At 37.0% G+C, this 57,671-nt stretch carries 54 protein-coding genes and 1 other annotated feature (1 of these 55 running past the window's edge); of the genes, 47 read left to right on the top strand and 7 right to left on the bottom strand.

The annotated features are described in order from the left end of the window. Nucleotides 1-949 carry the 3' portion of a hypothetical protein gene (locus ACQV18_RS06790; RefSeq protein WP_428892785.1) on the top strand. It extends 164 nt beyond the left edge of the window, so the window shows 949 of its 1,113 coding nt (coding positions 165-1,113); its start codon lies off the left edge, out of view; it ends in the stop codon at nt 947-949. A 195-nt stretch (nt 950-1,144) separates the two neighbouring features. Here the strand turns inward: ACQV18_RS06790 and ACQV18_RS06785 are convergent, their stop codons facing one another. Continuing rightward, nucleotides 1,145-1,702: an HAD family hydrolase gene (locus tag ACQV18_RS06785; RefSeq protein WP_428892784.1), complete on the bottom strand. Its 558-nt coding sequence runs from the start codon at nt 1,700-1,702 to the stop codon at nt 1,145-1,147. A gap of 108 nt (nt 1,703-1,810) precedes the next feature. Between ACQV18_RS06785 and nagA the strand changes: the two genes are divergently transcribed. Then, the gene (gene nagA, locus ACQV18_RS06780) at nt 1,811-2,965 is read left to right on the top strand and encodes an N-acetylglucosamine-6-phosphate deacetylase (protein WP_428873847.1); all 1,155 of its coding nucleotides are present in this window, start codon (nt 1,811-1,813) and stop codon (nt 2,963-2,965) included. A gap of 41 nt (nt 2,966-3,006) precedes the next feature. Here the strand turns inward: nagA and ACQV18_RS06775 are convergent, their stop codons facing one another. From ACQV18_RS06775 to ACQV18_RS06760, 4 genes are all read right to left on the bottom strand, one after another. Beyond that, on the bottom strand, nt 3,007-3,792 hold the full coding sequence (locus ACQV18_RS06775) for an ABC transporter permease (RefSeq protein WP_428873848.1): 786 nt from the start codon (nt 3,790-3,792) through the stop codon (nt 3,007-3,009). Beyond that, nucleotides 3,792-4,454, bottom strand: coding sequence for an ABC transporter ATP-binding protein (locus tag ACQV18_RS06770; RefSeq protein WP_428873849.1), 663 nt, complete (start codon nt 4,452-4,454; stop codon nt 3,792-3,794). Before ACQV18_RS06770 ends, ACQV18_RS06775 begins: the two co-directional genes overlap by 1 nt. A 100-nt stretch (nt 4,455-4,554) precedes the next feature. After that, the gene (locus ACQV18_RS06765) at nt 4,555-5,223 is read right to left on the bottom strand and encodes a type 1 glutamine amidotransferase (RefSeq protein ID WP_428892783.1); all 669 of its coding nucleotides are present in this window, start codon (nt 5,221-5,223) and stop codon (nt 4,555-4,557) included. Nucleotides 5,224-5,236: 13 nt separating this feature from the next. Further along, nucleotides 5,237-6,577 (bottom strand): MurT ligase domain-containing protein, encoded by a 1,341-nt coding sequence (locus ACQV18_RS06760; RefSeq protein WP_428892782.1) that lies wholly within the window; start codon nt 6,575-6,577, stop codon nt 5,237-5,239. A gap of 195 nt (nt 6,578-6,772) precedes the next feature. Between ACQV18_RS06760 and ACQV18_RS06755 the strand changes: the two genes are divergently transcribed. The 28 genes from ACQV18_RS06755 to ileS all read left to right on the top strand — a co-directional run bounded on the left by ACQV18_RS06755 (nt 6,773) and on the right by ileS (nt 36,314). Then, on the top strand, nt 6,773-7,351 hold the full coding sequence (locus tag ACQV18_RS06755; RefSeq protein ID WP_428873852.1) for a thymidine kinase: 579 nt from the start codon (nt 6,773-6,775) through the stop codon (nt 7,349-7,351). A gap of 35 nt (nt 7,352-7,386) precedes the next feature. Then, entirely contained in the window at nt 7,387-8,466 is a 1,080-nt protein-coding gene (prfA, locus tag ACQV18_RS06750; protein ID WP_428873853.1) for a peptide chain release factor 1, read from the top strand. Beyond that, nucleotides 8,450-9,337: a peptide chain release factor N(5)-glutamine methyltransferase gene (gene prmC / locus ACQV18_RS06745; protein ID WP_428891844.1), complete on the top strand. Its 888-nt coding sequence runs from the start codon at nt 8,450-8,452 to the stop codon at nt 9,335-9,337. The genes prfA and prmC overlap by 17 nt, the downstream gene beginning before the upstream one ends. Further along, nucleotides 9,318-10,343, top strand: coding sequence for an L-threonylcarbamoyladenylate synthase (locus ACQV18_RS06740; RefSeq protein WP_428892781.1), 1,026 nt, complete (start codon nt 9,318-9,320; stop codon nt 10,341-10,343). The genes prmC and ACQV18_RS06740 overlap by 20 nt, the downstream gene beginning before the upstream one ends. A 47-nt stretch (nt 10,344-10,390) precedes the next feature. Beyond that, nucleotides 10,391-11,617: a serine hydroxymethyltransferase gene (gene glyA / locus ACQV18_RS06735; RefSeq protein WP_428873856.1), complete on the top strand. Its 1,227-nt coding sequence runs from the start codon at nt 10,391-10,393 to the stop codon at nt 11,615-11,617. A gap of 26 nt (nt 11,618-11,643) precedes the next feature. Beyond that, a complete protein-coding gene (gene upp / locus ACQV18_RS06730) occupies nt 11,644-12,282 on the top strand; it encodes a uracil phosphoribosyltransferase (protein ID WP_428873857.1) in 639 nt (212 codons plus the stop codon). A gap of 60 nt (nt 12,283-12,342) precedes the next feature. Next, nucleotides 12,343-13,584 carry a hydroxymethylglutaryl-CoA reductase, degradative gene (locus ACQV18_RS06725; protein WP_428873858.1) on the top strand — a complete coding sequence of 414 codons (1,242 nt, stop codon included), beginning with the start codon at nt 12,343-12,345 and terminating at the stop codon, nt 13,582-13,584. A 41-nt stretch (nt 13,585-13,625) separates the two neighbouring features. After that, entirely contained in the window at nt 13,626-14,861 is a 1,236-nt protein-coding gene (locus tag ACQV18_RS06720; RefSeq protein WP_428873859.1) for a hydroxymethylglutaryl-CoA synthase, read from the top strand. 154 nt (nt 14,862-15,015) lie between these two features. Then, entirely contained in the window at nt 15,016-15,249 is a 234-nt protein-coding gene (locus ACQV18_RS06715; protein ID WP_428892780.1) for a DUF1146 family protein, read from the top strand. Between the two features lie 62 nt (nt 15,250-15,311). After that, entirely contained in the window at nt 15,312-16,625 is a 1,314-nt protein-coding gene (gene murA, locus ACQV18_RS06710) for a UDP-N-acetylglucosamine 1-carboxyvinyltransferase (protein ID WP_428873860.1), read from the top strand. Nucleotides 16,626-16,650: 25 nt separating this feature from the next. Next, entirely contained in the window at nt 16,651-17,715 is a 1,065-nt protein-coding gene (locus ACQV18_RS06705; protein WP_428892779.1) for a rod shape-determining protein, read from the top strand. Nucleotides 17,716-17,730: 15 nt separating this feature from the next. Further along, nucleotides 17,731-17,934, top strand: a complete 204-nt coding sequence (locus ACQV18_RS06700) for a DNA-directed RNA polymerase subunit beta (protein ID WP_428874971.1) — start codon at nt 17,731-17,733, stop codon at nt 17,932-17,934. A gap of 40 nt (nt 17,935-17,974) precedes the next feature. Then, a complete protein-coding gene (locus tag ACQV18_RS06695; protein ID WP_428874972.1) occupies nt 17,975-18,355 on the top strand; it encodes a hypothetical protein in 381 nt (126 codons plus the stop codon). Between the two features lie 173 nt (nt 18,356-18,528). Next, on the top strand, nt 18,529-18,954 hold the full coding sequence (gene mraZ, locus ACQV18_RS06690; protein WP_428873897.1) for a division/cell wall cluster transcriptional repressor MraZ: 426 nt from the start codon (nt 18,529-18,531) through the stop codon (nt 18,952-18,954). A 17-nt stretch (nt 18,955-18,971) separates the two neighbouring features. Next, nucleotides 18,972-19,916: a 16S rRNA (cytosine(1402)-N(4))-methyltransferase RsmH gene (gene rsmH / locus ACQV18_RS06685; RefSeq protein ID WP_428873864.1), complete on the top strand. Its 945-nt coding sequence runs from the start codon at nt 18,972-18,974 to the stop codon at nt 19,914-19,916. 20 nt (nt 19,917-19,936) lie between these two features. After that, nucleotides 19,937-20,380, top strand: a complete 444-nt coding sequence (locus ACQV18_RS06680) for a hypothetical protein (protein WP_428873865.1) — start codon at nt 19,937-19,939, stop codon at nt 20,378-20,380. Continuing rightward, nucleotides 20,373-22,070 carry a peptidoglycan D,D-transpeptidase FtsI family protein gene (locus tag ACQV18_RS06675; protein WP_428873866.1) on the top strand — a complete coding sequence of 566 codons (1,698 nt, stop codon included), beginning with the start codon at nt 20,373-20,375 and terminating at the stop codon, nt 22,068-22,070. The genes ACQV18_RS06680 and ACQV18_RS06675 overlap by 8 nt, the downstream gene beginning before the upstream one ends. A 15-nt stretch (nt 22,071-22,085) precedes the next feature. Then, complete coding sequence (locus tag ACQV18_RS06670) at nt 22,086-23,594, top strand: UDP-N-acetylmuramoyl-L-alanyl-D-glutamate--2,6-diaminopimelate ligase (RefSeq protein WP_428873867.1); 1,509 nt, start codon at nt 22,086-22,088, stop codon at nt 23,592-23,594. Further along, on the top strand, nt 23,582-24,541 hold the full coding sequence (gene mraY / locus ACQV18_RS06665) for a phospho-N-acetylmuramoyl-pentapeptide-transferase (RefSeq protein ID WP_428873868.1): 960 nt from the start codon (nt 23,582-23,584) through the stop codon (nt 24,539-24,541). The genes ACQV18_RS06670 and mraY overlap by 13 nt, the downstream gene beginning before the upstream one ends. Nucleotides 24,542-24,573: 32 nt before the next feature. Further along, the gene (gene murD, locus ACQV18_RS06660; RefSeq protein WP_428873869.1) at nt 24,574-25,932 is read left to right on the top strand and encodes a UDP-N-acetylmuramoyl-L-alanine--D-glutamate ligase; all 1,359 of its coding nucleotides are present in this window, start codon (nt 24,574-24,576) and stop codon (nt 25,930-25,932) included. An 11-nt stretch (nt 25,933-25,943) separates the two neighbouring features. Beyond that, nucleotides 25,944-27,056: an undecaprenyldiphospho-muramoylpentapeptide beta-N-acetylglucosaminyltransferase gene (gene murG, locus ACQV18_RS06655; RefSeq protein ID WP_428873870.1), complete on the top strand. Its 1,113-nt coding sequence runs from the start codon at nt 25,944-25,946 to the stop codon at nt 27,054-27,056. 27 nt (nt 27,057-27,083) lie between these two features. Beyond that, on the top strand, nt 27,084-28,238 hold the full coding sequence (locus ACQV18_RS06650) for a cell division protein FtsQ/DivIB (RefSeq protein WP_428873871.1): 1,155 nt from the start codon (nt 27,084-27,086) through the stop codon (nt 28,236-28,238). 132 nt (nt 28,239-28,370) lie between these two features. Further along, entirely contained in the window at nt 28,371-29,948 is a 1,578-nt protein-coding gene (gene ftsA, locus ACQV18_RS06645; RefSeq protein WP_428873872.1) for a cell division protein FtsA, read from the top strand. Nucleotides 29,949-29,978: 30 nt separating this feature from the next. Further along, entirely contained in the window at nt 29,979-31,301 is a 1,323-nt protein-coding gene (ftsZ, locus tag ACQV18_RS06640; protein ID WP_428873873.1) for a cell division protein FtsZ, read from the top strand. A 66-nt stretch (nt 31,302-31,367) separates the two neighbouring features. Further along, complete coding sequence (locus ACQV18_RS06635) at nt 31,368-31,640, top strand: YggT family protein (protein ID WP_428873874.1); 273 nt, start codon at nt 31,368-31,370, stop codon at nt 31,638-31,640. A 3-nt stretch (nt 31,641-31,643) separates the two neighbouring features. Next, the gene (locus tag ACQV18_RS06630; protein ID WP_428873875.1) at nt 31,644-32,429 is read left to right on the top strand and encodes an RNA-binding protein; all 786 of its coding nucleotides are present in this window, start codon (nt 31,644-31,646) and stop codon (nt 32,427-32,429) included. Nucleotides 32,430-32,454: 25 nt separating this feature from the next. Beyond that, nucleotides 32,455-33,255: a DivIVA domain-containing protein gene (locus ACQV18_RS06625; RefSeq protein WP_428885108.1), complete on the top strand. Its 801-nt coding sequence runs from the start codon at nt 32,455-32,457 to the stop codon at nt 33,253-33,255. Nucleotides 33,256-33,524: 269 nt separating this feature from the next. Continuing rightward, the gene (gene ileS / locus ACQV18_RS06620) at nt 33,525-36,314 is read left to right on the top strand and encodes an isoleucine--tRNA ligase (RefSeq protein WP_428876020.1); all 2,790 of its coding nucleotides are present in this window, start codon (nt 33,525-33,527) and stop codon (nt 36,312-36,314) included. Nucleotides 36,315-36,525: 211 nt separating this feature from the next. Here the strand turns inward: ileS and ACQV18_RS06615 are convergent, their stop codons facing one another. Beyond that, nucleotides 36,526-37,803: a toxic anion resistance protein gene (locus ACQV18_RS06615; protein WP_428873878.1), complete on the bottom strand. Its 1,278-nt coding sequence runs from the start codon at nt 37,801-37,803 to the stop codon at nt 36,526-36,528. A 4-nt stretch (nt 37,804-37,807) separates the two neighbouring features. Further along, the gene (locus ACQV18_RS06610; protein ID WP_428892778.1) at nt 37,808-38,935 is read right to left on the bottom strand and encodes a 5-bromo-4-chloroindolyl phosphate hydrolysis family protein; all 1,128 of its coding nucleotides are present in this window, start codon (nt 38,933-38,935) and stop codon (nt 37,808-37,810) included. Nucleotides 38,936-39,107: 172 nt separating this feature from the next. On the opposite strand from ACQV18_RS06610, the gene ACQV18_RS06605 reads away from it, so the two are divergent. The 17 genes from ACQV18_RS06605 (at nt 39,108) to ACQV18_RS06525 (ending at nt 57,523) form a co-directional block, all read left to right on the top strand. After that, nucleotides 39,108-39,689, top strand: coding sequence for an NUDIX hydrolase (locus ACQV18_RS06605; protein WP_428876025.1), 582 nt, complete (start codon nt 39,108-39,110; stop codon nt 39,687-39,689). A 2-nt stretch (nt 39,690-39,691) separates the two neighbouring features. Beyond that, a complete protein-coding gene (locus tag ACQV18_RS06600) occupies nt 39,692-40,192 on the top strand; it encodes a hypothetical protein (RefSeq protein WP_428885111.1) in 501 nt (166 codons plus the stop codon). Nucleotides 40,193-40,205: 13 nt separating this feature from the next. Beyond that, nucleotides 40,206-40,901 (top strand): 5'-methylthioadenosine/adenosylhomocysteine nucleosidase, encoded by a 696-nt coding sequence (locus ACQV18_RS06595; RefSeq protein ID WP_428885112.1) that lies wholly within the window; start codon nt 40,206-40,208, stop codon nt 40,899-40,901. A 200-nt stretch (nt 40,902-41,101) separates the two neighbouring features. Next, complete coding sequence (gene rpsD / locus ACQV18_RS06590) at nt 41,102-41,710, top strand: 30S ribosomal protein S4 (RefSeq protein WP_428892777.1); 609 nt, start codon at nt 41,102-41,104, stop codon at nt 41,708-41,710. A 189-nt stretch (nt 41,711-41,899) separates the two neighbouring features. Further along, nucleotides 41,900-43,624: a septation ring formation regulator EzrA gene (locus tag ACQV18_RS06585; RefSeq protein ID WP_428873884.1), complete on the top strand. Its 1,725-nt coding sequence runs from the start codon at nt 41,900-41,902 to the stop codon at nt 43,622-43,624. A gap of 95 nt (nt 43,625-43,719) precedes the next feature. Next, a complete protein-coding gene (locus tag ACQV18_RS06580) occupies nt 43,720-44,877 on the top strand; it encodes a cysteine desulfurase family protein (RefSeq protein ID WP_428892776.1) in 1,158 nt (385 codons plus the stop codon). Nucleotides 44,878-44,890: 13 nt separating this feature from the next. Continuing rightward, the gene (gene thiI, locus ACQV18_RS06575) at nt 44,891-46,090 is read left to right on the top strand and encodes a tRNA uracil 4-sulfurtransferase ThiI (protein WP_428873898.1); all 1,200 of its coding nucleotides are present in this window, start codon (nt 44,891-44,893) and stop codon (nt 46,088-46,090) included. A 39-nt stretch (nt 46,091-46,129) separates the two neighbouring features. Continuing rightward, entirely contained in the window at nt 46,130-46,510 is a 381-nt protein-coding gene (locus tag ACQV18_RS06570; RefSeq protein WP_428873886.1) for a RidA family protein, read from the top strand. A gap of 88 nt (nt 46,511-46,598) precedes the next feature. Then, a complete protein-coding gene (locus ACQV18_RS06565; RefSeq protein WP_428892774.1) occupies nt 46,599-47,354 on the top strand; it encodes an NAD-dependent protein deacylase in 756 nt (251 codons plus the stop codon). Between the two features lie 59 nt (nt 47,355-47,413). Then, nucleotides 47,414-47,627 (top strand) — a binding site (T-box leader). Between the two features lie 47 nt (nt 47,628-47,674). Next, nucleotides 47,675-50,320, top strand: coding sequence for a valine--tRNA ligase (locus ACQV18_RS06560; protein ID WP_428892773.1), 2,646 nt, complete (start codon nt 47,675-47,677; stop codon nt 50,318-50,320). A 24-nt stretch (nt 50,321-50,344) separates the two neighbouring features. After that, entirely contained in the window at nt 50,345-51,691 is a 1,347-nt protein-coding gene (locus ACQV18_RS06555) for a bifunctional folylpolyglutamate synthase/dihydrofolate synthase (RefSeq protein ID WP_428892772.1), read from the top strand. Nucleotides 51,692-51,796: 105 nt separating this feature from the next. Further along, the gene (gene radC / locus ACQV18_RS06550) at nt 51,797-52,462 is read left to right on the top strand and encodes a RadC family protein (RefSeq protein WP_428892788.1); all 666 of its coding nucleotides are present in this window, start codon (nt 51,797-51,799) and stop codon (nt 52,460-52,462) included. A 175-nt stretch (nt 52,463-52,637) separates the two neighbouring features. Then, nucleotides 52,638-52,841 (top strand): cold-shock protein, encoded by a 204-nt coding sequence (locus tag ACQV18_RS06545; protein WP_428873890.1) that lies wholly within the window; start codon nt 52,638-52,640, stop codon nt 52,839-52,841. A gap of 228 nt (nt 52,842-53,069) precedes the next feature. Further along, nucleotides 53,070-54,092: a rod shape-determining protein gene (locus ACQV18_RS06540; protein ID WP_428873891.1), complete on the top strand. Its 1,023-nt coding sequence runs from the start codon at nt 53,070-53,072 to the stop codon at nt 54,090-54,092. Between the two features lie 28 nt (nt 54,093-54,120). Further along, the gene (gene mreC, locus ACQV18_RS06535) at nt 54,121-54,969 is read left to right on the top strand and encodes a rod shape-determining protein MreC (protein WP_428874989.1); all 849 of its coding nucleotides are present in this window, start codon (nt 54,121-54,123) and stop codon (nt 54,967-54,969) included. Beyond that, complete coding sequence (mreD, locus tag ACQV18_RS06530; RefSeq protein WP_428882122.1) at nt 54,962-55,525, top strand: rod shape-determining protein MreD; 564 nt, start codon at nt 54,962-54,964, stop codon at nt 55,523-55,525. Before mreC ends, mreD begins: the two co-directional genes overlap by 8 nt. Before the next feature lie 93 nt (nt 55,526-55,618). Beyond that, on the top strand, nt 55,619-57,523 hold the full coding sequence (locus tag ACQV18_RS06525; protein WP_428892771.1) for a M13 family metallopeptidase: 1,905 nt from the start codon (nt 55,619-55,621) through the stop codon (nt 57,521-57,523). Nucleotides 57,524-57,671 lie beyond the last annotated feature (148 nt).

The following is a 57,671-nucleotide window of genomic DNA, read 5'->3' as shown; positions in this document are numbered from 1 at the left end:
AGAAGTAAGTCCAATGCAGAAAGCTTTGGAAGAAATCGTTAAAAAGTATCAAGAAGATTATCCAGAAGTTGGAATTAATCGTATTATCATCCAACCTTTAGAAGAAGATGAAGAAGATGATCTATCTGTCAAAGTCGAGTCAGAAATGGGAATGGCTGATGACGAATCTGAAGAAGAAATGACCCAAGATGAAATGTCAGATGAAGAAATGACTGAAGACGAAATGGATGAGGTAGATCCATTTAAAATTACGATTGAAGGTACAGATGAAGAAGCAATGGAAGATGTAACTGTTTCTTATGATGCTCGTACGAAAGAAGAAATCCCTGAAGACGAAAACGAAGTTGAAGATAGGATGTCTGAAGCTGAAGATACTATGGATGACATGATGTCAGATGCAGAAGATGCAATGGATGATATGATGTCAGATGCAGAAGATGCAATGGATGATATGATGTCAGACAATGAAGAAAGCGAATCTGATACTGAAGAGGAAATGTCTGATGAGCCTTTAGCTACTATTGATTTTGAAGATCTTGCTGGTTTTGACGAAATTAAAGAAGCCGCTGAAGAAGAAGCTGGCATGGGTGAAGCATTAGAATTTGTTTATTCAGTTAATGAAGAAACAGATGTCACTGAAGTGGCCGTATTTGTTTATGAAAACACTGAAGAACCAACCGAAGGAAAAATGATGACCATTACTTTAGATGCTACAACTTTAGAAGTTCTAAAAGTTGAAGGCAGTGAAGTTGAAGAAGCGGTAGATAGTGAAGGGAATGCAGTAACTAGTCCCCAAGAGTCAAACAATGGTGGTCAAGATGCTCCTTCTAACGAAGAAACAACTACAGAGGAATCTGAAGGACATGAAGAAACAACTACAGAGGAATCTGAAGGAAATGAAGATTCAGATACAACAGAAGAAAATGAAGAAACAACTTCTGAACAATAATTTTATATGAATAGACGTAAAAAAAGTCCGAGCAATTTGCTCGGATTTTTTTTAAAGATTGGATAGTAAATTACAAAGGTCCTGTTCAAATTGGATTGCTTTAAGATAGGGATGATCATTCCTACCAGGTTTGTTATGGACATTAAAGTAAATAGCTTGCCAACCACTATTTAAAGATCCTTCGATGTCATTGGTCTAATCAACTCTACTATAAATAATTTCATCTTTTGCGCAAGCAAGTGAGTTAGTAATTTTATTGAAAATTTCAACATCAGCTTTCGAATAAGCCAAGTTTTCCGATATGAAATTTTGATCCTCATCAAAGTATTGCCTTAAGCCGAGCACTTCAATTTTACTCCTTTGACCAGCATTGGCTCCTTTAGTCAGTATAAAGAGTTCTACAGAACTTTCTTTAAGGTGGAGCAAGCATTCATGAAAATTTGGACGAAGCGTTAGATATTTTTTGCAATCCTTGTATAGATCAAGAAAACTATGAGCTGGATCTAAGTGAATTTCATGCTCGAAAGTGCTAAAAGCATCAATAGTCCGCTGCAATTGATAATGAAGTTTACTACAGTTATCGGCAATAAAGGATTGGTAAAGATTTTTCGAATAATGCTGGTAGACAGGATTAAAAGAATCAAAGGGGATGTTATAAGAGTTGTCTGATTGAAAGGCTTCATATACCTGCTGATAAATGGCACTTCGATCATAGAGTGTATCATCTAAGTCAAAACCTATTGCTTTAATCAATTTTAAACTCCTATATAAACTTATCTATCTCATCACAGCATAGTTATTAGCAAAATTATTCTATAATTTTCAAAAACAAGTATAATATGTAGTAAGAGGAGTGATGGTATGAGTAAATACTATAAAGCAAAGCAAATTATATTAGATAGTTCAGTAGTTGAGGAAGCCTTTCTTGAAGTAACAGATGAGGGTAAGTTTGGCGAAATTGTGAGTGATTTGCCAGCAAATGTTGAGCGAATAAAAGATTATGAGAATCTGATAATTGCTCCTGGTTTAGTGGATACACATATCCACGGCTATCAAGGTTACGATATTATGGATAATGATCCTGAAGGTCTGCGCCATATTTCTGACCAATTATTGACTTGCGGAGTGACCTCCTTTTTGCCAACAACTTTAACCGATTCGATTGAGCGTTTAAATGCAGTATGTTCGATGATCAAAACAAATTATCAAACCTGTCAGGGAGCTAAAGTCCGAGGAATCTTTTTAGAAGGACCTTTCTTTACAGAAAAATATAAAGGGGCACAAAATCCCAAATACATGAGTGATCCCTCGATTGATGCATTAAGTGAATGGATAAAATTGTCAGGGGGTTTAGTCAATAAAATTGCAATTGCACCAGAACGTCAAGGAGTCATTCCATTTATTGAATATGCCAAAGCCCAAGGAGTCCATACTGCTCTTGCCCATTCAGATGCTAGTTATGATCAAGCAAAAGCTGCAGTAGAGGCAGGTGCTGATATTTTTATTCATTTATACAATGGTATGTCAGGTTTGCACCATCGCAATCCTGGTATGGTTGGCGCGGCACTTAGCTTGAAAGATGTTTTTGCTGAAATCATAGCCGACGGCCACCATGTTCACCCAGCTGCTATTGAAATTGCACTTAAAGCTAGAGGACTAGAAGAGACAGTTTTAATTACTGATTGTATGCGAGCCGGTGGCATGGGAGAAGGCATCTCCCGTTTAGGTGAGTTTGATGTAATGGTAAGCGAAGGAACAGCGCGATTAGTTGAAGGAGGAAGCCTCGCGGGCTCTATTCTAGAACTGATACAAGGCGTTCAAAACATGATTAAATGGGAACTAGCAACAGTCGACCAAGCAATTCGGATGGCGAGTCTAAATCCAGCGCGTTCTGTCGGAATTCAAGCTGAATGTGGCTCAATAAGAAAAGATATAGCAGCTGATTTTATTGTTCTTAATCAAAATGCTGACTTACAAGCAACCTACTTAGATGGCCAATTAAGATATCGAGTATAGAATAATCCCCAAGAAACCCCTCTTGGGGATTTTATTTTACTTTATTTTTTATCATTTTCTGGCATGAAGGTTAATTGATAGCGATCATTGAAAAAAGTACGAATAGCTAAATGAGCGGAAGTTGCTGAGACCAGTGAAGTGGTACCTAATAAAGTAAAGGAGATCATCATTTGATACATAATTGCCTTGGTTGGATCGACACCGGCAAAAATTAAACCCGACATCATACCCGGCAAGGTGACAACTCCTGTAGTTTTCACGCTATCGATGGTTGGCTGAATACCAGATTTAACGGCCAGTTTTTTAATATGCGTGCTAGCTTGCTGTGGACTTGCTCCTAAGGCTAGCATTTCTAGAAATGCCTGTCTATGATCTTCAAAAAGCTGTTTCAAATTTCTATAGGTTAAACCGAGAGCCGTCATGGCCGTCCCAGAAATCATCCCTGTGATTGGAACCACTTGGGAAGGGGTAAATTTTAGAGAACCAGATAAGACTAATATTGCTAAACTAGTGAGTGATCCAATTCCGATTGCTGATAAAGAAATGGCGAAGGCTTTATTTATTCCTTTACCGTGCTTAGAAGCATTCCAAGCGGCATTGAAAATAATAACCGCAACCATGGCTACAGTAAGCAAAGCGTTATCGATAGAGAAGACTTGTTCTAAGACATAGCCTACAATTAATAATTGTAAAATAACTCTTACTATGGCAATCAATAAATCTTTCCAAAGGTCCAGTTGTTCTTTATATGAAATATAAAAGGTTATTAAAACAAGGGAAAAAGAAAGGGCTAAAGTAAGCGGACTAACTTGAAGATTCTGAGTCATTATTCTTCCTCGCTTTCATCGATATTTTTCGATATATAAACTTCGCGATTAGCAAGCTGGTGGTCCTTGTCTAAATGACTAATTAAAAGAGTAGTAATTCCTTCTTTGTCAATATAGTTGAGTAGCCAACGCCATAGTATTTCTCTGGTTCTTTGATCAAGAGCAGAGGTAATTTCATCTAATAATAAAATTTCCGGCGGAAAAATTAAATTTCGAATAAGAGCAACCCGTTGTTTTTCTCCTCCAGATAAACTATTAATTTCTTTGCTTAAATAATCGCTTGAAAGTTCTACTTCTTGCAATAATTGAACAATACGATCTTTATCAGCGGGTAAATCGCGAATTTCATAAGGGAAGGACAAATTATCCCATACATCTCGACCAAACAATTGAGCTGTTTGGAAGCAGTAGGAAATTTTTTGTCTCAGTTCAATGGGTGGATACTGGTCAATTTCTTTCTCTTCAAAAAAAATAGACCCTGATCGGCTTAGGTTAGGGGCATTTAAGTAAACAATTTCTTTTAAGAGGGTTGATTTTCCTGATCCAGAAGGGCCATTGATAGAAACAAAATCCCCTTTTTCAATCTTAAAAGACAAGTCAGAAATAATTGTTTTCTTTGAACTTTGAATAGTAAGATCTTTGACTGTAAGAATATTTGACATAATATACTCCTTTTTAGAATCATTATCATTTATTTTAACATGAGGGTGACTCTTATTAAAGCTAACTAGAAAAAAGTTGAAGCCTTTGGCTTTAATTGCCTTAGGCTTCAACTTTAGGAGTCTGTTGATTAGAAAGAGCTAAATCAATTAACTCATCAGTCAACCAATCGTTTTTAACTAATAAGGGGCCGTGAAAATAACTGCCAAAAGTATTGCGGTAATGGGTCCCTTCAGTTTGGTCTTTACCATTATTCCCATATCCTTGAATGACTTTTCCGAAAGCTTTTTGATTTTTTCCTAAATGAGTCACACCATTGTGGTTCTCGAACCCGATGAGTTCGCGCTTAAAATAGTCAGAATAGATTTTGGTATCACCGGTAAAGCGGTGGTTGATTTGTCTTTCAGTAAAATGGTCAAGAATACCAAGTCCCGGTATTTTTTCTCCTTTAGCATTAACATAATAATGACCTAAGAGTTGATAACCACCACAAATTGCTAGAACGACACCATCTTTTTCAATGAATTCTTGCAAACCAGGTCGGATGGATTGGATCTGTTTAGCAATTACCTTTTGCTCGTAATCTTGTCCACCACCAAAAAAGACTAAATCATAGGCAGTAGGATCAAAAAGGTCATCAATTGTTACCACTTCAGTTAATACATCCATCCCTCTTTTTTGGGCATGGTATTGAAGCATCAGTAAATTTCCATTATCACCATATGTATTAAGTAAATTACCATATAAGTGACAAATTCTAAAAGTTTTCATTCACTTCTTCCTCTCAATGATTTAGATAGCCCTGCTTTTTTAGTTCTTCTCTTAATTGAAGCATGGCAGTATAAGTTGCTAAAACATGAATGTTTTCTGTGTTGGCTTGCTCAATCAGCTGGAAAATTTCTTCTATTGAGTGAGCTTTTTTAATTTGATTTTCATCAATTCCCGCAACAACAATTCGCTTGGTCAAATCATCTACTTTATCACCAGCGGTGATGACTTCAGCGACTGGCATGGTCTTTAATCGTTCATAATTACCGTCCCAAATCCATGAAACATCTGTCCCATCAGCATATTGATTATTTAGAATATTGACTAAAGTGAAGGGTTGATGATCAAAAGTAATCAGTTCTAGTACTTGATCTAAACCAACCGGATTTTTCACCAAATTAAGTAGAACCTTTTTGTCTTTTATTTGAATACTTTCTTGTCGACCAAATACTTTCTTAGCTTTTTCAAAAGCTTGTCGAATCTCACTATCATCTAACCCTAGCTCTCTAGTCAATGAATAAGCGGCTAAAGCATTATAAATATTATACTTACCAGCAACTGGTAAAGTGAAGGACTGGCCATTAATCGAAAATTGGGAGTGGGTAAGCGCCAGCTCATTAATTTGATCGACGGTATAAGTTAATTTGGGACGTTTAAAACCACAATGTTCGCAATAATATTTACCTAAATTAGCATAAGTAATCATTTTATAGGTTAGGATATGATCGCATATTGGGCAAAGTAAACCATCGGTATTATGATGCGGAACAATCCGTTCATCCTTTTGATGATCAAAACCAAAGAAAATTTTCTCATTTTCTATTTCTAATGAATTAAACATTGGTAGATCGCCGTTGGCAATAATTTTGGCTGTAGGCACACTTTTAGCAGCATTTTTTAATAAATCAAAAATAGTATGAAGCTCACCAAAACGATCCAACTGGTCGCGGAAAATATTTGTAAAAACAAAATACTCCGGTTGGATGGCTTTAACCACATGGCTTAAAGAGCCTTCATCGACTTCTAAAATGGCTATTCCTTTTTGGCCATCTTTTAAGCGAGGGGCTTGTAAAAACGTAGTTACTATTCCTTGATGCATATTTGATCCAGAGGGATTGGTAATGACTAAGGGCTCTACTTCTTTTAAAATTTCAACAATTAAAGAGGTTGTTAGCGTTTTTCCGTTTGTGCCAGTAACAACCACAACTTGATAATTGTTGGCTAATTCTTTTAAGAGATCGGGTTCTATAGTAAGGGCAATTTTTCCAGGTAAGGAGGACCCTCCTTGAGTGAATTTAGTTAATAAATAACGGCTTGTCTTTCCAATAATACGAGCGATTTGGCTACGTAATGGCATACTACCACCTCAACTTTTCATAATATACAAGTAATATTATTCTATCAGTCCTCAAGTAAATTTGGAAGAAAGAATCTCTTTTGACAAGTGATAGGATGTGATAGAATAGAATAGTGTGTGAAGGATTGACTTTCTAAATAAAAATAACCTATTATGAATAGGTTGAATTAAACTACAGACAAGAGGAGCATGGTAATGGCTAAGTTTTATTTTAAATATGGAGCAATGAATTCAGGTAAATCAATAGAAATTATTAAAGTTGCTCATAACTATGAAGAACAAAACAAAGCTGTGCAAATCTATACTTCAGCAATAGATAACCGTGACGGGGTAGGGATTGTTTCTTCACGAACAGGTTTCAATCGACAAGCTATTCCGATTTCTGATGAGGATAACTTTTATGAAAAGATTAAGGCTTCTCACCAAAAAGACCGCCTTTTTTGTGTCTTGGTTGATGAGGCACAATTCTTAAAGAAACACCATATCATTGAATTAGCTAAGGTTGTCGATGAGTTAAATATTCCGGTCATGGCCTTTGGTTTGAAAAATGATTTTACCAATGAACTATTTGAAGGGTCAAAATATTTGCTCCTTTATGCTGATAAAATCGAAGAAATTAAAACAATTTGTTGGTTCTGTCATAAAAAAGCCACTATGAATTTAAGGTTTCTTGATGGTCAACCAGTTTATGAAGGAGACCAAATTCAAATAGGGGGCAATGAAGCTTATTTGCCTGTTTGTCGTAAATGTTATAAAAACCCTGGAAAAATTTAAAAAAAGACTTTAATAAGTAGATTGAGGAGAATGTCATGTTTGAACAATTAGATCAATTAATCTTCCGTTTTGAGGAAGTAATCGAAATGATGAGTGATCCAGAAATTATATCTGATTCGGATCGATTAAGAAAGTTATCGATTGAGGAATCCGATTTAAGACCCAAGGTAGCTAAAATTCGTCGTTATAAACAAGTCAATGAAGAACTATCAGATACAGAAGAAATGTTAGCGGGCGATTTAGACCCTGATATGGCAGAATTAGCCAAGTTAGAACTTTCTGATTTGAAGGAAGAAAAAGATCAATTAGAAGAAGAAATTAAATTGATGATGTTGCCAGAAGATCCTAATGATGGCAAAAACATTATCATGGAAATTCGAGGAGCAGCCGGTGGGGATGAAGCACAACTATTTGCAGGGGATCTTTTAACCATGTACTCCAAGTTTGCTGAAGCCCAGGGCTGGAAAGTCGAACTAATGTCAGCCAATATTACAGGCATTGGAGGATACAAAGAAGTAACCTTAATGATTACAGGCGAAAAAGTCTACTCCAAACTAAAATTCGAAAACGGTGCACATAGAGTGCAACGTGTACCAGAAACCGAATCGCAAGGTCGGGTTCATACATCCACTGCTACAGTAGTGGTAATGCCTGAACAAGAGGAAATCGATTTTGATTTAGATGAAAATGATATCCGTGTGGATATTTATAATGCTTCTGGTGCTGGTGGACAGCACGTTAACAAGACAGCTTCAGCTGTTCGAATGACTCATATCCCAACAGGAGTTGTGGTAGCTATGCAAGATGAGCGATCACAATTAAAAAATAGAGAAAAAGCCATGAAAGTATTAAGAACACGTGTTTACGATATTCTGCAGTCTGAAAAGCAAGAAGCTTTTGATTCTGAAAGAAAGTTGGCAGTAGGTACTGGAGACCGATCTGAACGAATTCGCACATATAATTATCCACAAAACCGTGTGACCGACCATCGGATTGGCTTAACCATTCAGCAACTCGATTCTATTATGCAAGGCAATATCGATGAAATCATTGATGCCCTTGTTGTATATGACCAAACGCAAAAGTTGGAGGAGCTCAATGGTCAAGGAGCATAAAGAACTAACTTTAAATGAAGCCCTCCAAAAGGCTTCATTTTTTTTGAATCAACACGGCCACGATGCAAATTTGGCGCGCTATTATTGGATGCAGTTGTTTGATTGGGATTTAAGTCAGACCGTCAAGTTTTTAAATCAACCGATTTCACAAGGTCTAGCCAGCCAATTTGATTCTGCTCTCCACCGGATAGTAAATGATGAACCGATACAGTATATTAGCGGCTACACTTATTTTATGGACCACAAATATCAGGTAAGTCCGGCTTGCTTGATCCCACGAGAAGAAACGGCTGGTTTAGTTGAAAAAGCGCTGGCTTATATGCGTCAGCTGCCTCCAGGCAAAGTAATCGATTTAGGAACCGGCTCAGGCATAATTGCTATTGAATTAAAGAAAGCTTTACCAACTTGGGAAGTATATGCTAGTGATTTCTCACAAGCAACCCTTCAACTAGCTAAGAAAAATGCTAATGACCATCAAGTGAATATTCAATTTGTCCATTCAGACTTGATGCAAGCCTTTAAGCCAGATTTTCAATTTGATGTATTCGTTTCTAATCCGCCATATATTGCTCAAAGTGAGTTGGATTTAATGGATGCTTCTGTAAAAAAATATGAACCACAATCCGCCTTGTTTGCGGAAGATGAAGGTTTAGCCATTTATAAAGCTTTAGCTAAGCAATTACCTTCACACTTAAAACCAAGAGCCGGTGTTTTTTTGGAAATAGGTTTTGCCCAAGGTCTGGCTGTTAAGACGATATTGCAAGACGCTTTTCCAGCGGCTTTTATTCAAATTGGACGTGATTTTGCGGGTAAAGATCGATATGTATCTTTGATGCGAGAGGAGGATTTAAATGAAGACTCTAATTTTTGATAAGCAAAGCTTGCCTCAAGCAGCAGAACTACTAAAAAAGGGGGAATTAATCGCTTTTCCAACCGAAACGGTTTATGGATTAGGGGCTATTGCCACAAATCCAGTAGCTGTGGCAAAAGTCTTTAAAGCAAAGGGCCGTCCTAATGACAACCCCTTAATCGTGCATGTTGCCAATCAAGATCAAGTTGAAGAACTAGTGAATGAAATCTCCCCCATCGCTCAATCATTGATGGATAGTTTCTGGCCGGGACCTTTAACGATTATTTTTCCACTTAAAAAAGGCAAAGTAGCTGATAATGTGACTGGCGGTAAGCAAAGTGTAGCTATTCGGATGCCTAATCAGTCTCTCACCTTAGAATTAATTGGCTTAGTGGGAACCCCACTAGTAGGTCCGTCAGCAAATCTATCTGGCAAACCAAGTCCGACGAGCTTGGCGCATGTACTACATGATTTTAGAGGTGTAATTGCTGGAATTCTAAATAATGGCCAAGCTTTAACGGAGGTGGGTATTGAGTCGACAGTTGTCTATCCCCATGAGGATAGAGTGGATGTTTTACGACCAGGCCATATCACGCCTAGTCAGATTCAAGCTAAAACAGCCTGTCCTGTTCAGGTTGTTTCTGAAAAAATGCAATTGGCTAATTTAAATGTAGCTTCCCCAGGAGTCAAATATCGTCATTATAGTCCCAAACAACCGGTTTACCTGATAGCATTTCCGAGAAAAATAGAAGAATGGGTTGAATTAGTCAATAAAGAATCGATGAAGATAGGCATTTTGGCTGATAATGCTATTATTGATGGTTTGAAAGAACGGCCCCAGGTTGTCGATAGTTATTCATTGGGTCAACCGAATGACTGGCAGAGCGCTTCACAACATTTATTTTCTGGACTTAGGGCTCTAGAAAAAGGTCCGGCAGAGAAAATTTATGTTCAAGGATTAGAAAATGATGAGAAAACACTTGCTTTCATGAATAGGGTTACGAAAGCGTCGTCATTTATGTTATAATTAAACTACAACTAAATGTTGTAACTATTTTTTTGGAGGGTGTATATATGTCAAATATTAATGCAGAAGTTTTTGAGGTAATTGAAAAAGAACGCCAACGTCAAACGCATGGTATCGAATTAATTGCTTCAGAAAACTTTGTATCTGAAGATGTTATGAAGGTTCAAGGGTCAATCCTAACCAATAAATATGCTGAAGGATATCCAGGACGTCGTTATTATGGTGGGTGTGAATACGTAGACATCCTAGAACAATTAGCAATTGATCGTGCCAAAGAATTATTTGGCGCAACTTATGTTAACGTTCAACCTCACTCAGGTTCTTCAGCTAACTTAGCTGTTTACCGTGCCTTCTTAGAACCAGGAGATAAAGTATTAGGTATGGACTTATCTCAAGGTGGGCACTTGACTCACGGTTCACCAGTTAACTTCTCTGGTCAATCATATCATATGTTAGCTTATGGTCTTGATGAAAATGAACAGCTAGACTATGACACTTTAGAAAAAATTGCGCGTGAAGAGAAACCAAAAATGATTATTGCGGGTGCTTCTGCCTACTCACGTACAATCGACTTTGAAAGATTTGCAAAGATTGCTAAAGAAGTTGGCGCTATTTTAATGGTTGATATGGCGCATATCGCTGGTTTAGTAGCGGCTGGTTTACATCCAAATCCACTTCCTTACGCGGATGTAGTTACAACTACTACTCACAAGACTTTAAGAGGTCCTCGTGGTGGCATGATCTTAACTGCTAAAGAAGAATATGGTAAGAAATTAAACTCTGCTATCTTCCCAGGAATCCAAGGAGGACCTTTAGAGCACGTTATTGCAGCTAAAGCAGTTGCTTTTGGTGAAGCTTTACAACCTGAATTTAAAGAGTATGCACAACAAGTTATTAAGAATGCCGCTGCTATGGCAGAAGTATTTAACGAGAGTGGCTTACGCGTTATCTCAGGTGGTACAGATAACCACTTAATGTTATTAGACTTAACAAGCTTTGATGTTTCTGGTAAGTGGGCACAAAACCGCTTAGAAGAAGTTGCAATCACTGTTAATAAGAACTCTATTCCAAATGACCAACGTTCATTTGTTGAAACATCAGGTATCCGTGTGGGAACACCAGCAATTACTTCAAGAGGTATTAAAGAAGATCAAGCACGTGAAATTGCTGAAATTATTGTTAAGGCTCTTAAAGCCGAAGAGTCTGAACTTGCTGAACTACGTAAGCAAGCAGAAGCAATTGTAGCTGACAAGCCTCTTAACGCTTATCACTAAGATACTTTAGATTAGGAGGAAAAAGAATGGCAAAATTTACGGTAGTTGATCATCCCTTAATTCAACATAAACTAACCATTATTCGCGATAAGAATGCTTCAACTAAAGTGTTTCGTGAAGTAACCAATGAGATTGCTATGTTGATGGCTTATGAAATCACACGCGACCTACCGCTTGAAGAAGTTGAAATTGAAACACCACTAGCTGTTACTAAGCAAAAACAAATTGCTGGTAAGAAAATGGCTATTGTTCCAATTCTTCGTGCAGGATTAGGTATGGTAGACGGAATTTTATCTTTGGTCCCCGCTGCTCGTGTGGGTCACATTGGTTTGTATCGTGAGCATGACACATTAGAGATTGTTGAATATTTTGCTAAGCTTCCTCTTGATATTAAAGATCGCCAAGTATTTGTAGTCGATCCAATGTTAGCTACAGGAGGATCTGCCATTTCAGCTCTTAAACAATTAACTGAGAAATATGGCGTTGATAAGCAGCACATTACATTTGTATGTTTAGTGGCTGCTCCTGAAGGAGTGAAGGCTTTGCAAGAAGCTTTTCCAACTGTTGATATCTTTACAGCTGCCTTGGATGAGCGCTTAAATGAGAATTCCTATATTCTACCAGGACTTGGTGATGCTGGTGACCGTATCTTCGGGACTAAATAATTTTTAAATTACTTGCACAGGTAGATTTTTCTACCTGTGTTTTTTTATGAGGAGCATTTAATGACACTTAAGAAATTTTACCGTCAATCATTACAGGAAAGACGTTTAAACATTTCCCCTTATTTAGAAAATAAGATGGATTTTCCTATATTAGATGAAAAAAGAGCCAATCAGATGATTGAAAACTATCTCTACACTTATGGCCTTCCAATGGGGATATTACCGACTATTCAAGTGAACGAAAAGGACTACATAGTTCCGATGGTAACAGAAGAACCATCGGTAATAGCTGCGGCATCCAATGGCGCCAAACATTTGGGTAATATTAAAGCGCATTTAGACCGTAAAACGATTAAAGGACAAATTGTTTTAACTGATTGGACAGAAGCTGAAGCGAAACAAGCTCTTAACAAGCATAAAGAGGGGTGGTTGAGCTTTGCTAAAAAAGTAGCTTATCGGATGGTAGAAAGAGGAGGGGGACCTTTAGATATTGAGTATTCGGCTTATCGCAGCAATCAGACGCTCTACCATTCCTATTATCTACTATTTGACCCTTGTGAAGCTATGGGAGCCAACTCTTTAAATACTGTTTTGGAAGCATTAGCCTTTGAGATAAAAAAAGATATTGGTGGCAAGGTTTTAATGGCAATTCTTTCAAATTACAATCCACAAAATTTTGTTAAGGTGGAAGCGACTCTTTCTATTGAGCGTATAGATATAAATTTAGATAGAGCCCATCCTATTGCCCAAAAAATTGCTATGGCTAGTGACTATGCCCAATTGGATCCTTACCGTGCCACAACTCATAATAAAGGGATTATGAATGGAGTGGATGCGGTTTTGATTGCTACAGGAAATGATTGGCGTGCGGTAGAAGCGAGTGTTCATGCCTTTGCATGTAAAGAAGGAAAATATCGAGGTTTAAGTCAGTGGTTTTATGATTCTAAGAAGGCTGAATTGAGCGGACATATGGACATTCCTCTTCCAGTCGCTACGGTGGGGGGGACCTTATCCATTCATCCAATGGCAAAGTGGTCTTTAAATTTAATGGGAAATCCTAATGCTTTAGAGTTAGCTCAAGTTGTTGCTTCTGTCGGTTTAGCCCAAAACTTTGCAGCCTTAAAAGCCATCGTATCCGAAGGTATACAAAAGGGTCATATGGGATTGCAGGCTCGTAGCTTAGCGATACAAGTGGGAGCCAAAGCCGATGAAATCGACCTATTAGTTAAATTGTTAAAAGTAAGAGAAAGCTTTAACTCTCAGATTGCAAGGGATTTACTAGACAAAATGAGAAATTCGTAAGATAATGTCTATTATGATTGAAAAAACTGAGGAGGGAATTAATGAAAACAAAAGTTGGAATCGACCGTATTCATTTTTATATACCACCCCAATATGTAGACATGGAGGAATTAGCTCAAGCAAGAGATATTGATCCAGCAAAATTTACAATTGGAATCGGCCAAAGTCAAATGGCTGTCACGGATTACAAACAAGATATTGTTACATTGGCCATTAATGCAGCGTTACCAATTATTTCAAAAGAAGATCGGGACTTAATTGACCAAGTGATTGTAGCTACTGAATCGTCTTTTGATTATTCTAAAGCAGCTTCAATATATTTGCACCAAGCATTAAAGATTAACCGTTTTGCACGCTCCTATGAAATCAAAGAGGCATGTTATGCAGGAACGGCAGCTTTACAAGCGGCTGTTGACTATGTGCGCTTAAGACCCGAAAGAAAGGTGTTAGTCGTTACAACCGATATTGCTCGATATGGTCTAGCGTCTTCTGGAGAAGCGACTCAAGGAGCAGGAGCAGTGGCTATGTTAATAACTGCTGATCCAGCGATTTTAGCTATTGAAGAAGAAAGCATTGCTTATACTGACAATCAATTTGATTTTTGGCGACCACAATACGACATATATCCACGTGTAGACGGTAAGTTTTCTACCAATCTATATAATCAGACCTTTTTGAATATTATGGAAGAAGTAGGTAAGCGTAAACCGGATTTTTGGGATGCTTATCAAGTACAATTGTTCCATTTACCATTTACCAAAATGGGTCGTAAGGCGATTAAAAACTATCGTCAGTATTTAAATGATTCAACAAATACACTCAAAGATGTAGATCAGAAGTTGAAGGCTTTAGACCGTTTTGATAAACATTACGATCACGCTGTTCAATATTCAAGACATATTGGCAACATTTATACTGGCTCGCTTTATCTAGGCTTAATTTCACTTTTAGTTCATGATCAAAGTCTTAAAAAAGGCGATAAGATTTCCCTATTTTCTTATGGTTCAGGTGCGGTTGCTGAATGTTTTTTTGGAGCATTACAGCCAGGTTTTAGAGAGGCTATACTCTTGAATGAAATTGAAGCAATGTTCCAGAAACGTCGAAAGTTAAGCATTGAGGAATATGAAAAGCTATACTTAGAAGCCATTGAGCCTAGTGACGAAATAATTGAATTTGATCCAAGTGTTCATGAAGGAGAGTTTTATTTGGCTAAGATTGATAACCATCGACGTTATTATCTACAAAATGCTAGTCATCAAAATGACTTTAAAAAGTAATAAATAGATTTCATACTGTCAAAGATTAGCAGGATAGCTTTTTTATTGTGAAAAGTTAAGCCCTATTTCTTTTTGATAGTATTTTTGCTTTATAGTCATTTTACTTACTTCTTATTTATGCTATGATGATTACGAACATGAAAGGGTGATTTAAATGTATGCAATTATAAATGGTATGGCAGTACTGTTTTTTCGCATTTTCTTTGTCATCCTAGCCTATATGGCTCTGTCAAAAGTTAATTGGAGGAGTGTTTTACAGCCTCAACACCAAGCAATGGACCGATACCTATGTATTTTATGTAGTATTGGCTTGGGCTATTTGACAAGTTCGTTTTTTATAACAATCATTGAAACCTTACGTCTACTATTGATGTCAGCGTTTCTCTAATCATGTGTATAAGTCTCTCGCCTACTCCAAAGCGATAGTCTTCAAAAGGGGATTCATTTAAAATGGAAGAAATTATTGTACAAGGTGGCAACCGTTTGGAGGGTACAGTCAAGGTTGAAGGTGCTAAGAATGCAGTTTTACCAATTCTGGCAGCTTCTATTTTGGCGTCGAAAGGAATTACACGACTAAGTAATGTGCCTGTTTTATCAGACGTTTTAACAATGAACGAATTGCTAAAGAATATTGACCTAGAGACTAAATTCAATCAAGCGAATAATCAGATGACGCTCGATGCGACAGGTCGGGTTAAAACTATGGCGGACTATGACTTTGTTAGTAAAATGCGCGCTTCGATCGTTGTAATGGGACCAATGTTAGCACGTTTTGGTCATGCGCGTGTGGCCATGCCAGGCGGTTGTGCAATCGGTACACGTCCCATTGATTTGCACCTAAAAGGATTTGAAGCATTAGGAGCTACTATTGAAAATGCAGCAGGATATGTTGAAGCAAAAGCAGACCAGTTAATCGGAGCCAATATTTACCTGGATTTCCCTTCGGTGGGAGCCACTGAAAATATTATGATGGCTGCTGTTTTAGCTAAAGGCGAAACAGTGATTGAAAATGTTGCTAGAGAACCAGAGATTGTTGACTTAGCTAACTTTTTAAATAAAATGGGTGCTAAAGTTTCAGGTGCTGGAACGGAGACAATACGTATCGAAGGTGTTTCAGAACTTTTGGCTACGGACTATGAAGTTATGCCAGATCGTATCGAAGCCGGTACTTTTATGGTAGCGGCTGCTGTGACTAATGGAGATGTCATGATTGAAGGAGCGATTGCTCATCACAACAAACCGCTAATTAGTAAGTTGCAAGAAATGGGCGTTGTTTTTGAAGTGTTTGATTCTTCGCTAAGGGTAATTGGTCCCAAGGTTTTGAAACCCACAGACATTAAAACCATGCCTTATCCAGGCTTTCCAACGGATATGCAGGCACAAATGTCGATTGCTCAATTATTAGCTAAGGGAGACTCAGCACTTTCTGAAACCGTTTTTGAAAATCGATTCATGCACTTTGAAGAATTGCGTCGAATGAGCGCTGATTTCAAAATTGAACGCCAAACAGTTGTAATGTACGGACCTGCAGAATTATCAGGTGCCCAGGTTAAAGCGACAGACCTTCGTGCGGCAGCTGCTCTTATTATTGCAGGACTTACTGCTAAAGGATTGACAAGGGTTTCTGAGTTGAAATATCTTGATCGTGGTTATTACCTCTTCCATGAAAAGCTAGCTCGCTTAGGAGCAAACATCGAACGTGTTAATATCCAGCCAATTCCATCCATTCAAAATAAACCAGCTGTAAAAGCTGTGTTTGCTTAATTATCATCCAGAAAGGATGAGTATAATGGCTAGAGATATAGGTATTGATTTAGGAACAACCAATGTATTAATCCATCTTAAAGGCCGAGGAGTCATTTTAAATGAGCCCGCAGTGATTGCTGTAGATCAATCGACTCAAGAAGTAATGGCAGTGGGACGAGAAGCTTATGAAATGCGGGGTAGAGTGCCAAAGTCTCTTGAAGTTATACAACCTTTAAAAGGTGGAGTGGTATCAGACTATGACTTAACCGAAGCCATGCTTCTTCACTTTTTCAAGCGCGCACACATTCGACGTGGCTTGAGAAAGGCAAATGTTTTAATTTCAACGCCAACCAATGTAAGTGAAATCGAACAACTTTCACTATTCGAGGCAGTTCAAAAAGTTACTTCGGGTAGGGTTCGAGTAGAAGTTGAACCGATGGTAGCGGCTATCGGTTCGGGCCTAGATGTTTTATCAGCCAAAGGAAGTATGATTGTAGATATTGGTGGAGGAACGACGGATATAGCAATTATTGCTTCAGGTGAAATTCTTCACGCAGAATCGATTAAGATAGCTGGTGATGACTTTGATGAAGCAATTATCCAGTATTTTAAGGACCATTACCAACTACTCATTGGGATCCAATCAGCTGAGAGGATAAAAATGCAACTTGCCTGTGCTAAAAAGGTGGATGGAAGAGATGTTCATAACCAAGAGTTAAAGGGGCGCGATCTTGTTACAGGATTACCAAAAGCGATTAATGTTGACTCTAACGATTTACATCGGGCATTAAAAGATTTATTAGATCAAATAGTGAGAACAATACGCAGAGTGATTGAACAAGCTTCTCCAGAAATAATCGCAGATATCCATGATCAAGGACTGGTTATTACAGGCGGGGGCGCGATGATCCAAGATCTAGATTTGTTAATCACTGAGCAGATAAAAGTCTCAGCTATTCCTTCTGACCAACCCATGAATGCAGTAGCATTAGGAACTGGTATAATGATGGATTGGGTCGAATCCGGTTTAATTGATCCAAACAAAAATAATAAAAAACCAAGTAAGCCAAATTTCTTTATGAGATTGTGGCAATCCATTTGGAAATAAACTAGGGGTGAATAAATGGCAGAGAAGTTAAAATATTTAGAATATCCACTATTTAAACAAGTTATGAAAGGGATCTTCAAAGTTTTTTTCTTTATCATCCTTTTAATTATTGTCTTTGGAATGGGTTTAGTTATCGGTTACGCTGTTTTAGGAGACGGAAATTATTGGGAAGTATTTAATCAAGATACCTGGTTGCATTTATTGACATTTATTGAATAATATTAAAAGGAAATATTCATTAGAGGAAAGAAGGGATACTTTGCAGACAAGTGATTTTTCTGTATTTGAGTTATTGCTTTATATCATTCCTCTAACTATGATTTTTTTAATTAAAAAATATGGGAGACCTTATTTAACCTATTTTAAAAATTGGCCTATAACATTAGCCATTTGTTTATTACCCACTTTATTGGTATTAATTTACGGTTTTGGCTGGTTAATTTTTGGTTTTAATGTGCTACCATTTATTATTTTATTTTCTTCTTTTGCAATCGGTGTTCAATTACATAAGTATATACAAGAAATCGACCATTTCTATTTTAAGCAATTTTATTTGCCTGCAAGTGAATTACTTTTTTATTTCTTGGTTTTTTATTTAGTGGGAATGATTATTTTAAGATGGTGGACGATTTTTTTCTAATTACCCCACCACTTTTTTAATAGCTTTAAATGATCATAATATCAAGCTTTAACAGGTTTTGCTTTCTAGCAAAACCTGTTTTTTTATTCAATTTTGTCTATAAGGTGGTGAAAAGTGGGAGTATGTGGTAAAATTAATCTAACTTAGGAGAGGAGTGTGAACAAGTCGTGTTAATGGGAGAATATCAACATAATATCGATTCCAAAGGCCGCTTGATCATGCCTGCTAAGTTTCGTCCAGAACTAGGTTCGACTTTTATAGTAACTAGAGGTCTGGATGGCTGTTTATTTGGCTACCCCATGAATGCATGGGAAACAATTGAAGAAAAATTAAAACAATTACCTCTAGCTAAAAAAGACGCACGTAAGTTTACTCGTTTTTTCTATTCGGCTGCCACCGAAGTAGAAATCGATAAGCAAGGACGGATAAATTTACCAAAAAATCTTATAGAGTTCGCTAAGATTGATAAGGAATGTCGTGTGATTGGCGTATCAGACCGTATCGAGATTTGGAGCAGTGAGCTTTGGGAAGATTTTGCAGAGGATGCTGAGGAAAATTTTGAAAATATTGCAGAAGAAATGATTGATTTTGGATTTTAAAATAACGAGGTGACAATATGTCCTTTGAGCACGAAACAGTTTTACTAAAGGAAACAATTGATGGTTTAGAAGTGAATCCCAATGGAATTTATGTTGATTGTACATTGGGTGGCGCTGGACATGCTCAATACTTATTAAGCCTTCTTTCAGACCGTGGAAAATTATTGGCATTTGACCAAGATCTTATGGCAATTAATAATGCTAAAGTAACTTTAAAAGAGCAATTATCCCAAGGAAAAATAACTTTTTTTGAAAGAAATTTTCGTGATTTAGAAGTCGCCTTATCGGAGCAATCAATTCACCTAATTGATGGGATTTACTATGATTTGGGAGTATCTTCACCACAATTAGATATTGCGGAAAGAGGGTTCTCCTATCATCAAGAAGCAAGGCTAGATATGCGAATGGACCAAAGGCAAGAGCTCGATGCTTATGAAGTAGTAAATACTTGGGATTATAATGATTTGGTGCGTATTATCTTCCGGTATGGTGAAGAAAAATTTGCTAAAAGAATTGCAAGAAATATTGAACAAAGTCGTAAAAAACAAGCAATTGAAACAACTACTCAATTAGCAGAGATTATTAAAGAAGCGATTCCTGCCGCGACACGTCGGACCGGTGGACATCCAGCTAAGCGAGCTTTTCAAGCCATTCGAATAGCTGTTAACGATGAGCTTGGCGCAGTCGAAAGTTCAATTGAACAGGGGTTAAAACTGTTAAAAGTAGGTGGCAGGATGGCAGTTATTACCTTCCATTCCTTAGAAGATCGATTGGTTAAACAAATGTTTAAGCAAGTATCCACCTTACCAGAAACACCTAGAAATTTACCTGTTTTAAGTAATCAACAAGCAGATTATCGAATAGTTAATCGAAAACCGATACTACCTTCAAAAGAAGAGTTAAAGAATAACAATCGTTCAAGATCAGCAAAATTAAGAATTATTGAAAGAATTAGTATGTAGTATTGAGGAGGATAGCGATTGTGACTGAAAGTTATCAAAGAAGAAATTATTATAATAAAGACCAAGCCCAATCGCTAGTCGGTCAATCTACTAATACGTTTGATGGCTCAGCAGTCCGAAAGATTGAAGAGTGGGAACCTTCCCATCAATCTGATTGGTTTGATAATGAAGATAGGAGATCAAAAAGGCAAACGATTATAACGAATCGAAACTTAGCATTGCTAGGTATTTTTATAATGGTTAGCTGTTGCTTTGCGAGTCTTTATATTCATTGGCAAGTCAACCAGGTTAACCAAAGGATTCAAGAGATCCAGTTGGAAGAGGCTGAGCTTGTCAAAGAAACAGAAATGTTAATGGTCGAAAAGGCTGAAAACTTAAAGTATAAAAATATTGAGCTTGTAGCAGAAGCCAACGGTATGAAGGCAGAAATGGATCGCGTAAAGGATATCGATCAAAATGACTAATAATAATGCGAATAATAATCAAGGGATGAATTTGTTTTTTTTAGCTATCATTGTAATTTTAATCGGTTTAGTAATGATTGGTCGAATGGCACAAATAGCTTTATTCAAACAAGTAAATGGTGTTAATTTAACTAAACTAGAAATGCAAGTAGACAATAGAAGTAGTATTGCTAAAGCAAAAAGAGGCACAATTTATGATCAGTTTGGTCAGCCTATTGCAATGGATACTACTTCTTATTCTATGTACGCTGTTCTAGATGCTGATTGGGCAGAAGGTGAAACGGTTAAAGACATTGATTATACGGCGACCATTCTTGCTAAATATATCGATATGCCGAAAGAAAAAATATGGACGCAATTAAATAGTGATAATGTCAATCAAGTTGAGTTTGGCTCAGCTTCTAAAAACATATCAGCACAGACAAAATTAGCAATTGAAGCTGAAAACTTACCGGGAATCTTTTTCACTAGTCAGGTGAGCCGTTATTATTTCAATGACTACTTTGCCTCTCACTTAATAGGTTATGCAGAAGTTAATGAAAGTAACCAAGAAGGTTCTCAATCAAGTTTAGTTGGAGCCATGGGTATTGAAGCGGCATTTGATGATATATTATCGAGTGGGAAATCAAGCAAAAATTCAACTGACCTTCAATTGGCTAATGATATCTATTTAACTTTAGATAGTCGTATCCAAAATCAGACCGAGACTATTCTAGATAAGATTTTTAAGAAATATCAACCTGAGTCAATGGGGGCTTACTTGGTTGAATTAGAAACTGGTAAATTGTTAACCTCAGCTCAAAGACCTTCATTTAATCTAAATACCAGAGAAGGAATCGACTCTCTTTGGCAGAATTTGTTAGTTGAAACAGCTAACGAACCAGGATCAACTGTTAAGATTTTGACCATGGCTAAAGCAAAAGAAATGGGTGTTTATCAACCGGGAGAAACGTTCTTATCGGGTATGGTAAAAGTGTTTGATCGTGAAGTAAGAGACCATAACCAATTCGGTTGGGGACAAATTTCATTTGAAGATGGCTTCATTCGCTCTTCAAATGTGGCAATGGTCGAATTAGTGAATCGTATGGGAGACCAAGTTTGGACTGAAGAATTAAAAAAATTTGGTTTTGGCGTTAGCACAAATAGTAAACTAGCGAATGAAAATCCGGGTTCACTCGATTTCACTAACCCTACATCACGAATAATGTCTGGCTTTGGCCAAGCATTTTCAGCTACACCGATGCAACTTTTACAAGCTTATAGTGCGGTTGCTAACAAAGGGCAAATGATGAAAATTCAATATATTGATCATATTGATAAAAGCGGACAAAGCTATCAAAAACAAAACTTAGGGCAAGTTATTGAACCTGAAGTAACTTTCTATATTATTGACTTGATGACTAAAGCGGTTGAGGATCAAAATGGGACTTCAAGACCTTTTAAATCTGACATAGTCAGAGTGGCGGCAAAAACCGGAACGGCTCAAATTGCTAATGAAGAGGGAACAGGCTATCTAACGGGACAAAACGACTATTTTTATTCAGTCATCAGTTTCTTTCCTGCTGAAGAACCTAAATACATGTTATATTTATTTATTAAAAGGCCACAAAATGACTATGGTATTTATGGAACTCAGATGCTGTCCGAAGTTTTTCATCCAATGTTAGAGTCTATATTAATCAAGCAGTAGAGAGAAGGAAATGAAATGCGATTAAATAAACTAATATCAGTTTTAATTAACTACGAACTTTTAGGTGATTTAGATCTTAATAAAGAAATATACGATCTGACCAATGACAGTCGAAAGCTCACTGAAAATGCTGCCTTTATCGCTATAAAAGGTGAAAGGTTTGATGGCCATTCAGTAATTGATCAGCTGATGAAAGAAAACATTTCACTGATAGTAGCCGAAGAATTCTCTTCTAAACAAATAGAAAAGGCTTTGAATAAAAAAATAACGCTAGTCAAAGTCCCTTCAACTTATCGAGCGCAAGCAATATTATCTCATCAATTTTTCGGTCAACCATCTAGCCAGCTTCCTCTAGTAGCGGTTACTGGGACTAACGGAAAAACGACCACCACACATTTGATTTCTCAATTTTTAGAATTATTGAATCATAAGACAGGTGTGATAGGCACCCTGCATTACAAAATTGGCGAGCGTCTGCTTCCGGCTATTAATACAACGCCAGAAGCAGTTAGTTTACAAAAGTATTATAAGTCGATGGTCGAGGAGGGTTGCAGTGATATCATAATTGAGGCCTCTTCTCACGCTTTGTCCTTAGGCCGTCTTTGGTATACCGATGTGGACTGTGCAATTTTTACTAACCTAACTCGAGAACACTTGGATTTTCATAAAACTATGGACAATTATGCTTATGCTAAGAGTTTGCTCTTTGCACAATTGGGACAGAGTTTTCACCATCAAAAACCAAGACTAGCGATTATTAATCAAGATGATCCTTATGCAGATGTAATGAGTCGAGCTACTGGGGCGGTTGTAATTACTTATAGTATGAAAGATCCTCAGGCCACAGTTTATGTGGATGAGCTGACGACAGAAGCTTCAATACAAAAATTCAAGCTTCACTATCAAGCTAGAACTTATCCAGTTGCTTTATCGATGATTGGTGCTTATAATGTTATGAATTATTTAGCAGCCTTTTTGTGTCTGGTAGTTTATTATGGCTATTCAGCTGAACAAATAGTTGATTTGACACCTAGATTAAAAGGTATCACTGGAAGAATGCAAGTTATTGATAAGGGTCAAGATTATCGAGTGGTGATTGATTTTGCACATACACCAGATGCTTTAGAAAATGTCTTAAGTGAATTAAAAGAAACCTCAAACGGAAAATTAAGAGTAATGTTTGGGCATTCCGGAGGTAATAGAGATTCGGCTGCTCGACCTGATTTGGGCGATATTTTATTTAAGTGGGCGGATCATATTGTATTTACGGCAGATAATCCTCGAAATGAACCCATTAAAAAGATTGTTTCTGAAATGGTAAGAGATCATCAAGAAGTTCCTTATGATTTAATTGAAGATCGAAAAAAAGCCATTCATTATTTAGTAAATCATGCCGAAGCTAATGATACACTTCTTTTTGCTGGTAAGGGAGGAGAGGCTTATCAAGTAATTGGTGATGATTATATACCTTATGATGAGGTTGCGATTGTAGAAGAGGAGTTAGAAAACAAATGGAAAAGATGATGCAGTTATTAATGGCTTTTATTAGTTCAGGCCTCTTAACCCTGGCTTTAGTGCCCCTTTTTATCCGTTTATTCTTAAATAAGAAAATGGGACAAGCTATTCGGCAAGAAGGCCCTTCATGGCACCAAGTAAAAACAGGTACTCCCACTATGGGAGGAACGGTGTTTATTGCAGTATCTATAATGATTACTTTGATGTTTGGCTGGCTATTTAATCTACTAGATGCCAATCTCTTGATGATTGTGCTAACTTGGTTATTTTTTGGTGGCATTGGGTTTGCCGATGATTTTATATCTATTTTCACCGGTAAAAATGAAGGGCTAACTGCTAAACAAAAATTTCTATTACAGCTTTTATTTTCTGGTATCGTCGTTCTAGCGGGTTATGTTTTAGGTAAAAGATTTGTATTGCCTATTTTCTCTTTGGAAATTAACTATTTAATAGTTGTAATAGCTTTTGCCTTCTTTTGGATTACTGGTTTTTCCAATGCTGTTAACTTAACCGATGGATTAGACGGTTTAGCCACAGGGTTAAATATCATTGCCTATGGAGCCTACTTTATGTTGGCTATTCGCCTAGAGCAAGCATCCGTTGCTATGGCTTGCTTAATTGTTACAGCAAGCCTTTTATCTTTTTTAATATTTAATCGCAAACCTGCTCAAATTTTCATGGGAGATGTGGGTTCGCTAGCTTTAGGGGCAGGATTAGCAATTATTTCAATACTTTTAAACAACCCATGGTCCCTATTAATCATCGGCATGGTTTTTGTAATAGAAACTTTATCTGTTATCTTACAAGTTGCTTCTTTCAAGACCAGAGGAAAGCGGATCTTTAAGATGTCACCCATTCACCATCACTTTGAAATGATTGGCTGGTCTGAAGAGCTAGTCGTGCTTGTTTTTTGGACAGTAGGATTACTTGCTAGCTTACTCTATTTCATTTTATAATAGGCATAATAAGCGAGAAAGTGTGAAAACAAATGACAAACAAATACGCTGGCCAACATATTCTAGTTATGGGTTATGCCCTAACTGGCAAGAGTGTTGTGAATTACTTACAAAAAGAAAACGCAAAAATTACGCTCAATGACCGAGGGGACCTTTCTCAGGACCCGTCGGTTAATTTGCTATTAAAGTCAGGAGTTAGAGTAGTGGATAAGGGACACCCACTCGAAATATTAGAAGGAATTGACTTTATCGTTAAGACACCTGGGATACCTTATTCATTAGAGCTTATTCAAGAAGCTGAGCATCGTGGGATACCTATTTATACGGATGTTGAGCTAGCATATCGTGAAAGTCTAGCGCCTATTATCGGCATTACAGGCTCTAATGGAAAAACAACCACGACTCGCTTAGCCCACCATCTTCTAGAAGGTTCATGGAAAGGTAAAGTTGAATTAGCAGGAAACGTGGGCGTACCGTCAATTGAAGTGGCTCAAGAAGTAAATGAAACGGACTTAATCGTAATGGAACTATCTTCTTTCCAATTAATGGGTATCCATTCATTTCATCCACATATTGCGGTTTTTACCAATATTCATTCAGCACATTTAGATTACCACGGAACCAGGCAAGCCTATATTGCAGCAAAATTAAAACTGATTCAGCAAATGACCGAGAGAGATTATTTAATTTATAATGCCGATCAAGCTGAACTTGAAGAATGGTTGAAGCATTCTCCAGCGATAAAGGTTCCGTTTTCTCGTCACAAACAAGTAAAAGCGGGTGCCTATATTAAAAATCATTCTTTTTATTTTCGAGGTCAAGAAGTCGCTTTAATCGAGCAGTTTAATCTACCTGGCCAGCATAATTTAGAAAACGCGCTAGCCGCAATTGCTATTGCAAAAATTCAAGGGGTAGATAATACAGCTATTCAAGAAAAATTAGCAAACTTTACTGGTATTCGTCATCGTATCCAAGCTCTGGGTACAATCAAGGGGATTGAATTTTATAATGACTCCAAAGCAACCAATACGGCTGCAACCATTACAGCCCTTAAAAGTTTTGACCAAGACATCATTTATATTGGTGGGGGTCTAGATCGTGGAAATGATTTTCAGGACTTAATACCTTATTTAAACAAAGTGAAAGCAGCCTTTTTATACGGTGAATCGAGAGAAAAAATGGCAAAAGATTTTAGACAAGCTAAAATCGAAACAATCAATTTATTTGAAAATTTAGACCAAGCGAGTCAAGCAGCGTTTGCTTATGCTAAAGAAGGACAAATTGTTTTGTTTTCACCAGCATGTGCTTCTTGGGATCAATTTAAGAATTATGAAATTAGAGGTGATCGGTTTATCGAGCAGGTCGAGTCTTTTAAAAGTGCATCAAAATAAAGGAGAAAGAAATGAATAAAGTGAAACGAATTGTTCTTTCGGGTGGTGGAACCGGAGGGCACATTTATCCAGCATTAGCTTTGTATCGAGTATTGAAAGAACGATCCGATGTGGAAGTGCTTTATATTGGAACACAAAGAGGATTGGAGTCGAAAATTGTTCCTCGAGCGGGAATACCTTTTAAAGCAGTCGAAATTACAGGTTTAAAAAGGTCAATTAGTATAGATAATTTAAAATTAATCTTTAAAATGTTTCATTCTACTCATAAGGCAAAGCAAATGATCCGTGATTTCCAACCGGACATTGTACTTGGAACAGGTGGGTATGTGTGTGGACCTGTTTTATTAGCTGCCAGTATGCTTAAAGTTCCGACTATTATTCATGAGCAAAATTCAGTAGCAGGAATTACGAATAAATTTTTAGCTCGTTTTGTTAATAAAATTGCTGTTTGTTTTGAAGAAGCGAGCCATCAATTTGGCAAAAACCAAAATAAAGTAGTTTTAACAGGAAACCCTAGAGGGCAAGAAGTGATATCGACACCGGCAATGCCTCACTGTTTGTCTGAACAATTTGAGTTAAAAGATAATCAACCGACAGTCTTAATTTTTGGAGGCTCTCGTGGAGCACCAGCTATTAATCAAGCAGGAATTGAGTCGCTGGATAAATGGTTAAGCGCTAATTATCAAGTGATTATTGCAACGGGACAAAATCACTTCCAAGAACTGAATGAAGAGATGGTTGAAGAAATTAATCAGAGTAATAATGTTCGAATCGTTCCATATATCGATAATATGCCAAGTGTTTTTCAAGCTATTAATTTGGTTGTTTGTCGAGCTGGAGCAACAACTTTAACTGAGTTAACAGCTCTTGGCTTGCCAAGTATTTTAATACCTAGTCCCTATGTAACAGATAATCACCAAGAACATAATGCCTTATCTTTAGTAAATAACAAGGCGGCTGTTATGATAAAGGAGTCAAAGCTTAGTGGACAGTCTTTATATCAAGAAGTTAGCCAATTAATGGTGGCCCCTGAAGATTTAAAAGTAATGGGTCAGGCGGCTAAAAGCATGGGAATTACGGATGCAAGTGATCGAATCATTCAAATGATGAACGAGATGGTATAACTATTTTAAAAGAGAGGAGGAATAGGGATGGTTAATTACCGGTTACCAGATAAGAACCAGAATCGGCAGAATAAAAGGACAATTTCAGAAAGAAATAATCAGCCAGTAACAGCCCCTATGGGGAATTATCGTTTGGATTCTCAAGGTAAACCTATTCTTCCGACTTCTTTTGAACATTCGCTTAATCAAGAGCGTTTAAATCGATCCAATATATATTCCTTAAATGATTATCGAGATAGTCAACAGCTTGATTATTACAATAGCTCGATGAATGAGCCTTATTATCGAGTAAGGTCTTCACAAAATTATCGTATAGACGCTAATTCTCAAGAGTCATTTGTTTTTAAAAATAGACAAGATGGTCAAAGAATAACCCCTCATAATCCCACTCCTAGTTATTGGTTAGATAGATTACCAAGTAAAGAAGTATTGTTAAAAGGGTTTCCTAAAGGAAAGAGAAAAATTTTTATTCTCTATTTAATTATTTACAGTTTAATGGTTTGGTCTGGATGGCAAATATTACCTTATGATAATGTTAATACACTAAGTGTTTCGGGCAATCAAATCCTTCAGAGTGAGTCAATTCTCAATGGAGTTAAGATTCATTCGATGGATAAGGCAAAAGATATTTTAAAATGGCGCAAAGAAATTGAAGACCATATACTCACTAACAATCCTTTATTGGAGGATGTTCGTATTCAGCGCGACGATTGGAAGGCAATAAACATTATTGTTAAAGAACAAAAAATTGTTGGTATTTACTCTAGCAATGGTAAAAATTATGCGCTGATGAGTAAAGGTTATACTTCAGATGAAGCTGTTATTCAAAATCAATTAAGTGCTGAACAAATGGCTCAACTTCCTCTAATTGAAGGGGAGTTTTCAGAAACAGCACTTAAACAACTTGCTATTGCTTTAGATCAGTTCGACACAAGCATTTTAGAAAGGGTTGAGAAAATAACACCTTCTTCCAAACCAGGTAAAGAGGGATATATCGAAATCAAGATGAAGGATGGTAATCTCATAAAAGCAGTGAGTTCAACAGTAGTGGAAAAAATAAATTATTATCCTAAAATGTTAGAACAACTCAACAATCGTAAAGGAATTATTGATCTTGAAGTGGGAGCTTATTTTACGCCTATAGCAAATGAAACTAATTCAGTCAAGCTTAATAATAATTAAGATAAGTATGATTACGAATTGATAACAAGGACTTCTTTTAATTTCATTGGCTTTATGGGTGTGTTAATATAAAAGTACTATAATGTGATAAAAACTCATGTTTTGTGTAAATGAAGGGGGTTCATCACCTGGATGAGAAATCAAGAGATAATTGTTAGTTTAGATATCGGAACAACATCGATTAAAGTTGTTGTTGCTGAGTATATGAACGGACATGTAAATATAATTGGTGTAGGTAATGAAAAATCACGTGGCTTAAGTCGTGGAGTTATTGTCGATATCGATGAGACAGTTCTTTCGATTCAAAAAGCTATTGAGCAAGCAGAGCGTAAAGCCAATGTTAAAATTAATGAAGTGGTCGTTGGGGTGCCTAGTAACAAGTTAGCTATTGATGACTGTCATGGCATGATAGCTGTAGCAAGTGAAAACCGCGAAATAACCTCGCGCGATGTAGATAATGTTATTTCGGCAGCAAAAGTACGTTCTGTTCCACCTGAGCGAGAAGTAATTGCCATTCTACCAGAAGAGTTCATTGTTGATGGTTTCAATGGTATTCGTGATCCTCGCGGAATGATTGGCGTTCGTTTAGAACTTTATGCCCGGTTAATGACAGGACCACGTACCATTATTCATAATATTAGACGGTGTGTTGAAAAAGCAGGTCTTTCAATTTCTGAGTTTGTTATTCAGCCTCAAGCAATTGCAACCACCGCTTTAAATCAAGATGAGCGAGAATTTGGTACAGTGATTATTGATATGGGGGGCGGCCAAACCTCAGCTTCAATTATTTACGATAATCAATTGAAATATTCCTTTGTAGATCAAGAAGGCGGAGACTATGTCACTAAGGACATATCGGTTATTTTAAATACTTCACTAGATTCTGCTGAACGCATAAAACGTGAATACGGCTATGCCATTTCTAGTCAAACTTCACCAGAAGAGTATTTCCCGGTTGAAACAGTCGGCCGTAAAGAACCTGTTCGTGTAGACGAGCGCTATTTATCTGAAATTATTGAAGCTCGCTTAGTTCAAATTTTTGAAACTATTCATGAGGATCTTGAAGCTGTTGATGCTTTGGATTTACCGGGAGGCTTTGTCTTAACTGGGGGCGCTTCTTCTTTACCAGGCGTATTAGAATTGGCCAAAAAGTACTTTGGGCCACAAGTTCGTGTATATATCCCAGAACAAATGGGACTGCGCAACCCTGTCTATACGACCAGTATGGGGATGGTTGAATATGTGTCAAAATTAGACGAAGTGCATCAAATCGCTCAGGCAACTTTCCGAGCACAAAGGGTTCAGCACGCTGCAGCTAGGGATGCTGGTCCACTAATTTCCAATCCGTATGACGGGGGCCAAGGTCGTCCTTATGGTGAGTCAGATAACTCATATTATCAAGCTCGTAATGGCGGCGGACAACGAGGAGGGCTTCAAGGAGGATTTAGTAATCAAAGTCAAGCTCGACAAAAACCTAAAAGTCCTTCATTATCGCAACCCCATCCTAATGGTCAAGCTTTTTCAAATAATTCCAGTCACTCAGATTATTATGCCTACAACGATAGCCAAGCGCAATCTTATAATAATTATCCATCAGAAGACCAATATTCTGAAGAAGAATGGATGGATGCTTCGACTAAAAACCCATCAACTAACGAGGGTGGTTTTGTAAATAAATTAAGAGCATATTTTCAAACGTTTTTTGACTAATTAAGACAGCACAAGAGGAGGAATTTATTAATGGAATTATCATTTGATCCAACGGTTAATCCTGAAGGAGCAGTTATCAAAGTTATTGGTGTAGGGGGAGCGGGTGGCAATGCCGTCAACCGAATGATTTCCGAAGATGTTCAAGGAGTTGAATTCATCGTCGCTAACACTGACACACAGGCTTTAAAAAGTTCTCAAGCAGAAACTAAAATTCAATTAGGTCCAAAAGTTACTAAAGGCTTAGGAGCTGGCTCGATTCCTGAAATAGGATTAAGAGCTGCTGAAGAATCAGAAGAGCAATTACGACAAGTCCTTGAAGGGTCAGACCTTGTTTTTGTCACTGCTGGAATGGGTGGAGGAACTGGAACGGGTGCTGCGCCTGTTGTCGCTCGTATTGCAAAAGAATTAGGTGCTTTGACAGTTGGAGTCGTAACCCGTCCTTTCACTTTTGAAGGTCCAAAGCGCGGTCGCTTTGCTGCTGAAGGATTACAAAACCTCAAGGAAGCTGTTGACACTTTAGTAGTCATCTCAAACAATCGATTGCTAGAAGTGGTAGATCGAAAAACACCAATGATGGAAGCTTTCTCTGAAGCAGATAATGTTTTACGCCAAGGTGTTCAGGGGATTTCTGATTTGATTGTCGCTCCTGGTTTTATTAACTTGGACTTTGCAGACGTGAAAACCGTTATGAAGGATCAAGGAACAGCTTTAATGGGAATTGGTACAGCTGCCGGGGAAAACCGCACAGCAGAAGCGACTAAGAAAGCTATTTCTTCTCCATTATTAGAAGTTTCAATTGATGGAGCTCAACAAATTCTACTGAATGTAACAGGTGGACCGGACTTAAGCTTATTTGAAGCACAAGATGCAAGTGATATTATTTCTTCTGCTTCTAGCGAAGATGTCAATATTATCTTTGGTACTTCAATTAATGAGAGCTTAGGTGATGAGGTGGTTGTTACTGTAATTGCTACCGGAATTGATGCTGAAAAGAATACCATCAATAAACAACAAGCAATGCGTCAAAACCGTCCGAATTTCTCTCATAACAACACTTTCTCGACAAACGAAAGTACCCCATCTGCATCAAGTTCCCCATCGATGAATTCATCTGACCGCTCAATCAACTTAAAACAAGCAAATCAAAAAGAGACTGAACGTGATTTATTCAGTGATTGGGATATTAAACGCGAACAAATTACCCGTGATGTGGCAGATATTGAACCTAAGGAAAAAAAGGTTGAAAGAACCTTTGAAAGATCGGAATCAGAAAGTAAGGTACGTCAAGCGGAATCTGACGAGCAAGACGAATTAGAAACACCTCCTTTCTTCCGTAAAAGAAATCGTCATTAATTTTCTTAGAGGAAGCAGCAGTGTTTCCTCTTTTCACCAATTTTTAGCAATAAAGTCGGAGGTATTATGAATTTAAATGCAATTATCCAATTTGTGTCTACAATTTTTCGTGTCTATCAATGGGTCTTGATACTCTATGCCTTACTCTCCTGGTTACCCGGAGCAAGAGAAAGTTCGATTGGACGAATGATTGATCGTCTGGCAAGTCCATATCTCGATATTTTTGATCGCTATATTCCACCCATTGGTCCTATTTCAATCAATGTGATCATCGCTCTCTTCACATTGACTTTTATTGAGCAGGGCGTCATTTGGTTGATTATTACCATTTTAGGCTAGTAAATGAAAGAGTCTATTTATCAGCATTATCGTAAGGAAGAAATTCCTTTTGTAGACCAAGTTTATGATTGGATCGATCAAGTTGACCGTCTTTATACTCCCGTCTTAACATCTTTTTTAACGCCGAGAGAAGCAACTATTCTAAAAAACATTGTTAACGGCCGTGATGAGATGAATTATCATTTAGATGGAGGATATGAAGAAAGTGAGCGTAAGAGAGCCTTAATCTATCCTAACTACTATCTATTGGATTTAGCAGATTTAGAATTAGGATTCTTAGAAATTACTTACCCCATTAAATTTGCTGAACTGTCTCATGGTAAAATACTTGGAACCATTCTCTCAACAGGGATTGAGCGGGGAAGGATAGGAGATATTATCACTGATAGTCAGGCATGGCAGCTAGTAGTTGATTTAAAAATGCAAACTTATTTAATGGATGAAGTAAAAAAAATAGCCAATGTAGGAGTCCATTTGAATCCCATAAAACGAGGGAACCTTTTGCAATCGATTGATGAATGGGAAGAAGCAACAGTCATTGTATCTTCTCTGAGATTAGATAGTTTAATATCTAAGGTATATAATATTTCGCGCCAAAGAGCCAAGGATGCAGTTAAAGCAGGACAAGTTAAAATTAATTTTACTGAGATAGATCGAAGTGATACTTTGGTTGGTATTTCTGATATTGTTTCACTCAGGCATTTTGGGCGCTTTCGTATTCAGTCAGTAGATGGTAAAACGAAAAAAGATAATTTTAGACTATCCATTGATTTGTTAAAAGTATCGTAAAATTTATAAAAAAGGAAGGATCTTTATGACAATTACACCAAATGATATTTTAGAAAAAGAATTTAATAATAAGTTCCGTGGCTATGATCCAGAACAAGTAAATGATTTTTTAGATATTGTGCGCGTAGAGTTAGAGAAAAAACTAGAAGAAAATCACAATTTAACGCGTGATTTAGCAGAAGCTAAAGATAAAATTGACTATTTTTCACAATTACAAGAATCTTTAAATTCTTCAATTATTATTGCACAAGAAGCAGCAGAACGTCTAAAACAAAATGCTCGTAAGGAAGCAGAATTAATTCTCTATGAAGCTGAAAGTGAAGCAGGACGAGTAATTGATGAAGCGAATGCGCAATCAAATGAAATTTTTGAAGAGGCAGAGAGGTTGAGAAGTGTAACGAAAAAATATCGTCAAGAATTACGTCGTTTAATTGAAAATCAATTATCCATTGTAAATAACACTTCATTTGAAGATTTGTTTGATGGTACCGCTTTAACACCTGCTCAGACACGTGAACAAAGATCAGTAACGAGTAATCGTCTGGAAGATTTAGAACAAAATGCTAAGCTTGAAGCCATAGATAGTGAAGAAAATGAAGATTTATCTATGACGCAAGTTTTTGATTTGAATGACTTAAGGGAAATTCATGTGGATGAAAAAGATGAAGATTCTTCTGAGTCTATGAAAACTATGCCTTTAAGTCGTGAAGAATTAGAGGCTTTTGAACGAAATCATTCATCAGATAGAGACTCTGATGAAGCAGAAAAATCTGATGAAGCCTTACATGGTGAAACAATTCGTATTGACCTTCCAACAGAAGACTAATATAATTAAGAAAATTATTGGTAAAAGCTGAGATAGAAACAAGAAGATGGATATAATACATTAGCGACTTGAGGATGGTGCAAGCTCAAGAGTCCCTGTATCTTTCTTTATCATTCTATTCAATGACTAGTGAGTCAAAGTTGACTAGCTAGATCCGCTTCAAAAGCGTTATCATGAAGAGTGAATAGTTTAACTATTAAATTGGGTGGTACCGCGTATTTGACGTCCCTTCTTAGGAAGGGGCTTTTTTTATAGAGAGGAGAAAACTAATGAAATTAAAAGATACTTTGCACCTTGGAAAAACATCCTTTGATATGCGAGCGAATCTTCCTGTTAAAGAGGTAAGCTTACAAAAAGAATGGCAAGAAGCTGATGTTTATCACAAAATGTTAGAAAAAAATATGGATTCAGAACCATGGATTCTACACGATGGTCCGCCATATGCCAATGGTCGCGTACATATGGGACATGCTTTCAATAAAGTTTCAAAAGACTTTATTACACGTTTTCGTTCAATGACAGGCCATTATTCTCCATATGTCCCTGGTTGGGATACTCATGGTTTACCAATTGAGTCAGCCTTACAGAAGAATGAAGGTGTGAATCGTAAAGAACACTCAACAGCAGAATTTCGTAAACTTTGCGAAGCCTATGCTTTAAAACAAGTTGAAGGTCAAAAAGAAAGCTTTATGCGCTTGGGAGTTAATGGAGATTGGGAAAACCCATACTTAACTTTGCAACCTAAATATGAAGCACAGCAATTACGTATTTTTGGACAAATGGCTGATAAAGGCTATATCTATAAAGGTGCGAAGCCGGTATACTGGTCCTGGTCGTCAGAATCTTCATTAGCTGAAGCTGAAGTTGAATATCAAGACGTAAGCTCACCTTCAATTTATGTAGCTTTCAAAGTGAAAGACGGTGGTGGCATCCTTCCTCAAGAAGCAGAATTTATTATTTGGACGACTACACCATGGACATTACCTGCTAACCTAGGGATTTCTGTTTTAGGACAGGCTAATTATGTGCAAGTCGCAGTTGGCGACCGTCACTTTATTGTCGCTGAAGATTTATTAGAAGTAGTAGCATCGACGCTTGAATGGGAAAATTATCCAGTCGAAGCACATTATAAGGGGCAAGATTTTGACCGTTTGACTGCTCAACACCCATTCTATGACCGTGAATCCTTACTAATGGTAGGCGATCATGTTACTTTAGAAACAGGTACGGGATTAGTTCATACGGCTCCTGGTCACGGTGAAGATGACTATTGGATTGGTTTAGAGTATGGTTTGGATATTTTGTCGCCAGTAGATGGCAGAGGACATTTTACAAAAGAAGCGCCTGGTTTGGAAGGTGTCTTTTATTTGAAAGGTCAAAAGCAAATTGTTAAGACCTTAAAAGAAAATGGTAGCCTCTTGCATTATTCAGAATTTGTTCACTCTTATCCGCACGATTGGCGAACTAAAAAGCCGGTTATCTACCGTGCAACGCCTCAATGGTTTGCTTCGATTGATAAATTCCGTGAAGAACTGCTTGATAATGTTGAAAATGCAGTCACTTGGCACCATCCATCGGGTAAACGTCGTATTTATAATATGATTCGTGACCGTGGCGACTGGGTAATTTCTCGTCAACGTGTTTGGGGAGTGCCTTTACCAATTTTCTACGCAGAAAACGGAGAAGCTATTTTAGAATTAGATATTGTCAATCATGTAGCCGATTTAGTAGAAGAACATGGAACGAACATTTGGTTTGAGTGGGAGGCAAAAGACCTTTTACCAGAAGGCTTCCAACATCCTGCTTCGCCAAATGGTCAATTTACAAAAGAAATGGATATTATGGATGTATGGTTCGATTCGGGTACATCGTATGCTGGCGTTTTACAAGCGCGAGAAGATTTAAACTTCCCAGCTGATTTATACCTTGAAGGTTCTGACCAATATCGTGGTTGGTTTAACTCATCGTTCACTACCTCTGTGGCTGTCAATGGTTTCCCACCATACAAGGCGGTTCTTTCACAAGGTTTTGTAAATGACGGTAAGGGTCAAAAGATGTCTAAGTCTTTAGGAAATGTTATTGATCCAGTTGAAGTAATGAATGATTTAGGAGCAGATATTATTCGTTTGTGGGTCGCTTCTGTGGACTATGAAGCTGATGTACGTGTCTCTAATGAAATCCTCAAACAAGTCTCTGAATCCTATCGTAAGATTCGTAACACGCTTCGTTTTATGTTAGGTCTTGTGAATGATTATCATCCAGCTGAAAATGCCGTTCCTAAGGAAGAACTCACCAATCTCGATCAATATATGAATGCTAACTTTAACTTGTTTAAAGCGGATATCTTAGAAGCTTATGACAAGTATAGGTTCCCAGAACTTTATAAGCGCACTATGAACTTTATTTCTTCTGATCTTTCAGCTTTCTATTTAAATGTGGCTAAAGATATTGTATATATTGAAGCTAAAGATAGCCATGCGCGTCGTTCTATGCAAACAGTGATTTATCAAATAGTTCATGATATGTTAATTTTATTGACACCATTAATTGTACATACAGCTGAAGAAGCATGGAAAGATTTACCAGCGGTAGATGGTTTTATTCAATTAGCTGAAATGCCTAAGGCAGAACAGCTTGAGCAAGCTAGAGAGATTGTTGCTAAATGGGATGTCTTTTTTAAATTACAAACAGGAGTAAACAAGGCTCTCGAAGAAGCTAAGAATCAGCCAGAACAGGCAATTAAGAAATCCTTTGAGGCAGCCGTTTCACTATATATTAATGAAGAAGATCAAAAAGCCTTCGATTTACTAAGTGATCAGCCTGCACAATTATTTACTGTATCACAATTAAACGTTCAATCCATTAATCAAGCACCACAAGATGCACATTCGTTTGAAGATTATGCCGTGAAAGTTGATTTTGCAAAAGGAGATGTTTGTGATCGTTGTCGTGCAGTAAGACCAGAAGTCGGCACAATTGAAGGAGCAGAAGAACTTTGTCATCGCTGCCATGAAATTGTGAAAGCGGACTATCCTGAATATTTTGAGAATAAGGAATAACTTTATAAAAAAAAGACAGGGCCAAAGCCCTAAAAAACAGTGGCGAATTGATATGAGATTCGCCACTGTTTTTGTCGTTTAATAAATAAAAATAGTGAATAACAAGCCCTAAAAGCTGGGGAAATTCCTAGATAATGGGCTGATTTTTGTCGTATTTAGGACTTTTTACCTAGTTTCTTTTAATACTCCTAAAGAGTGTTTAAAGTAAAAATTAAAAATCATCAAAATAATTATCTTGTGACGTTTTAGGATTCATAGCTTGTTGTTTTTGTTCATTTGAAATAGCTAATAACCGTTCTTGCAGTTGACTTTCCATTGATTCTAATTCTATTTGAGCGGCTTGTCTTTGCTGTCGTCCTTCAGCTTGAATTTGTAATGTTGTTTCAATCGTTTCGATCAAATCAGCCTGCGTTTTTTGTAAGGTTTCGATATCGATAATACCTCTTTCAGTTTCTCTAGCTGTATCAATGGCCGATTGTTTCAGCATAGCGGAATTGCGACGTAACAAATCATTGGTTGTTTCTGAGACCATTCTTTGAGAAGTGGCAGCGTCTTGCTGTCTCAAAAGTGCAAGGGCAATGGTAATTTGATTTTCCCAAAGAGGAATAGAGGTATGAACAGAGGCTTGAATTTTTTCAGCCAAGGCTTGGTTAGTATTTTGAATCATCCGAATTTGTGGAGCTTGCTGGATAGTCATTTGACGGGTAAGTCTTAGATCATGGGTGCGTTTGTCTAAACGATCTAAAAATTGGTTAAGGTCATGGACTTCCTGCACATCCATTTGGCTATTGCTTTCTTGAGCTTTTTTAATAGCTTGAGGAATCGTTTTGGATTGTAATTCTTCAATTTTAACTTCACCCGCTGCAATATAGACATTTAAAGCCTCAAAGTAGTCTTTGTTCTTTTGATAGAGTGTTTCTAACATCATATTGTCATTGAGTAATTCGTTTTTTTCTCTTTCTAAACGAATAACGACTTTGTCTAATTGATTACCGATTTTTTGATATTTCATTTGGGTATCAGAGATGGAGGTACGGACTTGGCCAAAAACTTTTTGAAAAAGATTAGGTCGACTGGTTAACTCCTTAGGATTCGACTGTTGTAAGGTAGTCATTAAATCCGTTAAAACATCACCGACTTCACCCGTATCTTTAAGTTGGACATTATGTAGCATTGAATGGGAGAATTCTGACAAACGCTTTTGTGCTTTAGCCCCATAGGTGATAACAGCAGAAAGGTTTTTCTCGTCAATCTGCTGGGCGAGTTTACGTGCTTGAGCTTGACGATTTTTACTCAAGCGGTCAATTGTTTTCTCATTGGTAACTTTTTTCTGTGAAAGAATTGAAGCTTTTGATAATTCGCTTTGCAAAGATTGAATGGGTTCAATCCGATCTTCTTCTTGGTCAAAGGGATCCGTCAGAAGATCATCAATTTCATCAAAAGAAGTGGCTTGAGTTAAATCCTGATTATTTGAGTTTAGTTCATTCATCGCTTTATTCTCCTTCATTATCTAGTTCTTTAAGCTCTTCAAAAGGGTCATCCATATCAAAATTATCCATTTTAGATTTTTTTGAATTTTGGCTGAATCGATTTGTTTGATTATTAGATTCATTATGTAACATTCGGTCGGCTAGTTTCAAGCCATCTTCCAATTCTTGATAGGTTTCGGAGTGAAATTTCAAATAATCCTCAACAATTTCTTGACTCAACTGATCGATTGTTTGGGCACTTTTTTCTAAAATTAAATAGCTTTGCTTATTTTTTGCCACATGTGAATTAATTTCATTATATTTTTCTAATAGATCGTCTAACTGTGGAAGATAATTGATGAGGAAATCAGAAGCATCCAGTCGACGATTGGGCTCTTCAACGATATCTTTAAAGTAATTCTTTGAAACTTTGACGATATTGTGTCGGATTTCAATGGCGCGCATTTTAGCCGTTTTTTGAAAGTTGGCTTCAATATTAATAATCTGTTTACGCGAATCAGCCATTTGACTTCTGAAAGCTTCAATTTCTTGTTTACTTAAGCCTGCTGCTTGATAATGCTCTAGCATGTTGCGACTAGGCTTTTTGTGAGTAGGATGGAAAAATGACTTCCTGTGGGTTTTAAATGTATTCGGTTTTGTTATAAGCGCTAAAAAAGCAACCCCAGCTGAACAAAATAGAATAGCAATGCTTAGATAATATAAGCTAATGGCAGAAGCAGTAAAATAACTCTCTAAACCAATATAGCCATAAGATTGGGATTGACTACTAGCAATAGTCAGACCCACTAATAAGGTGAGGACTTGACCAACATAATAGAAAAACCAAATCCATGCCGCAGAATTTATTTTACGAATAAAGTAAAAGAGAAAGGCTAAGAGAAGCCATCCGGCAACAATAGCTAAAGTGGAATAGACGAGGGCCATTATATAGTAGCTATTATAAAAAATGAATGTTAAAACATGCTCCATCACAATTAAAGTAAGTAAGGCAAGGATATTTTTCTTCAAAGTAACCGTCCAAATATCAGATAAATGATTTCCTTTTTTAACAAAAAGATTGAATTTGCGAACAATATTTAGCAGAGGGCCTGCTAATAAGAATATAAAAATTATATTGATTAAAGCTAACATGATTGCAACCTCCCTTTTCTTAATTTTAGAATACCATAACTAGAAAAAAGTCTTATCGGACTTGAGGCCTATTCTTAAACTTAACCATTGAAAAGACTTGAAAGAAAGAATAGTAGTCGCTAAACTGAGTAGGAATTAATAGCTAAGGAAATAGTTTTAAGAGGTGAAAATTATGAAAGATAAGGCAGAGACAATTTCATTTATCAAAAATAATGAAACACTATCTGTTAACCAAATCTACGATGGGGCCATTTTACAACTCTATCAAAATGAAGTACGTCTACCCAACGGTCAAACGGCAAAACGTGAGTTGATTCATCACCTGCCAGCAGTGGGTATATTAGCTGAAACAAAAAATAATGAAGTTGTCCTGGTTAAACAGTATCGTCCGGCTATTGCTGATGAAATTTACGAAATCCCAGCTGGAATTATCGATCAAGTAGAAGGTCAACTCGAAGAGCCTCTTATAGCCGCCAAACGTGAGTTAAATGAAGAAACTGGTTACGCTTCAGCAGAGTGGATATTTAATTCTAAATTTTATATTTCACCGGGTTATATTGATGAGGCCATATACCTTTTCTTTGCTAAATCCATTGAAGAGGCAAAAGAAAAGCTAGATCAAGATGAAAATGAAGAAGTTTCGCATTACTTATTTACGGCCCAACAAGTGAGGGAAATGATTAATAATGGTGAAATCATTGATTTAAAAACTTTATATGCTTTAAGCATTTGGTTAAATAGTTTGGAGGTTTAGTTATGGGACTATTTTCAAGCAAAAAGAAAAAACACGACGATTATCAAGCTTATTTAAATTATGAGCAAGAAGGAAATGATCGTTTAAATCATCAGCCTTCTTCAAACAATCAAGTGGATTCCTTTGATCGGTCGATCTATTCAGAAGATAGTGAGCTCTACCACGAATTTGTTAATCGGGCAGAAGCGATGGATGATTCACAACCTTATCCAAATTATTATGAGGAAGTGACTTCACAATTTGATAGTCAGAATGACTTTGACATGACTAATGAGATGGATGCAGAAGGAGATGGAGTATACAAAGCTTTTAATGAGCAATCAGTTGATAAAGACCAAGCAAGTTCACTCGAGGATTATCACCATCAATCAATGGGGGAAGATAATAGTTCTATTAGAAAAAGAGCTAAATATTCAGCTAAAATTGACCGTTTTTTAAATAATGGCATTATCATAGTAGGTGTTCTATTAGTCTTAGTTTTGTTAATCGCTTTTTTGGCATAGGAGGGGTGGTTAGATGAAGAAAATTGGAATTATTGGTGCAATGGAAGAAGAAATTCGTCTCTTAAAAAATGAACTATCAAATTTAGAAGTTCATAATTACTATGGCTTTGAGTTTTATCAAGGAAGATTGAGTGGTAAAGAAGTTGTCCTAGTTCAATCAGGAATTGGAAAAGTTAATGCTAGCCTTTCAACTGTTTTAATGGTTGATCATTTTGAGGTGGATTTAATTATAAACACTGGAAGTGCCGGAGGTCTGTCACCAGACTTATCAGTGGGTGACTTGGTGATTGCTGATGGTTTAATCCACCACGATGTAAACCTTTTAGTCTTTGGATACGACCAAGGTCAAATGGCTGGCATGCCGACAATATATCAACCAGATGAAGATATCAGTCAATTGGCCTATCGATTGGCTAAAGAGAAAGGACAAACCGCAATTAGAGGACTGATTGCTTCAGGAGATCAATTCATTAGTGACAGTCAACAAGTAAACAATATTCGTCAAGTTTTTCCTAACGTAAAAGCAGTTGAGATGGAATCAGCGGCTATCGCACAAGCTGCTTATATTCTAAAAACACCATTTATTATCATTCGTTCAATCTCCGATAAAGCAGATGAAGAAGCTGGAATAAGTTTTGATGAATTTATTATATTGGCCGGACGCAAATCAGCTGAGATGGTAATCGATTTACTGAGTAAAATTGATTAAAAAAACTTGCTAATCTTTTATTAATCGGTATAATAAAAAGAGTGTAAAATAATGCAGCATAGAAAAAGAAAGCGCGTCAACAGTTAGTAACGTCAACGTTAATGAGTAACCACGGCTGCACAAGGTGAAAAACTAACTGCACGCATTCGATTTTCTAACCACTTATTTTACTCCAATACATATTTTATGGAGGAATTTTAATGTCACGTTATACAGGACCCTCATGGAAACAATCTCGTCGTTTAGGAATTTCATTAACTGAAACTGGTAAGGAGTTATCAAAACGTCCGTTCCCACCAGGACAACACGGTAATCAACGTAAAAAATTATCAGAATATGCTTTACAAAAAAATGAAAAGCAAAAATTACGCTTTATGTATGGATTAAATGAACGCCAATTCCGCACTTTATTTAATCGCGCTGGCAAAATCTCCGAAGGTAAACATGGTGATAACTTCATGGTTATGTTAGAGCGTCGTTTAGATAACTTAGTTTATCGATTAGGTTTAGCTACTACTCGTCGTCAAGCACGTCAACTAGTAAATCACGGCCATATTACTGTTGATGGCAAGCGTGTAGATATCCCGTCATATATTGTTGAACCAGGACAAGTAATTAGTGTTCGTGAACGCTCACGTAATTTAGCTATCATCAAGGAAGCATTAGAAACAACAGTTACTCGTTTAGAGTTTGTGAACTTTGATGCTGATAAATTAGAAGGTAGCTTAGTTCGTTTACCATTACGTAGCGAATTAAATGCTGAAATTGATGAAGCCCTAGTCGTAGAATACTACAATAAATTAGGCTAAATCTTAAAGAGATTGTTACATAAGATTGGGAGCTTTCCCAATCTTATTTTTTTCCATTAGAGCCTAAGGAAGTTTTTTTATTGAACAATGCCTTTAAAAGAAAGCCTTCAAATGTTATAATGTATGGTGATTATTTATGCAAAAGGCCAATAGGCAGGGGATTAGAAATAAGTAGAGGAGCGAAAAGGAATGAGTATTAAATTCACGGACATCCTGTTCTTGATCATTGTAGCAATACTCTTAATCTATGGATTAATTTATTATTTCCGTACACAGAGAAAGAAAGAAATTAAAGATTTGGAACAACGTAAAGATGAAATGATGTCTATTTCTGTTGCTGACCAGCTCTTTACTTTGAAGAATATGAATCTATCTGGTCAAACAAAAAGAAAATATGAAAGTTTAGTGGCTACTTGGCAAACCATTACCAACTTTCAATTTACTGAAATAGAAGCCGCTTTGGTAGGTTCTGAACAATTTGTAGAACAAATGAATCTAGTGAGAGCAAAAAACGCACTAAATCAAGCACGTGAAATTCTTGATGAAACAGAAATTCAAGTTCATCAATTGCACCAGGAATTAACAGAATTATTGGCAACAGAGGATGAAAATCAAGAACGTTATGAAGCCTTACTTGAACGTTATCAAACTGCTCGCAAAAGTGTCATGAATCATTCTTTTGATTATGGGCCAGCGATTGAAACGCTTGAAAAAAACCTTCAATATTTAGAGTTGAACTTCACTAAATATAATGAACTAACTGCTAACGGTGATCATCTAGATGCTCAAGATATGCTAGATAACTTAGAGGCTGACTTATCGTCATTTGAAGAAATCTTACAAAAAATTCCAAGTATGTACGATAAGATTCAAAGTGAATATGAAGATTCACTTGAAGATATTAGAGATGGCTACGAAAAAATGGTGGCTAGTCGCTTTAACTTTGATAATATTAATGTTTTAGAAGAAATTGATAAAATTCAAGAGCAGTTAAACCAAGCCAAAAACGAGATTAAAAATGCTGATTTAGCTGACGCTAAAACCTTAATGGACAAAGCAGAGCGTGAAATTAATTCCTTATACGATCAGTTAGAATCAGAAATTATGGCTAAAGAATATGTGAATAGTCACCTTCATCAATTGAAGGGACGAATTGAAGCAGTAACTGAAAACAATCGTTATGCAGGAATAGAAGTCGATCGGATCTCTCAATCTTACATCTTACATAATAATGAATTAGACCAAGTCAATGACTTAACCGAAAGAATTCGCTTGGAGTATCAAAAATTCAAAGATATGGAAGTTGATATTGAACAAAATCATGCCGTATTTACTCAAATAGAAAGCAAAATGCGTAAAATCGAGCGTTCTATTGAAGAAATAGCAGATGAACAAAATCAGTTAGTAAAATCGATAGCTGGCTTAACCAGTCGAGAGAAAGAAGCTAAATCAAATCTTGATTTATATGAATTAGACCTTAGAAATATGAAGCGTAAGTTAGAAAAAAACCATTTGCCTGGCTTACATGATAGCTATTACGAATTGTTTTATAAGGTAACTGATCATATTGAGAACCTCTCTCAACAACTCAATCGTGTCCGAGTGGATATGAATCAAATTGATGAGATGGAAGGTAATTTAGAACAAGGTTTAGATGAATTGGAGGCAATGACTGAAGAAACCATCGATTCAGCCATGCTCACCGAATATATGATTCAACATTCCAATCGTTTTCGCTACGATTACCCAGAGGTAGACCAAGCAATTAAAGAAGCGCAATACTACTTCCACCAAGAATTCCGTTACCGTGAAGCTTTGGCAACCATTGAAAAAGTCCTTCGTCAAGTCGATCCAGATGCACCGACGCAAGTTCGAAGGATGTATCATCAAGAAAAACAAATCCGATTTTATTAAAAGTAAAGTCCGAATAGATTCCTTGGTTTTGGGATCTGTTCGGTTTTTTCTTGAGTCAATTGTCGTTACTAAATAGAAGTAAGAAAGGATTACAGATGTTATATTTTGATCATGCCGCAACCACTCCAGCTCGTGCTACTGTTTTAGACACCTACAATCAAGTAGCTCAAAAATATTTTGCTAACCCTTCAAGTGCCCACAAATTAGGTCAAGAGGCCAATAGTCTGTTGAATAATGCTCGGCAACAAATTGCAGACTTATTACTTTTTAAAAGCAATGAAATCTTTTGTACCTCATCAGGGACTGAATCTAACAATTGGACACTTCAAAGTCTATTATCAGCTCACGCTAAGCTTCATCCTAATAGGCGACAAATTATCCTATCAGCTATTGAGCACCCTTCTATTCGCTCGCAAATTGACCACTTAAAAACAAGAGGCTTTGAAGTAATCCTAGCACCGGTGGATCATAATGGTCAATTGGATTTAAACAGCTTTGAAAATCTACTGAGTGATCAAGTATTACTTGTTTCTACTATGTTAGTCAATAATGAGGTAGGATCTTTTTTACCAGTTGAACCATTGGCACAAAAATTAGAAAACTATCCACAAATCCTTTGGCATGTTGACGCTGTTCAAGCCATAACTTGTAGGATGAAAGCTATGCATCATAGTAGAATTGATTTATTAACTCTTTCTAGCCATAAATTTCACTCGGTAAGAGGGGTGGGACTCTTAGCCATTCGCCAACGTGTTACGAAAGCACCTTTATTATTTGGAGGCGGTCAAGAGTTTGGTATGCGCTCTTCTACTGAAAACCTACCAGCGATTGTAGCAACGGCCAAAGCTTTAAGATTAGCTTGGGAAAACCAAGCAGAAAGTATCAAACACATAAATCATTATCGCACTCAAATAACTCAAGCACTTAAAAAAATGAATTGGCAAGTCTTTGGTGGTAGCCAGGAGCAAGTGAGTCCACATATTATCTGTGCGGCCTTTCCAGGTGTGCCAGGCGAGGTATTACTTCAAGCTTTTTCCAATGCTGATATCATGATTTCGACAACTTCTGCTTGCTCAAGTCGTAAGAAAAATGACCATCATACCCTTAAAGCGATGGGCGTTGATAACAATTTAGCTAATTCTTCAATAAGAATTTCTTTATCGCAGACAACCAGCCAAGCAGAAGTAGATCAATTAATTAAACCAATCCATGAGATTTCAACAAAGTTTAAGCAAGATTTGAAAGGAGCCTAAAAGATTGAAAGAGATGTTAATTCACTATGGGGAGCTCTCAACAAAAGGGCGTAACCGTAAAATGTTTCAAAATAAAATTGCTGAGCATATACGCTATAAAACCAAACATTTAGAGAAAATTAAAATTCATGCACATCATGATTTCATGCATCTTTATTGGCACGAAACAGCTTACGATGAACTGATTGAAATCATTAAAACAATTCCAGGAATTCAAAGGTTTGAACCTGTTTTTCCTGTTGAAAAGGATCTTCAAGAAATTGGAAAAAAAGCCCTTGAACTTTTTGCTGAGTTAAATGTTCAACCGGGAGATAGCTTTAAAGTAATTGCTAAGCGATCGGATAAGAACTTTGAGCATGATAGTATTGCCATTCAAAGAGAAATAGGGAGCATCATTCTGCAAGCCCATCCGGAATTAACGGTTGATCTGAGAAAAGCTAAACACAAAGTGGTCATATCCATCCATCAAGATATAGCCTATCTTAGTTTAAAAAATTATCCAGGTATGGGTGGCTTACCTTATGGTTCAAGTGGGAAAGGCTTATTAATGCTTTCGGGTGGTTTTGATTCACCGATTGCTGGTTATCAAATGATAAAAAGGGGAATGAAGTTGGAAATGGTTCATTTTGCCAGTCCACCTTATACTTCTTTACAAGCGCTTGAAAAAGCTAAACGATTAACAGCAGTTCTCGCTCAGTACGCCACTGCGATTACTTTTCACGAGGTTCCTTTTGCTCATATTCAGTTGGCGATTCGAGAACATGTTCCCGACAATTTATCCATGACTATTATGCGTCGGATCATGTTACGCCTAATGGATGCTTTGTTAAAAGAGCATAAAGCCCGAGCAATTGTTAATGGGGAGTCGCTAGGTCAAGTTGCCTCACAAACTTTACAATCGATGCAAGTGATTAATGAAGTGACCCATTCTTTAATATTAAGACCTTTAATTGCAGTTGATAAAAATGATATAATAGCAATGGCTGAAACCATTGGAACTTATGATATTTCTAATGAGCCCTATGAAGATTGCTGTACGGTCTTTGCACCAAAGTCACCTTGGACTAAGCCTAGACTTCATACTGTTAAAGAGTATGAGGCGCTCTTACCAATTGACCAACTAGTGAAAGAAGCCTTGGAAAATATCAAGACAAGTGAAATCACTGCTAGTTATCAAAGCGAAGCGGCTACAGCCTTCAATGATTTATTATAAGTTGTTGTCGCAAGAATTCATTAAGAAAGAGGAGTAATTATGACAGAAATTAAAACAATCAATACAAAAAAAGCCCCAGCAGCAATTGGACCATACTCTCAAGCAAAACAAGTAGGAGAGCTACTTTTCTGTTCAGGTCAAATCCCAATCAATCCAGCCTCAGGAGAAATAGAAGCAAAAGAAATAACAAATCAAACAAAGCAAGTAATTGCTAATATCGATGCTCTACTAAATGCAGCAGGATACTCTGCAGAAAATGTTGTAAAAACCACATGTTTCTTGGCAGATATGGGTGATTTCGCCGTTTTTAATGAAATTTATGCTGAATATTTCACATCCAAACCAGCTCGTTCAGCAGTGGCTGTTAAGACCTTACCTAAGAATGTGTTAGTAGAAATTGAAGTAATCGCTAGTTTATAATTTATAAGATATTAAAAAGAGCTGTCTAACGACTGATGTAAGTGGTTGTTGACGGTTCTTTTTTAAAATTTAAAGGAGATTGAAAATAATGATCGAAAATCAGATCAAAGAATTTGCTCAAATCATTCAGAAAAGTCGCAAGATTGTCTTTTTTGGTGGAGCCGGTGTTTCAACCGCATCTGGTATTCCAGATTTTCGTTCTGCAGATGGTTTGTTTATGCAAGAAACCAATTACCAATACTCAGCGGAAGAAATAATCTCGCATTCCTTCTATAAACAACATCCTCAAATCTTTTTTGAATACTACTTTGAGCATTTAGTCTATCCAGAAATACAACCCAATTTGGCTCATTTTTTTCTAAAAGAATTAGAAAACAAAGGAAAAGAAGTGACAGTTGTCACCCAAAATATCGATGGCCTCCATCAAAAGGCTGGTTCAAGTCGAGTCTTAGAACTTCATGGGTCTGTTTTAAATAATTATTGTACGCAATGTGGTAGCTACTATGCTCTGGATCAATTAGAAAAAGATGCTCAGGGCATTCCACGCTGTCCTAAAGATCAAGCGATTATTAAGCCAGACGTGGTGTTATATGAAGAAAGCTTGAATGAAGAGACCATTAATCAATCAATCCAAGCCATTAGTCAAGCAGACCTCATGATTATCGCAGGAACTTCCTTAAATGTTTATCCGGCCGCTTCATTTATTCATTATTTTAGAGGAAATTCTCAAGTAATCATTAATCAGACACCAATTCTAATTAGCAAGCCCAATGCTTTGATTTTTGAAGATAAAATTGAGGCAGTTTTTCAGTTAGTGAAAGATTATTTAGCAAATAATGATTAAATGGCGAAGGCCTTGTTCAAAGCAGTAAAGAATGATAAAATAAGTCCAACTTAAATTTTAATTTGACTAAGAAGAGAAGAGTAATTCATCACCATCCAGAGAGGAAACCTTGCGCTGAAAGTTTCTCGATGAATGAAGGTAGCTTGGAGTCATAAGACATGAGAAATCAACAATAGTGTCTTACGGAGTCTGCTCCGTTAACAAGAAAGAGTGATTAAGTAACTTTTTTACTTGATTAAATTTAGGTGGTACCACGTAATTGACGTCCTATGCAAAGCATAGGATTTTTTTTATGAAAATGAATTAAGGAAGGTGTAACGATGGTAGAAAATACGAAGCAAATGCCAAGTAAGTACCAACCTCAGACGGTTGAAGCAGGTAAATATCAAAAATGGATAGAACAAGGTGTATTTAAGCCTTCAGGAGATTCTAAAGCAGAGCCATATTCAATTGTAATTCCACCCCCTAACGTAACGGGTAAATTACATTTAGGTCACGCTTGGGATGTGACTTTGCAGGATATGATTATCCGTTCTAAAAGAATGCAAGGCTATGATACTTTATGGTTACCTGGTATGGACCATGCTGGAATTGCGACTCAAGCTAAAGTGGAAGAGCGTTTAGCAGAAGATGAAAACTTAAGTCGTCATAATTTAGGGCGGGAGAAATTCCTAGAAAAAACTTGGTCTTGGAAGGAAGAATATGCAACCATTATCCGCCAGCAATGGGGGAAAATGGGTATTTCAGTCGATTATGCGCGTGAACGTTTTACGCTGGATGACGGTTTAAACAAAGCAGTTAATAAAGTCTTTGTTAAACTTTATGAAAAAGGACTTATCTATCGGGGAGAATATATTATTAACTGGGATCCAAAAGCCCAAACGGCTCTATCCGATATTGAAGTGATCCATAAAGATGTACCAGGTGCTTTTTATCATGTTAATTATCCAATGGTTGGTAGTGATGAAGTGGTTCAAATTGCCACCACCCGTCCTGAAACACTTTTAGGTGATACAGCGATTGCTGTACACCCTGCTGATGAGCGTTATCAACATTTGATCGGTAAAAAAGTACTCTTACCATTAATGAATCGTGAAATTCCTGTCGTAGCAGATGAGTATGTGGATCGAGAATTTGGTACAGGTGTAGTGAAGATTACCCCAGCTCATGACCCGAATGACTTTGAAGTCGGTAACCGTCATCATCTACCACGAATGAATGTGATGAAAAAAGATGGCACTATTAACGAATTAGGTGGAAAATATGCAGGCATGGATCGCTTCGATGCACGCAAGCAAATTGTAAAAGATTTAAAAGAGCAAGGCTACTTAGTTAAGATTGAAGAACATACGCATTCAGTGGGCCATTCTGAGCGTTCTGGGGCGGTCGTAGAGCCTTATCTATCTACTCAGTGGTTTGTCAAGATGAAACCTTTAGCCCAGCAAGCTTTGGCTAATCAAGCAACCGATCAAGCAGTTGAATTTTACCCACCACGCTTTAATCAAACTTTCCAAACTTGGATGGAAAATGTTCATGATTGGGTGATCTCACGTCAACTTTGGTGGGGACATCAAATTCCAGCCTGGTACCATAAAGAAACAGGTGAAGTTTATGTTGGCGAACAAGCCCCCAGTGATGAAGAAAATTGGTTAAGAGATCCGGATGTTTTAGATACATGGTTCTCATCTGCCTTGTGGCCATTTTCAACCATGGGTTGGCCAGAAGAAGGTCACGATTATCGTCGCTACTTCCCAACCAGTACCTTAGTGACCGGTTATGATATTATTTTCTTCTGGGTGTCGCGTATGATTTTCCAATCTTTAGAGTTTACGGGTAAACGACCTTTCCAAAATGTTTTAATTCATGGATTAATCCGTGATAGCCAGGGGCGTAAGATGTCAAAATCGCTAGGCAATGGAATTGATCCAATGGACGTTATTGATGAATATGGGGTGGATTCCCTTCGCTGGTTCTTAGCCACAGGGTCGACTCCCGGACAAGATATTCGTTACTCCACTGAAAAGATGGGAGCAGCTTGGAACTTTATTAATAAAATCTGGAATGCTTCACGTTATGTATTAATGAATGTGGGTGATTTAACCATTGAAAATTTAGAAATCAAGCAAGATTTGACACTTGCCGATCAGTGGATTCTTTCCCGTTTACAAACAACAATTGAAGAAGTAAGCCGTTTATTTGAACGCTTTGAATTTGGAGAAGCAGGTAGGGTCTTATATCATTTCATTTGGGATGATTACTGTGACTGGTATATCGAAATGACTAAAGAACAGTTGCAAGATCAAGAACATGATCATTTTGCCACTAAATCAGTTCTTGTTTATGTCTTGGACCAATTCTTACGTCTATTACATCCGATTATGCCCTTTGTAACTGAAGAAATTTGGCAGCAAATTGCTCCACAAGCTGCATCAATCGTTACAGCAGCTTATCCAACCGTTAAAGAAGAATACAAAAACGATATTGCTGAAAAACAAATGCAGGAATTGATTGAAGTCATTACAGCGGTGCGTCAAATCAGAAATGAAATGAACACACCATTATCTAAAGCTTTAAAAATGATTATTAAAGTTCAAGATAAGGGTATTGAAGAAAGTTTAGAAAGTAACCGGACATACATTAATCGTTTCTGTCACACAGACCACTTAGAAATTGCCGCTAATCCTGAAATAGAAGGAGAAATGGTTACACAGACACTTTCATTTGCACAAATTTTCATCCCATTAGCTGGATTAGTCAAAATAGAGGATGAGATTAAGCGCTTGGAGCAAGAAGTCACTAAGTTAGAAAAAGAAGTCGAACGTCTAGTGAAGAAACTTTCGAATGAAGGATTTGTTGCTAAAGCACCTGCTCAAGTAGTTGAAGGTGAACGCACTAAATTAGCTGAATATGAACAAAGGTTAAAAGCAGTGCAAGAAAGAATTGAAGAATTAAAACCATTAATCTAAATAGTTAGAAAAAGAGGAATCAAAATGACGTTTACAAATGTTGATGAGGCGACTCATTGGTTGTTAAACCAAATCAATCCTATCCCAAGACCTGATATGACTAAAATGTATCAAGCTTTGGAATATGTGGGAAATCCTCACAAAGGTTTACCAATTATCCATATCACCGGGACTAATGGTAAAGGATCAACGGTAGCTTATTTAAGAGATTTACTGTCGAGCCAGGGCTATAAAGTAGGATCTTTCACCTCGCCACATATTGAGCGGTTTAATGAGAGAATTACTTTTGATGGTCAACAAATTAGTGACGAAGCGCTCATTCGTTTAACCAATCAATTGGTTGAATTAAATGATTACATGGAAGCCTACTCTCCTTATGGTCGTTTAATATATTTTGAACTATTTACTATTATGATGTGCTTATATTTTCAAGAAAAAAAACCGGATGTTTGCTTGATTGAAGCAGGAATCGGAGGCATGTCGGATTGTACTAATGTTTTAGACGGAGAGATTGCCGTTGTTACTTCTATTGGTATGGATCACGCGGATATGTTAGGAGACACCTTAGAGTCCGTTGCTCTTGAAAAAGCGGGCATCATCAAGCCGCAAAAAGAGGTTGTCACAGGACTTATTCAAAAAAGTCCTCTAAGCATTATTGATAAATGGGCAAATGCTCGCACAGCTGTCCACCACTCTTATGACCAAACTTTCGGTGTCAAAAATATTAACAAGTTAAGCCCTTTTAAGACTCAATTCCAATTTTGGACTGACAGTCAAGCAATTCCACAAGAAGCTTTTGAAATAAATATGGTGGGAGATCATCAGGTGAGAAATGCGGCCGTTTCTTTGCAAGTATTTATTTCATGGATGGCTCACCAAAAGCAAACGATTGATTGGCCCAAAGCGAGAGAGGCTTTGCAAAAGACAAAATGGATTGGTCGATTAGAAAAGATTTTTGAAAATCCATACATCTTTTTAGATGGGGCGCATAATATGGAAGGGCTGACCGCACTGAAAAGTGTGGTAGATGAGAACTTTTCTGCTTTCGAGATCACCATTATTTATGGAGGTTTAAAGAAGAAAAATCAAGCAGAACAAGTTCCTTTATTGTTGAATTTTCATGCCGAAAAAGTTTATTTGACTTCCTTCCACCATTTCGAAGCTATGAAAGAAAAAGATTTTGCAGAAGTTTTACAAGCCAAATCAATTATCAATCGTCATAAAGCCCATTACGTTGATGATTGGAAAAGTTGGATGAATGATTATCAATTAAATAATCAAAATAATAAGCAGGCCCTCTTATTAATAACGGGCTCTCTATACTTTGTCTCAGAAGCTAGAGCCTATCTCTTAGCTCACCAAATGATTTAACTTATTGAATAATAGCGAGCACTTTTCCTCCTTACTTCTTGTATTTATTGATACTAGCAGTAAGGGGGAATTCTTTTGTCATCGAATAACTCTTGTATCCGTCAAATGACCCAGCAAGACCAGCCGCGCGAACGTCTCAGACAATACGGTGCTAAAAATTTATCCAATCATGAATTGTTGGCTATTCTCCTTAGAACAGGAAGCAAAAAAGAAAATGTCTTAAACTTATCCATTCGTCTGCTTAGTCATTTTGAACCACTCAATACTTTAAAAATTGCCTCACTTAGTGAACTCCAATCGATTAAAGGAATTGGTCCTGCTAAAGCAGTTGAGATAAAAGCAGCGATTGAGTTTGGGAGTAGAGTGCAAGATGCCCAATTTAAAAAACAGGGCGTTCTAACTTCAACTTCTCAAGCAGGGCAATGGTTGATTAAAGAGATGGGAGACCTTCATCAAGAACATTTAGTCGCTCTTTTTCTAAATAGTAAGAATGAAATTATCAAAAAACAAACCATCTTTATCGGTTCGGTCAATAGTTCGGTAGCTTGCCCAAGAGAAATTTTTAAAGAAGCGGTAAAATATCCAACTGCAAGGCTAATTATTGCTCACAACCATCCTTCTGGTAATCCAGATCCTTCACAGGCAGATTTACTATTTACCAAGCGAATGATAGCGTGTGGGGAGATGATGGGGATTGAACTTTTGGATCATTTGATTATAGGAAACGATCACTATTTGAGTTTGCGTGAAGCGAGTGATTGTTTTATTTAGTTATCTTTAAATGCTAAATGATAAAATACTTGAAAACTATTGAAATAGAATAGCCAGCTATGTTAGAATTTAGATATGTTTTTGTAAGGGGTATCATAGTTTGGGAATTCCACTTCGTACCAAGAGCAAGAATATAATTAATACAGGTGCTTAGGCACGAGGAGGATATTTGTAAATGGAACAAGGTACAGTAAAATGGTTTAACGAATCTAAAGGTTTTGGCTTTATCGAACGTGAGGGTGACTCAGACGTATTTGTACACTTCTCAGCCATCCAAGGTGAAGGCTTCAAAACTTTAGCAGAAGGACAAGCAGTTCAATTCGAAGTTGAGGAAGGCGCTCGTGGACCTCAAGCAGTTAATGTTGAAAAATTAGCCTAGACTTTCGACCAATCTAATCTATCGAATCAAAAAATACCGTAAGGGAACTAAATAACCTTGCGGTATTTTTTGATAGCTATAATCGTGCTCAAGCAGTTGTTTAAAAACCAAATGAAATTTCCAAAATTTAAAATTCAGTTGAGCAAAGAAAGGGTTCGCTAGTTTTTAAACTTTTTTTTTGCTATAATTTACAAAGCTATTGCTATTATTTGAAAGGCGGATGAATGCATGGGGATTTTTGGCAAACAGCAAATTGGAATTGACTTAGGCACTTCAACAACCATCATTTACATTGCACGAAAGGGTATTGCATTGCGCCAACCCTCTATAGTAGCAATTGACAAAGAATCAGGAGAAGTTGTTGCCTATGGAAAAGAAGCATCGAAACTAGTTGGAAGAACGTCAAACCGTTATGAAATGATTTACCCCATTCGTAAGGGCGTTATCGCTAACTTCTCAATGACCAAAATGATGTTGGGCCATTTTATTACTCAAGCCTTACGTCATTCCTTCTCAAAACCAGAAGTTGTCATTAGTTCGCCAAGCCAAATTTCTAAAGTAGAAAGAAAGGCACTAATTGATGCAATCAAATCATTAGGAATCAACCGAGCAATGATTGTTGAGGAGGCTTTTGTAGCAGCTCTAGGAGCGAATTTAGCAATTGAAGAAGCAAGAGGAAAAATGATTGTGGATATCGGTGGAGGTACTACCGATATCGCCACTTTATCATATGGCGAGATTGTAGATTCCTTAACGCTTAGTGCAGCCAGTAATAATATGAATGAAGAAATTCAATCTCAAGTTCGCCAAGAACACAATTTAATTATAGGAAATTATACGGCAGAGACTTTAAAAATAGTGATAGGGGAAGCCTTGTATGATCCTAAAGAAGAAAATGATCATTTAATTGTAAAAGGTAGAGATGTTATAACCGGCGTGCCCAATGAAGCCAAAGTATCCACTCAGACAGTTGCAAAAGCCATTGATGTAGTAATTCATCAAATTATTTTAGGAATAAAACAGGTGTTAGAATTAACCCCCCCTGAATTATCTGCAGACATCATGGAAACAGGTATTATTTTGACTGGTGGCGGGTCTTTACTTAAACATCTACCAGAACGAATTGAAAAAGAATTAGGCCTTTCTGTACGAAGAGCCGATTTACCCATCGACTGTGTCGCTATGGGTGCAGGACGTATGTTTAATGAGTTGGATCGTCAATCATCAGCGATTGAGCGGAGTTTAAGATAATTGTTTACTAGTAGAAAGAAGGCGAAATATGCTTAATAATAAGAAGTTAATTGGAATTCTTCTGGGTGGGATTGTCATTAGCAGTTTAATCGCTTATTCTCTTTTCAATGGAACGAATAATGTGGTCAAAACAGCTGTTAATGAAACAATCTCCTGGACCGGTAGAGTTTTTTCTGAACCAGTAAGCATGGTGGTTCAGTTTGTGAATTCTGTGGACGATTTAGTCAATACTTTTGAAGAAAATGAAGCACTCAAATCAAAAATTGATAAATCTTATGAAATGCAAGTGCGTATTGCCGATTTGGAGACTGAAAATGAAAAATTACGACAAGAACTTGACTTGTCAGAAACTCTTTCTAAATTCACCAGTATTCATGGTACTGTTATTTCAAGAAACCCTGATCAATGGACAGAAACCCTTATTATCAATTTAGGCTCCAAACAGGGTATGGAAGAAAATATGGCTGTTATGGCTGGAAACGGTCTGATTGGACGTATTATAGAGGTATATCCTTCATCTTCTAAGGTTCTTTTATTAACTAGCAACCAATCAAAAGACGGTATGGTATCGGCTCGTGTTCAAACGGATAAAGATGGATCTTCTGCAATTGGTGTGATCAGTGACTATGACCCGAAGGATAAAGAATTCATCATGACTCAAGTTTTGCCAGATGCTAAAGTAAAAGCGGGAGATATGGTCATTACTTCTGGTTTAGGGGGGGTAATACCATCCTCGCTCTTTGTTGGAGAAGTTACCCAAACAGAAATGGATGCCCAAGGATTATTCCAAACGGTAAGAGTAAAACCGGCTGGAGAGATGACTGATATTCGATTTGTAACAGTGATCTTACGTGAAGGAGCTCAGCAAGATGAATAATTTTTCGACTAAATTTGGCTATCAAAGAGAAAGAAACATTGTGGGTATTGTTCCACTTGTCTTACTCTTTGCCTTAGTAATCGATTCAGCCCTGCCCTCTATCTTTCCCACAGCCTTTTTAGGAAATGAACAAATCATTGTTTCACATCTACTGCTCTATTTTATTGTAACCTTTTCCTTTTATTTACGTAATACTTCAATTATGATCTATGCTTTCTTTATAGGGTTAATAGCAGATGCTTATAATTCAACCATTTTAGGCCTATACGCCATTCTTTATTTTCTCATCGCATATTTTATTCTTTCAATCAGGCGTCACTTTCCACGCAACGCTATTATCCATATGATGTTATTTATCGTTTCAATAACTATTATTGATTTCATTGTTTATCTTTTCTATCAACAAGTAGGACTAAGTAGGCTTCTTTTTGAAGACTATGTTGTGATGCGTTTAGGACCAACTCTAATCTTTAATATGGCCTTAACCTTTTTCATGTATCTTCCTAATCGGTTGCTTGTGCGTTGGTTAGGTTATGATGATCATATTATCTTTTAAAAGAAGATCGGGAACTATTTCCCGGTTTTTTTATGCATTTGAAATAAAATGTTATAATTAAGAGAATAAAACAACAAAAGAGGAGGAATTATTATGGCGATCAATCACTCTTTATTAAAAGATGATTTATATCAAGCGGTAAATGGGGAATGGCTAGAAGAAGCGGTGATTCCTTCAGACAAACCAGCTACAGGTGGATTTATGTCATTAGCCGAGAAAGTTGAAGAAGTTTGTTTGAAGGATATCAACGCGTTAGTTGAAGGGAAACTAACTACTACGGATCCTTTAATGTTAGAGTTTATCAAGCTTTATAAAAAAGCACTTGATTTTGAACATCAAGAGAAAGACAATTTGGCAGAAGCTAAAGACTTTTTAAATAGTATCCTTTCACAAGCAGATTATCAAGCTATTACAGCTAAAATGGTGGAACTATTAAACTATAGATTACCTTCGTTAATTAACTTATCCGTTGAACCAGACATGAAAAATGCGGAACAAAATTGCCTTTATATGGATGTCCCAAGGTTAATTTTGCCAGATACTCCATATTACGATGAAGAAAATGAAAAAGGACAATTTCTTTTGAACATATACCAAAAACAAAGCGAAAAATTATTAATAAGTCTTGGTTATAATAAGGACCAAAGTCAACAATGGGTAAAAAACTGTATAGAATTTGATCGTAAATTAGCTAGCTATCAGAAAACGCAAGAAGAATTAGCGGACTATACCCAAAATTATAATGTACGATCCATTGCTGAAGTGAAAGATTATTGTCAAGAAATTGCAATTGATTCTTTTATTAAGCAGATTATCAAAGAAGTGCCAGAAAAAATTATTGTTACTCAACCTTCTTTTTTTGAACATCTAGATGAAATTGTTCAGTCGGATAATATTGAACTTCTTAAATCTTGGATAATAGTAAGCACAATTAATGACCTATCCGGAGTGTTAGGTGAAGATTTTCGTTTAAAAGGCAGTGAGTTTTCATTGGCTCTATCGGGAACGCCTGAACCGATGAAAGCGAAAAAATTTTATTTTTACCTAGTAAGGGATCTGTTTGATCAAGTGATAGGCACCTATTATGGCAAAAAATATCTAGGATTCGAAGCTCGTAGGGATATAGAGAGCATGGTCAAAGCGATGATTGAAGTTTACAAAAAAAGATTGGAAAAGAACCAATGGTTAAGTGATGAAACCATTCAATTAGCAATTAGAAAGTTAGAAAAATTTAACTATCTAATTGGCTTTCCAAACGACTATCCAGAATATTATAAAGACTTAAAAGTGAATGCAGAGAGCTCTCTTTTTAAAAATTGTTTATCGTTAAAGAGGATTCATCAAAAGGACCATTTTTCACAATACAAGCAAGCGGTGGACCGAGATAAATGGTTGATGCCAGCAGATAGAGTGAACGCCTATTACAATCCCACTTTAAACAATATTTGTTTCCCAGCCGCTATTTTACAAGCTCCTTTCTATAGTCTGGATCAATCAAGAGCGGCGAATTATGGAGGAATTGGAGCTGTCATAGCTCATGAGATTTCGCATGCTTTCGATAATAATGGCGCTAAAATTGATGAAAATGGTAACTTGAATAACTGGTGGGCTGAGCAAGACTTTGAAGCTTTTAACCAAAAAGCTCAAGCGGTGGTTGATCAATGGGATGGTATACCGTTTGGCCAAGGGAAAGTAAATGGCAAGTTAACCGTTTCTGAAAACATTGCAGATGGAGGTGGTTTGACAGCTGCATTAAATGCCTTAAAAAATGAAGGAGAAACAGATTATAAGGAGTTCTTTATCAATTGGGCCCGTATTTGGTGTCAAAAAGCGCGTCCAGAGTATGAATTAATGTTGCTTCAAGTAGATGTTCATGCACCGGCAGAATTACGCGCCAATGTCCAAGTGAAGAATCTTGATGAATTTCATGAAACATTTGAAACGTCAGAAGGGGACGGCATGTGGCTAGCTCCAGAGGAGCGCGTTCGCATTTGGTAATTTACCAAAAATATCTTTCCTTAGAATTATGTCAACCGTAAATGAAAATGTCCTGAAATTTTAAAAATTTGCGGGATAAAACTACCGCGCTTCGCTTGGTGAACTCGAGGAAAAAGTGAGAATTTCTATTCTCATCTTTTTCCTCGAG

This window comes from Facklamia sp. P9177, assembly GCF_050409585.1.
In the GTDB taxonomy this organism is placed as follows: domain Bacteria; phylum Bacillota; class Bacilli; order Lactobacillales; family Aerococcaceae; genus Facklamia.
Note: the sequence above shows the minus strand (reverse complement) of the source record. Positions and strands in the feature narration are given on the sequence as shown.

Excerpts from the sequence above, each read along its gene's own strand:
- ACQV18_RS06635 (WP_428873874.1), top strand. The coding sequence starts at position 31,368 with ATGAATTTAAATGCAATTATCCAATTTGTGTCTACAATTTTTCGTGTC.
- ACQV18_RS06565 (WP_428892774.1), top strand. The coding sequence starts at position 46,599 with ATGATCGAAAATCAGATCAAAGAATTTGCTCAAATCATTCAGAAAAGT.
- rsmH (WP_428873864.1), top strand. The coding sequence starts at position 18,972 with ATGTCCTTTGAGCACGAAACAGTTTTACTAAAGGAAACAATTGATGGT.
- ACQV18_RS06560 (WP_428892773.1), top strand. The coding sequence starts at position 47,675 with ATGGTAGAAAATACGAAGCAAATGCCAAGTAAGTACCAACCTCAGACG.
- ACQV18_RS06615 (WP_428873878.1), bottom strand. The coding sequence starts at position 37,803 with ATGAATGAACTAAACTCAAATAATCAGGATTTAACTCAAGCCACTTCT.
- mraZ (WP_428873897.1), top strand. The coding sequence starts at position 18,529 with ATGGGAGAATATCAACATAATATCGATTCCAAAGGCCGCTTGATCATG.
- thiI (WP_428873898.1), top strand. The coding sequence starts at position 44,891 with ATGTTAATTCACTATGGGGAGCTCTCAACAAAAGGGCGTAACCGTAAA.
- ACQV18_RS06545 (WP_428873890.1), top strand. The coding sequence starts at position 52,638 with ATGGAACAAGGTACAGTAAAATGGTTTAACGAATCTAAAGGTTTTGGC.
- ACQV18_RS06580 (WP_428892776.1), top strand. The coding sequence starts at position 43,720 with ATGTTATATTTTGATCATGCCGCAACCACTCCAGCTCGTGCTACTGTT.
- radC (WP_428892788.1), top strand. The coding sequence starts at position 51,797 with ATGACCCAGCAAGACCAGCCGCGCGAACGTCTCAGACAATACGGTGCT.
- ACQV18_RS06670 (WP_428873867.1), top strand. The coding sequence starts at position 22,086 with ATGCGATTAAATAAACTAATATCAGTTTTAATTAACTACGAACTTTTA.
- ACQV18_RS06705 (WP_428892779.1), top strand. The coding sequence starts at position 16,651 with ATGGCTAGAGATATAGGTATTGATTTAGGAACAACCAATGTATTAATC.
- ACQV18_RS06540 (WP_428873891.1), top strand. The coding sequence starts at position 53,070 with ATGGGGATTTTTGGCAAACAGCAAATTGGAATTGACTTAGGCACTTCA.
- ACQV18_RS06585 (WP_428873884.1), top strand. The coding sequence starts at position 41,900 with ATGAGTATTAAATTCACGGACATCCTGTTCTTGATCATTGTAGCAATA.
- ACQV18_RS06715 (WP_428892780.1), top strand. The coding sequence starts at position 15,016 with ATGTATGCAATTATAAATGGTATGGCAGTACTGTTTTTTCGCATTTTC.
- ACQV18_RS06595 (WP_428885112.1), top strand. The coding sequence starts at position 40,206 with ATGAAGAAAATTGGAATTATTGGTGCAATGGAAGAAGAAATTCGTCTC.
- ACQV18_RS06675 (WP_428873866.1), top strand. The coding sequence starts at position 20,373 with ATGACTAATAATAATGCGAATAATAATCAAGGGATGAATTTGTTTTTT.
- ACQV18_RS06760 (WP_428892782.1), bottom strand. The coding sequence starts at position 6,577 with ATGCCATTACGTAGCCAAATCGCTCGTATTATTGGAAAGACAAGCCGT.
- rpsD (WP_428892777.1), top strand. The coding sequence starts at position 41,102 with ATGTCACGTTATACAGGACCCTCATGGAAACAATCTCGTCGTTTAGGA.
- ACQV18_RS06765 (WP_428892783.1), bottom strand. The coding sequence starts at position 5,223 with ATGAAAACTTTTAGAATTTGTCACTTATATGGTAATTTACTTAATACA.
- upp (WP_428873857.1), top strand. The coding sequence starts at position 11,644 with ATGGCAAAATTTACGGTAGTTGATCATCCCTTAATTCAACATAAACTA.
- prfA (WP_428873853.1), top strand. The coding sequence starts at position 7,387 with ATGTTTGAACAATTAGATCAATTAATCTTCCGTTTTGAGGAAGTAATC.
- ACQV18_RS06650 (WP_428873871.1), top strand. The coding sequence starts at position 27,084 with ATGGTTAATTACCGGTTACCAGATAAGAACCAGAATCGGCAGAATAAA.
- ACQV18_RS06720 (WP_428873859.1), top strand. The coding sequence starts at position 13,626 with ATGAAAACAAAAGTTGGAATCGACCGTATTCATTTTTATATACCACCC.
- ACQV18_RS06755 (WP_428873852.1), top strand. The coding sequence starts at position 6,773 with ATGGCTAAGTTTTATTTTAAATATGGAGCAATGAATTCAGGTAAATCA.
- glyA (WP_428873856.1), top strand. The coding sequence starts at position 10,391 with ATGTCAAATATTAATGCAGAAGTTTTTGAGGTAATTGAAAAAGAACGC.
- ACQV18_RS06630 (WP_428873875.1), top strand. The coding sequence starts at position 31,644 with ATGAAAGAGTCTATTTATCAGCATTATCGTAAGGAAGAAATTCCTTTT.
- ileS (WP_428876020.1), top strand. The coding sequence starts at position 33,525 with ATGAAATTAAAAGATACTTTGCACCTTGGAAAAACATCCTTTGATATG.
- ACQV18_RS06770 (WP_428873849.1), bottom strand. The coding sequence starts at position 4,454 with ATGTCAAATATTCTTACAGTCAAAGATCTTACTATTCAAAGTTCAAAG.
- ACQV18_RS06605 (WP_428876025.1), top strand. The coding sequence starts at position 39,108 with ATGAAAGATAAGGCAGAGACAATTTCATTTATCAAAAATAATGAAACA.
- ACQV18_RS06600 (WP_428885111.1), top strand. The coding sequence starts at position 39,692 with ATGGGACTATTTTCAAGCAAAAAGAAAAAACACGACGATTATCAAGCT.
- ACQV18_RS06625 (WP_428885108.1), top strand. The coding sequence starts at position 32,455 with ATGACAATTACACCAAATGATATTTTAGAAAAAGAATTTAATAATAAG.
- ACQV18_RS06610 (WP_428892778.1), bottom strand. The coding sequence starts at position 38,935 with ATGTTAGCTTTAATCAATATAATTTTTATATTCTTATTAGCAGGCCCT.
- ftsZ (WP_428873873.1), top strand. The coding sequence starts at position 29,979 with ATGGAATTATCATTTGATCCAACGGTTAATCCTGAAGGAGCAGTTATC.
- ACQV18_RS06555 (WP_428892772.1), top strand. The coding sequence starts at position 50,345 with ATGACGTTTACAAATGTTGATGAGGCGACTCATTGGTTGTTAAACCAA.
- ACQV18_RS06775 (WP_428873848.1), bottom strand. The coding sequence starts at position 3,792 with ATGACTCAGAATCTTCAAGTTAGTCCGCTTACTTTAGCCCTTTCTTTT.
- nagA (WP_428873847.1), top strand. The coding sequence starts at position 1,811 with ATGAGTAAATACTATAAAGCAAAGCAAATTATATTAGATAGTTCAGTA.
- ACQV18_RS06740 (WP_428892781.1), top strand. The coding sequence starts at position 9,318 with ATGAAGACTCTAATTTTTGATAAGCAAAGCTTGCCTCAAGCAGCAGAA.
- mraY (WP_428873868.1), top strand. The coding sequence starts at position 23,582 with ATGGAAAAGATGATGCAGTTATTAATGGCTTTTATTAGTTCAGGCCTC.
- ACQV18_RS06725 (WP_428873858.1), top strand. The coding sequence starts at position 12,343 with ATGACACTTAAGAAATTTTACCGTCAATCATTACAGGAAAGACGTTTA.
- murD (WP_428873869.1), top strand. The coding sequence starts at position 24,574 with ATGACAAACAAATACGCTGGCCAACATATTCTAGTTATGGGTTATGCC.
- mreC (WP_428874989.1), top strand. The coding sequence starts at position 54,121 with ATGCTTAATAATAAGAAGTTAATTGGAATTCTTCTGGGTGGGATTGTC.
- ftsA (WP_428873872.1), top strand. The coding sequence starts at position 28,371 with ATGAGAAATCAAGAGATAATTGTTAGTTTAGATATCGGAACAACATCG.
- mreD (WP_428882122.1), top strand. The coding sequence starts at position 54,962 with ATGAATAATTTTTCGACTAAATTTGGCTATCAAAGAGAAAGAAACATT.
- ACQV18_RS06700 (WP_428874971.1), top strand. The coding sequence starts at position 17,731 with ATGGCAGAGAAGTTAAAATATTTAGAATATCCACTATTTAAACAAGTT.
- murA (WP_428873860.1), top strand. The coding sequence starts at position 15,312 with ATGGAAGAAATTATTGTACAAGGTGGCAACCGTTTGGAGGGTACAGTC.
- ACQV18_RS06525 (WP_428892771.1), top strand. The coding sequence starts at position 55,619 with ATGGCGATCAATCACTCTTTATTAAAAGATGATTTATATCAAGCGGTA.
- ACQV18_RS06570 (WP_428873886.1), top strand. The coding sequence starts at position 46,130 with ATGACAGAAATTAAAACAATCAATACAAAAAAAGCCCCAGCAGCAATT.
- murG (WP_428873870.1), top strand. The coding sequence starts at position 25,944 with ATGAATAAAGTGAAACGAATTGTTCTTTCGGGTGGTGGAACCGGAGGG.
- prmC (WP_428891844.1), top strand. The coding sequence starts at position 8,450 with ATGGTCAAGGAGCATAAAGAACTAACTTTAAATGAAGCCCTCCAAAAG.